Here is a 55,775-nt window from a genome sequence, read left to right as displayed (position 1 = left end):
CACGGCGGCTACGCCGCGCTCACCACTTTCCTGCCGACCTACTTGCGCGAAGTGCGGCATCTGTCGGTGCTGGGCTCCAGCGGCTATCTCGCCGTCATCATCGTCGCCTTCTTCTGCGGCTGCGTGACGAGCGGCATCATCAGCGATCGCATCGGGCGCCGGGCCAACGTCGCGTTCTTTGCCACCGCCTGCATCGTCACAGTGCTCATCTACATTTTCGCGCCGCTGACAGATGGGCAGATGCTGGTGCTCGGCTTTCCGCTCGGCTTTTTCTCCGCCGGCATTCCTGCCAGCATGGCGGCGCTGTTCAGCGAGCTCTATCCGGCTGGCGTGCGCGGCACCGGTGTCGGCTTTTGCTACAATTTCGGCCGCATCGTCTCCGCCGCGTTCCCGTTCCTGGTCGGATTCCTCAGTGATCGCATCGGGCTTGGACCTGCGATCGGCATCGATGCGGCCTTCGCCTATTCGCTGGTCCTGATCGCAGTGCTGCTGCTGCCCGAAACCCGCGGCAAGGTCTTTGAACAGACTGCGGCGATGCGCGCCTGACGACGGATGGGGAGCATCAGCCATGACATTCGCCCAGCGCGACGTCACGCGCCGTCAATTCGGTGTGGGTCTCGCATCGCTGATAACGATGGCCGCGACCACAGCCAGGAGTGAGGCGGCCTTGCCTGTTATCGACACTCACGCCCACGTGTTTCACCGCGGTCTCAAGCTCGCACCGGGCCGGCGCTATGCGCCCGACTACGATGCGCCGCTGGCGCTTTATCTGGAGCAGCTCGATCGGGGCGGCATGAGCCATGGTGTGCTGGTGCAGCCGAGCTTTCTCGGCACCGACAATTCCTACCTGGTCGAGTGCCTGAAGCAGGCCAATGGCCGCCTGCGCGGCATCGCCGTGGTCGATCTCGCGGTATCTGCAGACGAGCTGCGCGAACTCGATCGCGCCGGCGTCGTCGGTATTCGCCTCAATCTCGTCGGCCGGCCCGTGCCCGATCTCGCCGCCAGCGAGTGGAAGGCGTTGCTCGGGCAGGTGAAGGCGATGGGCTGGCAGGTCGAGATCCAGCGCAACGCGGCGGATCTCGCCCTGCTGGCGCCGCAACTGCTCGATCACGGCGTCACCCCAGTGCTCGATCACTATACGCTACCCGATCCGAAGCTCGGTATCGCCGACGCCGGTTTCCAGTCGGTGTTGAAGCTGGGCGCGACGAGAAGCGTCTGGGTCAAGATCTCGGCGCCGTATCGCAACGGTGCGGCGGGCGAAGATTTCGCGAAGCAAGCCTATCCGCTGCTGCGCAACGCCTACGGTCTCGATCGCCTGTTGTGGGGTAGCGACTGGCCGCACACGCAGTTCGAGGCGACCCAGACTTACGCGAAGAACCGGGAATTTCTCGATGCGCTGATCGTCGATGATCGCGAGCGCGCGCAAGTGCTCGCCTCGCCCCGTCAGCTCTTTCGCGTCTGAAGTCATCTTCCGCGATTGCTCCGATTGCACTCAATTTTGGGGCATGACGAGTGATGTCTCCGGCTTGTAGACTGCCGGCGATGCGGCCGGCTATCGGCCGCGACTTGCATGGGGAAGTGACGATGCAGCGCCGCTACATCACCGTCGACGTGTTTACCGATCGCGCCTTCGGCGGCAATCAGCTCGCCGTGGTGCTCGATGCCGGCGGGCTTTCGACCAAGCAGATGCAGGCGGTCGCCACCGAGTTCAACTATTCCGAGACCACCTTCGTGCTGCCGCCGCGCGACAAGGCCCATGATGCGCAGGTGCGCATCTTCACGCCGGTGCAAGAGATTGCCTTTGCGGGCCATCCCAATGTCGGCACCGCCTTCGTGCTTGCCTCGATGGCGAAGGAGGGGAAGCCGCGTCTGCTGTTCGAGGAAAAGGCCGGGCTCGTGCCGGTCGACATCGTGCGAGAGCAGGGCCGGGTGATCAGAACCGAGCTCACCGCGCCGCAGCCGCTGGAGCGGCTCTCACGTCTCTCGGCTGCCGAAGCCGCGAGCTGCATCTCGCTCGGTGCGGGCGACATCAGGACGGACAATCACGAACCGCAAATCGTCACCGTCGGAAACGCGTTTCTGGTGATGGAGCTGCATTCGCGCGAGGCGCTGAAGCGCGCGCGGCCGGATGCGGCGGCCTACGGTAAGGTCTTGCCGCGCGACGGCGCCCGCTCGGTGTGGTTCTATACGCGCGATGTGCCCCCGGCGGAGGCGCCGTGCGAGCGGCAGGCGCGGATGTTCATGCGCGGCGCCAGCGGTCTCGTCGAGGACCCGGCCACCGGCAGCGCCACGGTCGCCGCCGCTGCGCTGTTCGCCGATCTCGATCCCGCGCGTGACGGCGAGCTCAAGCTGACCGTCGGCCAGGGCTTTGACATGGGCCGGCCGAGCATCCTTTCGACGCGCGTGCACAAGCAGGACGGCAAGGTCGTCTCCGCCCATGTCGGTGGCAGCTGCGTGCAGATGATGGAGGGGACGTTTCGGCTGGCGGGGGAGGAGTAGTTTGTTTCGTCCGTCATTCCGGGGCAGCGCAAAGCGCCGAGCCCGGAATCCATCAGGCAGCAGAGACGGTGGATGAATGGATTCCGGGTTCGCGCCGAGAGGCGCGCCCTGGAATGACGGCGGCATCTACACCTGCCGTCCCGCCAAATTCTTCACCACGACCCCATCGCGCTCCTCGATGATCTCCGCGATCATCTGACGATGGCAGTGGGTGTGGTCGCGCTCGTAGCAGAGCAGGCACACCGGGCCCGCCTTCTTCACCAGCGCCGAGAGCTCGTCCATCGCTTCCCTGGCCTCGGGCGCCTTCAGGTGTTTTGAGAAGATCTTCTCCAGCAAATCGTACTGCCCGCTGCGTGCCGCGAGGCGGCCTTCCTTCGGCGTGCCGAGCGCGGCGAGATGGACATAGGCGATGCCGCGTTCGTCGAGCCCCGCCGCCAGTTGCCTCTTGGAAAAGCCCGGCCGGCGCGACGACGTCACCGCGCGCACGTCGACCACGAGCTTGACGCCGGCCTGCTCCAGCTCGTCCAGCACCGCCTTGGGCGGCGTCTGCTCATAGCCGATGGTGAAGAGCTTCTTCGCTTTTGCCATGGGGCGCCTCAGCTGACCCGCGCAATCAGTTCCATGGCGCCGGCCGGTGCGCGGACCTTGCCCTCGTGAATGACGTAGGCGAAGACGTCGCGCGGCTCCTTCTTCGGCTTGGCTTCGTCAACTTTCGGCAGGTCGTCCGGTTCACCGCCAGAAGCCCAGGCCTTGAAGCGATCGGCCCAGGCATCGAGCTGCTTCGGCGGGTAGCACGTCTTGATCTCGTCATTGCCCTTCTGCAGCCGCGCATAGACGAAATCGCCGGCGACGTCGGCGATCGCAGGATATTTGCCGTGCTCGGCGAACACGACGGGCGTCTCGAATTCGCGGATCAGTGCCACGAAGTCCGGCGTGCAGAAGCTGTCGTGGCGGACTTCGACGACATGGCGCAGCGCGCGTCCCTCGAGCTTGCGCGGCAGCAGCTCGAGGAATTTGCCGAAATCGGCGCCGTCGAACTTCTTCGTCGGCGCGAACTGCCACAGCACCGGCCCGAGACGGTTGCCGAGTTCCAGCACGCCGGAATCATAGAACCGCTTGATGGAATCGCCGGCCTCGGCGAGCACACGGCGGTTGGTGGCGAAGCGCGGTCCCTTCACCGAGAACACGAAGCCGTCGGGCACTTCGCTCGCCCATTTGCGAAAGCTCTCCGGTTTCTGCGAGCCGTAATAGGTGCCGTTGATCTCGATCGAGGTCAGCTTCGAGGCTGCGTAGGACAGCTCCTTCGCCTGGGTGAGTTTCTCCGGATAGAACACGCCGCGCCAGGGCTCGAAGGTCCAGCCGCCGATGCCGATGAAGATGTTGCCGGATTTTTTGGACGCGGTTTTTGCTTTGGCCACGGGAGGATCTCGCATCGACGGGGAGGGAGGGCTTCATCCTAGTCAAACGAGATGTGATTGGCCAGTTCTCGCGTCGAGTCTAAGCTCGGCGCTGATCTGCGAAGAAGGAGAACAAGATGCGGATGCTGACGGTGGGAGCGGGGCTCGTCATGATGACATCTGCTGCCATGATGTCTTCGGTCATGGCGGATGATGACGACGCGAAAGGCGCGCAGAAGCTCGCCCAGCAGGGCCGCGACGATTACTGGCATTGCCTGGCGCGGGAATATTCGCGCGACAGCAATCAGGGAATGACGGAACAGGATTTTGGCCGCTCGGTCGCGGGCGCCTGTCCGTCGGAGCGACAATATTACCGGGTGGCGCTGCTCGACTATCTCACCACGCAATATCCGAACATCGATGCCGGCGCCCATCTCGCGACCGCGAACAGGGCGGTGGAGTCTGCGCAGAAGGATATCGTGTCGGCTTTCGTCAAGCACAGGCCGCCAGCGAAGTAGGGGCCCTTCCGGCTCCGCGCGCATCCGTGGTATCACGGGGCGCATCTGGATGAGGGATGGGTTTCATGGCGTCTGAGTCGATGGGTGGCATTCTGGGCGCGATCGTCGCCGCGATCGTGCTTGCGGTCGCCGTCGTGTTCGGGCCGATCGGCCAGTACGGCAAGCCGCCCAGACCGGCGAAAGTGGAGCCGGCCCCGGCTGCGGCCCCCGTTGCCCCCGCCGCGCCCGCGCCCCGGGGGCCGATCATCCGGGAAGTGCCGAACCAATAAGGCACCAGAATCCCGGTTTTCGCCCCCTTGCGGACGGGACTTGCCGTTCCCATCTAGCTTCTAACGGCGACGTTGAGAGAAATACTCCGGCGCTGGGACGACCTTGGAATAGCTTGGGCTCGCGCCGGATGTACGCGCGGCCTGCCGTTCCGGGGTCGTTGGCATTTTAGGACCCCTTTTGGGGCCTTTCCCACAGAACCCCCGGCTTGACAGCGCAAGAACTTGGCAGCGCCGGACGCGGCGGATATACGCTGCCGCCATGAATGAAGCGATCAGACCCGGCTCCGACCATCCGCCACAGGCTCAAGAGGGCCCGGAACTGTCGGTCATCGTTCCGACCTTCAACGAGCGCGACAACGTCACGGTGCTGTACCGGCGCCTGGAGGCGACGCTGGCCAGCGTCGCCTGGGAAGTCGTGTTCGTCGACGACAATTCGCCGGACGGCACCTGGGACGTCGTGCGTGAGCTGGCGCAGCGCGACAGCCGCGTGCGCTGCATCCGCCGCATCGGCCGCCGCGGCCTGTCGGGCGCCTGCATCGAGGGCATCCTGGCCTCGAGCGCGCCCTTCGTGGCCGTGATCGACGCCGACCTCCAGCACGACGAGACGCAGCTGCCGAAGATGCTGTTGCTGCTCGCCAGCGACCAGGCCGACCTCGTGGTCGGCAGCCGTTACATCGAGGGCTACAAGAGCGAAGGTTTCAACAAGCAGCGCGCCGGCGCCAGCGCGCTGGCGACCGAAGTCGCCAGGAAGGTGCTGCGGGTCGAGATCGCCGATCCCATGAGCGGCTTCTTCATGGTCCGCCGCGACCGTTTCGAAGAGCTCGCGCCGAAGCTGTCGGTGCACGGCTTCAAGATTCTGCTCGACCTCGTCGCGACCGCGCATGGTGGCTTGCGGGCCGTCGAGATTCCCTACACCTTCGGCGCCCGCCAGCACGGCGAGAGCAAGCTCGATTCCATGGTCGCGCTGGATTTCCTCGGTCTCGTGCTCGCCAAGCTGACCAACGACATCGTCTCGCTGCGTTTCGTCCTGTTCGCGATGGTCGGCGGCATCGGCCTCGTGGTGCACCTCACCACGCTGTTCATAGGACTTCAGCTGTTCAAAGCGCCGTTCGCGGAGGCGCAGGCCGCCGGCGCCATCGTCGCGATGACCAGCAATTTCGTCCTCAACAACTTCCTCACCTATCGCGACCAGCGGCTGAAGGGCTTTGCGCTGCTGCGCGGCCTGATCGCCTTCTACATCGTGTGCAGCGTCGGTCTGCTTGCCAATGTCGGCGTCGCCTTCTCGGTGTACGACCAGGAGCCGATCTGGTGGCTGGCCGGCATGGCCGGTGCGCTGATGGGCGTAGTGTGGAACTACGCGATGTCGGGCCTGTTCGTCTGGCGCAAGAAATAACCGCACGATGGGCGGAGCTGACGCGCGGATCGTCCGCAACACCGCGCTGCTGATTCTGGCGCTGGTGGCCCTCCGGTTGGTCGCCGCCGCCTTCACGCCGATCACCTTCGACGAAGCCTATTACTGGATGTGGTCGAAGAACCTGGCGGGCGGCTATTACGATCATCCGCCGATGGTCGCCTACGTGATCCGCGCCGGCACCATGATCGCCGGTGATACCGAGCTCGGCGTTCGCCTGGTCTCCATCCTGCTCGCGCTGCCGATGAGCTATGCGATCTACCGCTCCGCGGCGATCCTGTTCGGCGGGGTGCGTGTCGCCGCGACCAGCGCCATCCTGCTCAACGTGACGCTGCTGGCCTCCGTCGGCACGCTGATCGTGACGCCGGATGCGCCGCTGCTGGTGGCCTCCAGCTTCGTGCTGTTCTTCCTCGCCAAGGTGCTCGAGACCGGGCGAGGCGTCTGGTGGCTCGCGGTCGGCGCCGCGGTCGGCGCGGCACTGCTGTCGAAATACACCGCGATGTTCTTTGGCGCTGCAATCCTGATCTGGCTCGCCTGCGTGCCGAAGCTGCGGCGCTGGTTCCTCTCGCCCTGGCCCTATCTCGGCGGCCTCGTTGCCCTGGCATTGTTCTCGCCGGTGATCCTCTGGAATGCGGATCATCAATGGGTCTCGTTCGCCAAGCAGCTCGGCCGCGCCAGGATCGAGGATTTCCGCCCGGTCTTCATCGCCGAGCTGATCCCGACCCAGATCGCGTTCGCGACCCCGCTGGTCTTCATCCTCGGCGCGATGGGATTGCATGCGTTGACCTGGCAGCGCGCCGGCGCGCTGGCCTCGCGCGTGCTGATCGAGGCGTTGTTCTGGACCATCGTCGCCTATTTCGTCTGGCATTCGCTGCATGCCCGGGTCGAGGCCAATTGGTTTGCGCCGGTCTATCCGCCCTTCGTCCTCGCCGCGGGCGCCGCCGCCAATCTCGTGCAGTGGAGGCCGCGCCAGCGGCGCCTCGTGGATTTCTGCCTGCGCTGGGCCGCGCCCGCGGGCATCGTGATGTTTGCCGCGCTGATCGTGCAGGCCAACACCGGCTGGCTGTCGGGCTATCGCCGCGACGCGACCGTGCGCAGCGTCGGCGTCGGCTGGCGCGAGCTCGCCGCGGACATCGAAGCCGTGCGCGCGCGCCATGGTGCGACCTGCGTGCTCGCGCAGGACTACGGCACCACGGGCTGGCTCGCCTTCTATTTGCCGCGCGGCACCTGCGTGCTGCAGCAGAACCAGCGTATCCGCTGGGTCAACATGGGCGAGCCGGATCCAAAGCTGCTCGCGGGCAAGCTGCTCTATGTCGACGAGCTGCGCGCGGGCGGTCACCCCGCCCTCAATGATCTCTTTGCGAAGGTCACGCAGATCGCGCAATTGCAGCGCAAGCGCGGGCCACTCGTGGTCGAGACCTACGGCATCGATCTGCTGGAGGATGCCAAGGGCGACGTGCTCGACCGTTCGCCGCCGCCGGAAGCAAGGTAGCAGAGTTCATTCTCCATGCCGTCGTCCTTGCGAACGCAGGGACCCATACCCCCAGGGAGAAGTTTGGCGAAGACTGTTCGTGGGCGATCTTTCAGTCGGTACGGCCACTTGCGCTCATCGATGGATCACGCGGTATGGATCTCCGCGTTCGCGGGGATGACAGCGGAGTGTTCGGCAAGCGGACGACGCTACTCAGCTGATTACTTCAGCCTTTGTCGCAGCGTGGCCTGGCCCGCTTTGATCGCGCCAGAACCACACGGTCACGACGCCCGAGCGGCCGCGGACGCGGGCGAGGATGGGGCCCGACAGAGTGCCGTCGGGCGCCCCGTGGAAGTCGGCGGCATCCAGCAGCGTATCGCTCAGCGCGAGCCGCGCATCGTTCTGGACGGCGACCTCCATCAGCCGGTTCGCGACGTTGACGGTGTCGCCTGTCGCGGTGATGTGCTGGTGGCTCTCGCCGAGGCGAGAGGCGACGATATCGCCGAAATGCGCGCCGATCTTGAAGCCCAGCCGATCGCCGATGGCGGGGGGCAGCGAAGCGATCCAGCGTTCGATGCCGCGATGCAGGTCGATCGCACATTTCAGCGCGCGCGCCGCATCATCGGGCATCGCACCCGGAAGCCCGAACAGGATCATGGCGCCGTCGCCGAGAAAGCCCGTGATCGTGCCGCCGCAATCGACCGCGGTCCTGTCGATCAACGCGTGAAATGCCTTCAGAACCTCCTGGATCGCGTCAGGATCGGTCTGTTCGCTTAAGCCCGTGAAGCCGGAGAGGTCGATGAAGACCACGGCTGCGTTTTGCCGGACCGGCTTGGACAGGAAATTCGGATCTCGCGCCAGCCACTCTTGCACTGCGGGCGCCTGCAACCGGGCCAGCGAGCTGCTCTTGGCTGTGAGATACTGCGTGCGGCGGCCTCCGACCCACAGCTGTACGCCGGCAAAGATCGCAACCGGCGGCACTGCGGCGGCGAGCGTGGTCGCCGCATTCAGCCAGACGCCATGCGTGAAGGCGAACGCATTGAGGCTGGCCCAGGCGATCATCACTGCAGCCGCCGCCATGATGCCGAGCGCGCTGCGCCGCCAGGCCAGCAAGCCGACCAGCAGCATCGGCAGCAGGATTGCAGCGAGCGCGTCGGCAACATGAACCCTGTAATCGCGCACGATGCCGTCGCCGGCAACGAGATGCGTGATCGCGGTCGAGACCACTTCGACGCCGGGCATCAGCGAATCGAACGGTGTGGGATAGAAGTCGCCGCCGCCGGCGACCGAGGCGCCGATCACGACGATCCGGTTCTCGATCGCCGTGCGATCGAGCGTGCCGTCGAAGATGCTCTGCGCACTGACGGTGCGGATGGTGCGTCGCGGACCGTAATAGGTGATCGGCAGCGCGAAATCGGCATCGGTCGGTACCGCACGCTCGCCGAGCATGAGGTGATCCGAGGCGATCGTCAGCGGCTTGTCGAGCGCGCGGGTGGCGACCCGCAAGGGGAATGACAGCTCGACCTTGTCGTGCGTCCGGAACAGCATCGGCACCGAAAGCGGTGAGCCCGACTGCCCCGTCGCGACGTTGACAACGCCCACTTCGGCGTGGTCGGCGAACGCCGGCAACGGCAGCAGGAAGCGTTCTGCCTGCGGCAGCACGGCGAGGGGGCCCGCACTGCTCGGCTCCACGGTTTCGCTGGCGCTGGGAAAGATCGCAGCGGCGGCCAGCACCATGGGGCCGGTAGCCAGCGTGTTGGCAAGCGTTGCGTCGCCGATCGCGGCGCTGCGGTCGACCAGGAGGAGATCGATCGCGACGACCTTCGGCTTGAACTGCACGATGGTGTCGACGACCCGGGCGAGATCGGCGCGCGGCAGTGGATAGCTGCCGCCGCGCTTCACCACGGTATCGTCGATCGCGACGATGGTGACGACATCGGGCGGACGCTGCACGCCGCGGACCTGGGTCCGCCAATCGGTCAGTGTCGCTTCGAGGCGGTCGAGAAAGCGCAGATGGCCGGCGGCGTGCGCGGCATAGATGCCGGCACCCCACAACGCGGTGAGGACGAGTGCCACCAGGATCTGAACGGGTCTAGTCACTACGTACTGCAATCTTCTCTGTTCTAAGGCCTGTTGACCAAAGCCTGATCGACCAAGCCCCATTGACCCGGCATTATTGACCCAGCCTTGCCATCAGCGCGTCGACGCGCGGCTGGCCCCATGTCTTGACGGTCAGCGGGCCGGTCGCTTCGACGTCGACGCCTTCGCCGGGGCCAAGGACGACGCCGCGTCCGCGAGCCCTGCGGCTGACGCCGACACGGCCGTCAGCGACGAAAACGGAGGTCTTGGCCTCAGCGACGTCGACCGCCCATCTTGTGCCGCGCACCGCGGCAATCGCCTGCGGGGTCAGCACCTTGAAGGGATTGCCGCCGGGCTTCTTGGGCACCTCGACCAGCAGGGCTCTGCTGCTCAACTCGACGGAGTCTATATGTCCGTCGCGGTTGGCGTCCTTTAGTTCAAATCTGGCGCCGTTTTCTGCAACGATGGTGATGCCATTGTCGCAGCGCCAGACTTGTGTGCTCGCGGCCGATGGCGATGACGTGCAGCCCGCATTGGCGGCAGGCTGTGCACTCGCATACCCGATCATCTGAAACAACCACGCCAGGGCGAAAAAGCCGGCGCCCGCGAACCTACTCATGCCAGCCTCCGTTTGCGTGCTTGGCACAGTTCAAGGCGATGTTGATACGGTACCGTATCACACGCAGAGGTTGCCGAAAAGTGCCGAGTTTGGAGGTATTTTCTCCGCACGGCCTTTTCCAGATCGGTGCGATCAACTTTCGGTCAGGCACTGTGTCGCGCGAGTGTTCTGTGCGCGATGTGTGGCCCTTGTGCCATGCAGCGGCCTCTCGCGCCGCGGCTGGCAAGGCGCGCGCGCACCAGCCTCGCACAACCCTTTCCCGGTATCATTCCGGGCATTGATGACCACGAAAAGGACTTGGTTGGATGCGCTTAGAGAGGGGGCCCGGCGAGGTCCGCTGAATGCTCCGATCCGGCCGAGAATTATGGTTAACAGACGCGTCTAAGTCCGTAGTTTTGCGGGCTTTTTTCTCAGAATGAGACAGCGTTAACGAGTTGCCCCACATCCGCCCGAACTTAATCCGCATTTAACTAAAAGTCGCCTTAATGACGCTCCGACCCTCTGCGAGATGCTGTTCCCGGATCGTGACCAGCGGCACTTTGAAGGGGGACTGAGTGACACCGTCCTGGACGCAAGGCGAATGAGTACGAGTATCGCTGCGCAAAGTAACGCGGCACGGAAGTCCAAGAGAAATTCGCGGAAATCTTCCCGGAAAATGACCACGACCAATTGGCTTGGCGCCGCAGCGATCGGCTGCGTCGTGATGGGCGCAGGCTGGACCATCTACAACAACGTCTTCGGCGCGAGCGTCTATCCGACCGTCGGTAGCATCGGCTACGACGAGCCGGTGGTGAAACGTGCGCCCAAGGTCGCGCTGCGCGAGGCCGGCGACGCCATCAAGGAAGCTTTCGCGCTGCTGCCCGACCGTTTGCAGGTGGCCGCCCCGATCTCGCGCGAGATGTTCAACGAGCGCTTTGCGGCGGCCGCGACCCAGGGTGTGGCGTCGAACGCAGCGAGCGCGGCGCCCGCGACCCAGGTTGCGGTGGTGAAAGATCAGCCGAAGCAGAGCGTGATCGCCAAGGTCGCGGAGGCGCTGAAGCCGGCCCCGGCCAAGAACACTGACAAGACGACCGACAAGGCCGCGGACAAGACCAAGCGCGCTCCGGATGCCCAGGTGCAGCTCGCCTCGGCAGATCCCGCGCAGATCGTGCCGGCACCCGAAGCGAAGAAGTCGTTCGCGGACCGCGCCAAGGCGGCGGTGATGTCGATCACCGGGCCGCGCCAGTCGATGGTCGAAAAGCTCTGGGGCAAGCGTGAGCCGTCCGGCGGGCTCTTGGCCTATGCCTCGGCCGATGCCAGCGTGACCTCGGCGATCGCGCCGAAGGAGCAGAACCCGATGTTCGGCGGTGCGCCGCCCTATGAGCGCGACACCGCAGTCTACGACATCACGGCCAAGACGGTGTACCTGCCCGATGGCACCAAGCTCGAGGCGCATTCGGGCCTCGGCTCCAATCTCGACGATCCGCGCTCCCAGCGCACGCGCATGCGCGGCGTGACACCGCCGCACATCTACACGCTGAAGCCGCGCGAGGCGCTGTTCCACGGCGTGCCGGCGCTGCGCCTGACCCCGATCGGCGGCGAGAGCGCGATCTACGGCCGCGACGGCCTGCTCGCCCACACCTTCATGCTCGGGCCCAACGGCGACTCCAACGGCTGCGTGTCGTTCAAGGATTACTACGCGTTCCTCGACGCCTATCGCAACAAGGGCATCCGCAAGCTCGCGGTGCTGGCGCGGGTCGAGTGAGCTCGGTAAAATTCGGATAACGAAAGGGCCGCGTCGCAGCGGCCCTTTTCTTTTTCGATTTCAACCGGGCCAGCACTGGCCGCCGCCGTCGATGCGCAGCACCTGGCCCGAGACGAAGGCGCCCATCGGTCCTGCGAAGAGCTCGACGACGCGCGCGACCTCGTCGACGGTGGCGATGCGATCGAGCGTGCCGGTCTCGACCATCCGGCCAGGGTCCACCGCGCGCGTGCCGAGGAAGCGGCCGGTGCGGGTGTCGCCCGGCGCGATGCAATTGACGGCGATGTCGTAGGGGCGAAGCTGGTCGGCGAGGCATCGCGTGTAGTGGGTCACGCCCGCCTTCGACACCGCGTAGATCGAGCCCTGGGTGCGCCCCTTGAAGGCAGCGACCGAGCCGAGCGTGACGATGCGGCCAGCCCGCCGCTCCATCATGCCCTTCGCGACCGCCTGACAGGTCAGGATGGTCGAGAGCAGATTGCGCTCCAGCACCGCGCGCACATCCGCTTCCTTGATGTGGACGGCGTCGTTCGGATCGGGCTTGCCGCCGGTGGCCGCGATGTCGCCCCCGGCATTGTGCACGAGGATGTCGATCGGGCCGAGCGCGCTTTCCGTCTCGGCAATCACGCGCGCGATGTCCTCGCCCTTGGTGAGGTCGCCCAGCACGCGCTGGCTGCGGACGCCAAACTGCTGGCCGATCTCTGCGGCCACCGCGGTGAGCGTGGTGCCTTCGCCATATTCCGCCGGCCCGTTCTCGCGCATGCCGTGGATGGCGACGTCGGCACCGAGGGCGGCGAGCCTCTCCGCGAAGGCGCGGCCGAGCCCGCGGCCTGCGCCGGTCACCAGCGCGATCCTGCCGGCAAGAATCCTCGTTCCGTCATGCGTTGCCATGATCTTGTTCCTGTCGTGAGATGTCCGCGTGTTGCGGGGTCGGGGCCGACCGCCATTGCCCGCACCGCGTGATATCGCACGATCAGCGCTTGACGAAAACCAGATTGCAGGCGCGCGCCTCGTTGCGCTTGCCGCTGCCGCGGGTGCGATCGAACTGCGCATCGACCGTGAAGGCGTAAGGCGAGCCGGGCGCGACGTTATTGAGGGTGTAGGTGCTCGCTCCCGTCGTGCCGCGCGCGCTCAGGGTCGTCTTCCCGTCGGCCGGGATCTGGCCGTCGATCTCCAGCCGGTTGACGCCGTCTCTGCTCTGGGCCTCGGCGTGAAACACACCGTTGGTCACCGTGGCGGCCAGCGGCCTTGTGAATCCCTGCGCCTTGCCGGTCGGCGGACAGTTCAGCGTCACGTCCCAGTTGCCGTCGAAATCCTTGCTGCCGGTGGCTCGCGCGTTGCCGCTCGGCGCCACCGCCACCTTCTGCTTCATTCCTTCAACGCGCGCCTTGGCGAGGGTAGCGAAGATGCAATTCGGGAATCGCGCGAGATGGTCCTCGAAGGCCGCCAGCGTGCCGATCCCGTCGGCGGCTTTCCAATGCGCTTCCGCAGCCGAACAGGGGTCGGCCTTCGGCGCGGCCTGCGGCGCCGCCGGCGCGACCGTCACCGTCACCGGTCCGTTCAGATAGAATTTGCCGATGATCGACAGCGACAGTTCGGGCAGCTGGGACTTGCCGCTCGCGTCATAGACGTCGCTGCTGATGTCGCGAAAGACGTCGCCGATCTCGTGCGGCTCCTCGATGTGCTTGAGGAACGCGCTGGTGTAGGGACTGTTGCGGCCAGCGCCATCGGCCGCGACCTGACCTGATTGCGTCGAGAACGACACGATCGTGCCGCGCGGGGCCTCGACTTTCGACAAGCCCCGCCCGATCGAGGCGGCACGCGTCGCGCCCGCAGAACGCTTGAGGGTTTCGGCCAGCGGATTGTCTCGGCAGGAATCGAGCACGAGGATGCGCAGGTTCTTGGCCTGCTGCAGATCGTTGATGATGTCGTCGACGCGCACGAAGCGCTTGAGGTCGGCTTCGTCCGCCAGCACGGCGTCGACGGGCATCAGATAGTTGACGCCGTTGTACTGCATGGCATGGCCGCTGTAGTAGAACATCGCGACGTCGGCGCGGCTCGCAGCGCGCGCGAAGCGGATGGTGAGGTCCTGCATGTCGGCCTGGCGCAGGTCGATGCCCTGGATCACCTCGAAGCCGCTGCGCCTCAGCGAGGCCGCGACGTCCTCGGCATCGTGCGAAGGGTTCGGAAGCTGCGCCGTCGCGGCATAAGCGCCGTTGCCGATCACCAGTGCGACCCGCGTCTCCGCAAAGACGGAACCAAGGCCGAGCCAGTAGGTGAGGAGAGCCAAACAGAATCCGGGCAGGTGACATCTTGAAAAGAGACGCATGAAAGCCGTCCGGGAAAAATTGAAAAATATCCCGTCAGATTAGCGCATGCCGCGCCGACTTCAATGCCCTCGCGATCGCCCTTCCAAGTTCGGTAGCCGTGGCATCCTGTCACGCCGCGAGGTTTTTGCGCAGCGCCATCTCCGTTGCAACCGCCTCCCGCACGGCCGGCCGCGCCTGCATGCGCTCGAGATAGGCCGACAAGGACGGCCATTGCGCGATGTCCAGCCCTGCGGGACGGAGCAGCAGCAAGGCCCAGGTGAGGTGCGCATCCGCCACCGTGAAGCGATCGCCGACCAGGAACTCGCGCTCCGCCAGATGCGCCGCCGGCACCGCCAAGGTCTGCGTGATTCTTGCGCGCGGCTTGGCCAGCGAGCCGTCGTCCTTGTACCAGAAGGTTGGAAACAGGAACGCCTTGTGGATCTCGGCGCCGATGAAGCTCAGCCATTCCTGCAGCCGATAGCGATCGGGATCGCCGAACGACGGCGCAAGACCGGCCTTCGGCTTCACGTCGGCGATATATTGCAGTACGGCCGCGCTCTCGGTCAGCCGTTCGTCGTTCTCGAGCACCAGGACCGGCACCGCGCCCTTCGGCGAGACGCCGCGGAAGTCGCTGCCGTCGTCCACGATCTTCTTCGTCCAGATATGAGCGAGGTGATATTGCGCCTCGATGCCGGCCTCCATCAGCGCGATGCGGCTGGAGAGCGAGCAGGCCATGGGAAAGAAATAGAGTTGCAGCATGATCGGCTCCGTCAGGTCAGCGCATCGCTCTGCGTGACGATCGCGAAGCGGTCCGAGAGCTCGGCCAGCGCGACCTCGTGAATGGTCCGGGCGTCCAGCGTGCCGCCGTGGCCGTCGGGCAGGTCGCGGGTGCCGCAGGCGTCGGCCGCGATCGTCGTGCGCAGGCCGAGATCGAGCGCGGCGCGGGCGGTCGAGGAGATGCACATGTGCGTCATGAAGCCGGCCAGCACGATGTTCTTGCGTCCGGTCGCGGCAAGCTTTTCTTGCAGGTCGGTGCCGGCGAATGCGTTCGGCAGCGCCTTCTCGATCACGGGTTCGCTCGCGAGCGGTGCCAGTCGCTCGACGATCGCGCCGCGCGCGGCCTCACGGTCGAACAGGCCGCCGGCGCGGCCCTTGTGCGCGACATGGAAGATCGCGGTGCCGCTCGCCCGGGCCCGCGCGAGCAGGCGCGCGGCTGCTGCGATCGCCGGCTGCGCATCCGGCAGGGCCAGCGGGCCGGCGCAGTATTCGTTCTGGATGTCGATCAGCACGAGGCAGGCTTCGTGCAGCTTCGGCGGATTGAGATCGGCGCCGGCGAGTTCGAGCAGTGTCTTGGGAGCGGTCATGTCAGGGCCTTCTAGCGCATCGGATGGGGCGACATTAGCGCAGCCGCTTCCTGCCATTGTGCAGGACTATTGCAGCTTACGGCTGCAGAATTGCAGGCGGTGGCATGGGCTGCTAGACTCGGCCCCATGAACTGGGACGATCTGCGCATCATCGCCGCGGTGAGGGACGAGGGCACCTATGCCGGCGCCAGCGCGCGGCTCCGCATCGACGAGACCACCGTCGGCCGCCGGCTGGCGCGCATCCAGCGCGATCTCGGCGTGCCGCTGTTCGATGCCGTGGACGGGCTGCGGCGGCCGACGCGTCATTGCGAGGCGGTGCTCGAGCATGTCGGCGTGATGGCCGCCCATGCCGCGGCGATCGATCGCATCAAGGAGAGCCAGCCGGGCCCGGTCGGGCGCCTTCGCATCGCCTCGACCAATGCGGTCGCCGAGGAACTGCTGGCGCCGCGGGCGATCAACCTCCTGCGCGATCATCCCGGCCTGACCCTGCAATTCCTCACCTCCAGCGGCAACGTCAAATTCTCGCGCTGGCAGGCCGATCTCGCCATCCGCCTGCGCAAGCCCGAGAAGGGCGACTTCACCATCTCCAAGCTTGGTGACGTCAGGCTGTATTTCTTCGAGCCTGCCGACCGCTCGGGTGGCGAGCCGATCGCCTGCGTCTATCCGGACGAGCTCGACACGATCCCGGAATCGCAGTTCTTGCGTGCGAAGCGGCTGACGAACGTCCGTTGCATCACGGACAATGTCCGCATCATCAGAACCATGATCCAGTCGCATCAGGCCGTCGGCGTGCTGCCCGAGCACAGCTGCACCGCCTTGCTCGCCGACCGCGGCCTGCGCGCCACGCTGCTGTCGAAGCGGCGCGACGTCTGGCTGCTGGTGCAGAACCATCTCAAGCGCGACGCGGCGACGCGGGTGACGATCGACTGGGTGAGGCACTGCTTCAGGGAAGTGTCGCCCGGCTGACCGCCGGGGAGGTCCAGCCCTGCAAATTGAACGCGGTCCGCGCGATGTGCGACCAAGATCACGGAGCCGGGATTACGCGTGCGCCAGAGTTGCGTAATCTCGCGGCGAGACCTGATCGGGGCAAGTGCATGACCACTCTTTCGGAAACGATCCGGCCCTCGCGGGCGCAGGCGCGGGAATGGAAGGCGATCCTCATCCTGATCCTGCTGGTCCCGGTGCTGTGGTCGCCGCTGATCCTGTTTCGTTTCGTGCTCTATCAGCCGTTCAGCATCCCCTCGGGTTCGATGGCGCCGACGCTGATGGTCGGCGACTACGTCTTCGCCGCCAAATATGCCTATGGCTACGGCCGCTACTCGATTCCCTTCGCGCCGTCCTTCATCTCGGGCCGCGTCCTGGCCGCCGACCCCGCATACGGCGACATCGTCGTGTTCCGGACCGCGAAGGACAATTCGGTCGACTACGTCAAGCGCGTGGTCGGGCTGCCTGGCGACCGCATCCAGATGCGGCAGGGTCAGCTCATCCTCAACGACCGTCCGGTGAGGCGCGTCGCCCTGGAAGCGAAGCCCGCCGGTTCGACCTGCGGAAGCGATGAGGAGGCGAAGGTCAAGCGCTGGCGCGAGACGCTGCCGAACGGCGCCTCCTATGTGACCAACGACTGCGACGACAACGGCTACCTCGACAACACCAGCGTCTTCACCGTGCCGCCAGGCCACTTCTTCGTGCTCGGCGACAACCGCGACAATTCCACCGACAGCCGCATGATGTCGACGTTCGGCTTCGTGCCGATGGACAACCTCATCGGCAAGGTGACGCGCATCTTCTGGTCGCTCGACGAAGACGGCGAGCCGCATATGGAGCGGCTGGGAAGGGTGGAGTGAGGCTTACTCCGTCATTCCGGGGCGATGCGCAGCATCGAGCCCGGAATCCATTGATCCGCGAGGTCAGACCGCAATTTGCGGATAGAGATCAATCCATTCAGGATTCTTCTCTTCTCTGAGCCGGATTTTCCATTCCCTCCGCCACTTCTTCAGTTCCTTCTCGCGGGTGATCGCGGTGATGGGGTCGTCGTAGATCTCGTACCAGACCAACCGATCGACAGAGTATCGTTTGCTGAACCCTGCAACGACTTTGCTTTTATGTTCGTAAGTGCGTCGGACGATATCGTTCGTCACGCCTAAATAGAGCGGGCCGTACTTCTTGCTGGCGAGGAGATAGACGCAATAGGCCATGAGCAAGCCGTGAAATGGATTCCGGGCTCGGCGCTTTGCGCCGCCCCGGAATGACGCTGTGGCACTATCTTAACGTGTATCAATAGAAAACAAAAACCCCGGCATCGCTGCCGGGGTTTCGTAGTTCTTGAGAACGTTGGACCCTTAGAAGTCCATGCCGCCCATGCCGCCGCCGGGGGGCATCGCCGGGCCGGCGCCGCCCTTCTTGGGCAGCTCGGCGACCATGGCTTCCGTGGTGATCAGGAGCGCTGCCACCGAAGCTGCGTTCTGGATCGCGGTACGGACCACCTTGGTCGGGTCGATGATGCCCTTCTTGACGAGGTCACCATATTCGCCGGTCTGGGAGTCGAAGCCGTAGGCGTAGGTCTTGTTCTCCAGCACCTTGCCGACGATCACCGAGCCGTCTTCACCGGCGTTGATCGCGATCTGGCGAGCGGGAGCCGACAGCGCCTTGCGCACGATCTCGACGCCGGTCTTCTGGTCGTCGTTCTTGGTGCGCAGGCCCTTGAGCTGCTCGGAAGCACGGAGCAGGGCGACGCCGCCGCCCGGGACGATGCCTTCCTCGACAGCCGCGCGGGTCGCATGCATCGCGTCATCAACGCGATCCTTGCGTTCCTTCACCTCGACCTCGGTCGCGCCGCCGACGCGGATCACCGCGACGCCGCCCGCGAGCTTGGCAAGACGCTCCTGGAGCTTCTCACGGTCGTAGTCCGAGGTGGTTTCCTCGATCTGCGCCTTGATCTGGGCCACGCGCGCCTCGATGTCGGCCTTCTTGCCGGCGCCGTTGACGATCGTGGTGTTCTCCTTGTCGATCATCACCTTCTTGGCGCGACCGAGCATGTTGAGCGTGACGTTCTCGAGCTTGATGCCGAGATCTTCCGAGATCGCCTGGCCGCCGGTCAGGATCGCGATGTCCTGCAGCATGGCCTTGCGGCGATCGCCGAAGCCCGGAGCCTTGACGGCCGCGACCTTCAGGCCGCCACGGAGGCGGTTCACGACCAGGGTCGCGAGCGCTTCACCTTCGACGTCTTCGGCGACGATGACCAGCGGCTTGCCGGTCTGCACCACGGCCTCGAGCAGCGGCAGCAGCTCGTTCAGCGAGGAGAGCTTCTTCTCGTTGATGAGGATGTAGGCGTCGTCCATCTCCACGCGCATCTTGTCGGCGTTGGTGACGAAGTAGGGCGAGATGTAGCCGCGGTCGAACTGCATGCCCTCGACGACGTCGAGCTCGGTCTCGAGCGACTTGGCTTCCTCGACGGTGATGACACCCTCGTTGCCGACCTTCTTCATGGCGTCGGCGAGGAACTTGCCGATCTCCGCATCGCCGTTGGCCGAGATGGTGCCGACCTGAGCGATCTCGTCGTTCGAGGTGACCTTCTTGGAGTTCTTGACGAGGTCCGCAACGACGGCCTCGACCGCGAGGTCGATACCGCGCTTGAGGTCCATCGGGTTCATGCCGGCGGCCACCGACTTGGCGCCTTCGCGCACGATCGCCTGCGCCAGCACGGTCGCGGTGGTGGTGCCGTCGCCGGCCGCGTCAGCGGACTTGGAGGCGACTTCGCGCACCATCTGCGCGCCCATGTTCTCGAACTTGTCCTCGAGCTCGATCTCCTTGGCGACGGTGACGCCGTCCTTGGTGATGCGGGGAGCGCCGAACGACTTGTCGAGCACGACGTTGCGGCCCTTCGGGCCGAGCGTGACCTTCACCGCGTTGGCGAGGATGTCGACGCCGCGAAGCATCTTGTCGCGCGCATCGACGGAGAATTTGACTTCTTTAGCTGCCATCTGGATTTTTCCTTAGGTGTTTAGCTGGGTGAGAGAGGGGCTCTTAGGCCGCCTTCTTCTTGGAAGCGGGGACGTCGAGAACGCCCATGATGTCGCTTTCCTTCATGATCAAGAGATCGACGCCGTCGATCTTGACCTCGGTGCCGGACCACTTGCCGAACAGCACACGGTCGCCGACCTTCAGGTCGATCGGGATCAGCTTGCCGGCCTCGTCGCGGCCACCGGGGCCGACGGCGATGACTTCGCCCTGGGAGGGCTTTTCCTTGGCCGTGTCGGGAATGATGATGCCGCCAGCGGTCTTCTCTTCTGCGTCGATGCGCTTGACCACGACGCGGTCGTGAAGCGGACGGAAGTTCATGCAGTCCTCCTAAGCAATTGCTCGGGTTGATGATTTCAGATTGTTAGCAGTCGCCGCCGGCGAGTGCCAGGCGGGCCAGCTTGAGATAAGGCAGGATTTTTGCGGGGGCAAGGGCTTCTAGCAGAAAAATAAGCACTCGGAAGCGCGGTCTGCCAAAATCTCATTCCCATCGTTAACCGAAGCAGAGCCCGTATTAGCACGGTGCTGTATCTGCTGCTAACGCATTGAATTTCAACAGCTTGTTAAACTTTTGGGCTTGAGATGGATTGTCAGTTTGCGTCACATTTCTCTCATGTGAGCGCATCAGTACCGGGTGGCTCGTAAGGCGCACACCGACCAGGCCGCCCCCTTGAATGCGCTCCTGCAAAGGAGGTTGGCATGGGCTTGCGGAGTGGGGGCGTTTCCGAGGATTTCCGGAAACAGATGCTGGGTTACGGGCTGACGACGGCGCAAATTCTCTATCGAATGCCGGATCATCCCTCGCTGCTGCAGACCTACGTCTGGCAGAACTACGACATGTTTCCGAAATTCCCGGCGCTGAAGGATTTCCTGGCGTTCTGGCAGGAAAAGCTCGACGGTCCCCTCCATTCGGTCACTGTGGCGCATTCCAAGCTGATCAAGCCGGCCGAGCTGCGCGCCGTGGACGGCGTATTCCGGCTGCATTGAGGCGAACAGCGGTCTCGTCGGTGGGCAAAGGCGCGCTCTTGGTGCGCCGTGCCCACCATCTGCCTCTGATTGAGAGAGGTCGTGGGAACGCTTTCGCCTTGCCAACCCTGCGATATCTCCATTGCGGCTGCGTCGAGCGAACGCGCTAGCCGCGTGATCGCCTGAGCCGCAATCAGGCGCCTTCGCTGCAATAGCGTCTCCACATCGCGCGATAGGCCTCGTCCACCGCGCGCCCGTATGAGACGGGGTTGCTGGCGGCTGCGGCCCGGATCGTGTCAGGCAGTTCGCGGCGCAGTTTGTCGAGCTCGCTGATCTCTGAGGCTCGGCTCGTTGCGATGTCGATATAGGCTTCACGGCTATCGGTGACCCAGTCCGGCAGGCCAAGCGCCGTGAGGATGGAGCCGGCAGCACGGCTCGGCAGGCTGTTGCCGAGCTTCGCGACCACCGGCACGCCCATCTGCAGGGCTTCCCACGTACTGACGCCGCCATTCTGCGGGAACGGGTCGAGGCAGATGTCGACGCGATTGAACGATGCCAGATGTTCGCTTCGCAAGGTGGCTCCGAGCAATTCGACGCGTTCGGCCGGCAATCCGCAAGAACCGAACCGCGCCAGGAGATTTTCGCGGACCATCTCGTCATCCAGCGCGACATCCTTGATCAGCAGTCGCGAGCCCGGCACCTGCTCGAGGATCCTGGACCAGACCTGCGCGGCCTCGTCCGAAATCTTGCTGATGCGGTTGAAGACGCCGAAGGTGACGAAGCCGTTCGAGATCGCCGGCGTAGGCGCCCGCGCAATCCCGTCCGGCAGCGGCGCCAGCGTCACGAAGCATGGCAGGTCGACGACGGTCTCCGCAAACAGATGCCGGACGTCGTGAGGAATCGCGACCGGGTCCGACATCAGATAGTCGATCGTCGGCAGCCCGGTGCCCGTGCCGTGGCCCCAGCCATGGACCTGGATCGGCGCCGGCTTGCGCGCAAACACGCCGAGGCGGTTGCCTCTGGTATGGCCGGACAGATCGATCAGGATGTCGATGCCGTCAGCGCGGATCTCGTCGGCGAGGCGATCCTCGGTCCATTGCGAGGCGTCGCGCCAGCGATCGGCGATCTTCCGAAATTCGCCGGTCGTCGCATCCACTTTCGACGAGCAGGCGTAGCATACGATCTCGAACTGTGCCCGGTCATGGTGTTGAAGGACCGGCATGAAGATCAACGCGGCCGAATGCGCGTTGAAATCCGACGAGACATAGCCGAGCACCAGGCGGCGGTCCGGATCGCGGCTGTTGCCATGCGGTCTTGCCGCTTCCGAAGCGATTTTCGCGCCGACACGCTCCCACCACACCTGCCGCGCCTGCTGATGCCGTTCGACGGTGGCGTCTCCGGCAAAGTCGAGCGTGAATATCTTGTTGGAGATCGCGCTCTGCAGGTCAGGCTGGATGTCGAGCGCCCTGTCGAAACTGGCGAGGGCTTCGTCGACCCGGCCAAGTCCGGCGAGGCAGAGACCCAGCACCAGATGAGCCTGAATGGAGCCGGGATCGATCGCGAGAGCCTGCTCGCAATCGTGCGAGGCCTGGGCAATCTGCTGGATCTGGAGCAGCACACCGGCCCTTGCGAGCCACCCATTCGCGTCGTCGGGTGCCAGCGCGATGGCCCGATTGCCGTCTGCCAGGGCTTCGTCAAATCGCTGAAGTTCCCGCAAAGCGGTGGCGCGGTTCGCGAGCGCCGCGGCGTAATTGGGCTTGATCGACAGCGCACGGTTCAAGCTTGCGACGGCCTCGTCATAGCTGCGCTGACGGCAGAGCGCCCAACCCCGGCCGTTATGGGCTTCGGCAAGGTTCGGGTCGAGTGCGAGCGCCTTGTCGTAGCTGTGTAGCGCTTCCTCGTGAAGCTCCAGGGCCACGCTCGCATTGCCGAGATTGGAAAGCGTGACGGCATGGTTGGGCCGCAAGGCGAGGGACTTTCGGTAGCTCGCGCAGGCCTCGTCGTGACGCCGGAGGCCGTTGAGGGCGATGCCGAGGCTCATATGGGCATCGGCAGATCGTGGATCGGCAGCGACCGCCCGGCGCAGCAGGCTTTCGGCCTGCTGATAGTTCTTGGCATCGGACTCCATGATGCCGAGCATGTGCAGCGCGACGACTTGGTTGGGCGCGAGCTGAAGGACTTGGCGATAGGCGGCCTGCGCCTCCGGCAGAAGTCCCATCTTGTGCAGCTGGAGAGCGTGCCCGACCAGCGGCAGCACTTCCGCCTTTTGCCGCTTCTGAAGCCGGGCATTCTGAAATGCACGCTGACCTACGCTGCCGCCCATGAATCAAGTCCCCCAGAATCTCCCTGCAAGATTAATTCAGCGAGAAAACGAATACGAGATAAGGGCCGTTCGCGACGACAGCTTCGGACAAGCTACGATCTTCGTGTGACCAGCCTTACGCCCCGCAATTGCTGCCTCGTCCAAGACTGGCTAGTCTGCCTTCGGGGCGCGCCCGTCCGGCGGGCACGGCTCCGATCAGGGAGGCAGACAATGTCCAAGCAAAAGGCATCAAGACCCGCGGCGAAGACCGCAGTGAAGAAGCGCAGCGGCGTGAAGGCGGCGGCGCGATCGCCGGCGCGCAAGGCGGTGAAGGCGAAGGCACCCGTCGCGGCTCCGAAAAAGCCCGCGCGCCCGAGACAACGCATCGCGATCAGCCATCACCGCGAGGAAGACTTCAAGGCCGACGGCCTGCGCGCCTACGCCAAGTACCGCGACCTCGGCATTGCCGATGCGACACATGGTCTTGCGCAAGCGCATGTGATCCGCCTGCAAGGCCCGTGCAATCCGGCCGAGGTCTCGAAGCTGCACTTCCACGACGTCGAGTTCCAGATGGTCTACGTGCTCAAGGGCTGGGTGAAGACCTACATGGACGGGCAGGGCGAGACCTTGATGAAGGAAGGCAGTGCCTGGACCCAGCCGCCGAAGATCAAGCACATGATCCTGGATTATTCGGATGACGTCGAGCTGCTTGAGGTGATCCTGCCGGCGGAGTTCAGGACGGTGGAGCTGAAGGCGTAGGCGCGTGCCTCTTGTAGCCCGGATGACGCGGGGCAACTAGCGCCCAAGATAGCCCAGTTCCGCACTCATGATCTTGCGAGCATATTCGGCGAAGGCATCGATCAGGCGGCTGCGCGCGGCATAAGGCGGGTAGAGCAGTGCGATCGTCACGGGGACGGCGGGGCTGAAGGGGTGGGTGATCAGTGCCGCGCTCGCGCTTTCGTCGTGCGCGGCAACCGGGTTGATGATGCTGACGCCGAGACCGGCCGCGACCAGAGCACAGACCGATGCGCCGAGATCCGTCTCCGCAACAATGCGGCGCGTGACGCCCGCCTGCGCGAAGATCGTATCGATGCGATCGTGGAGTGGACTCCCCGTGGCGAAGGAGATGAACGCCTCATCGGCAAAATCGGCGGGGCGCAGCGTTTTCTTTTGCGCAAGACGATGCCCCTTCGGCATGATTGCGACGCATTTGGTCCTGAGCACGGGCTCGACATTCACTCCCGCAACCTCGCCGTAGAGCATGGCGAGCCCCGTGTCGCAAAGCCCGGAGCTGATCCAATCGTGTACGGCGCTCGCCGTGCCGGATCGGATCGAGATCATCACGTGCGGATAGTCGATCTTGAAGCGCGCCGCGATGTGCGTCAGCAGGCCGCCGGCCAGGCGCGGCATCGCCGCAACGCTGAGCCGCCCCATGCCGAAGGAACGGATGCTGGCTGCGCTGGCCTCGAGGCCGGCCAGGCCGATGAAAGTCTTCTCGACCTCCTGGAAGAAGCGCGATCCCTCCACCGTCGGGCGGAGGCGGCCGCCACTGCGGTCGAACAGCGGGAGTTGCGTGATCGCTTCCAGCTGTCCGATCAGGCGGCTGATTTGGGGCTGCGAGGTATGCATGCGCTGGGCAGCCTGCGTCATCGATCCCGTCTGGAAGACGGCCCGAAATGCCTCCACGTGCTTCAAGCCCATGCGTCTGGCGGCCATATCAAATCCGTATAGGAGAGTGTGAAACGGGAATTTCCATCAGATCGAGCTTTTGGGCGATAGTCCAGAGCATGAGGCCGTTCGCGGGGAGCTCTGCCGTGGCTCACGCCGCGGGCGGGCATTTGCGACGAGAGGGGGACGTCATGAAAGCGACCGTCATCAAGACACTGGCCACGGCGATCGCCGCTGTATGTCTTGTTTCGAACCCGGCCCTGGCGCAGGGTGCGAGCAGGCTGGACAAGATCCGCGAGAGTGGTTCGATTTCCTTGGGGTATCCCGAGACCTCGGTGCCCTTCGCCTATCTCGACGACAACCAGAAGCCGATCGGCTACACCGTGGAAATCTGCGAACATGTGGTGCAGGCGATCAAGACGGCCCTCAAGCTCCCCAAGCTCGAGACACGCTACGCGCCCATAACCTCGGCGACGCGTCTTCAGCTGCTCGCCAATGGGACGATCGATCTCGAATGCGGCAACACCACCAATAATCTCGAGCGGCACAAACTCGTCGCCTTTTCTCCCACCATCTTCGTTGCGCAGGTCGTCCTCGTCGCGCGCAAGGATGGCGGGGTCGACGTCAACGACCCGGCTTCGTTTCGCGGCAAGGCCATCGCCGCCCAGGCCGGTGGCCAGACTTTCAAGGTGATTACGCTGATCAACGCCAAGAACAATCTCGGCATCACCGTCGTGCCGGCCAAGGACACGGCCGAGACCTTCCTGATGCTGTCGTCGGGCCGGGCGGCCGGTACCGCCAACGATGACGGTCTTGCCTATGCTACGGTCGCCTCGTCGAGGACACCGGATGACTTCCTGATCGGCAGCAAGAGTCTCGAGCTGGCTCCTTACGGCATCGTCGAACCCAAGGATGATCCTGCTTTCAAGAAAGTCGTCGACGACGCCGTGATCGATCTGATCAAGAACGGACGGATTGCGGCGCTCTACGACAAATATTTCAATTCGCCGATCCCGCCGCATGGTCTCAACCTGAAATTTCCGATGAGCGCGGCTCTCAAGCGGGCGCTGGCGAACCCGACCGATTCCGGCGACCCGGCGGTCTACGAATAATTCGCAAGGCGCTCTAGGACGTCCGTCATGGCACAGCAAAACGAAACAAACTCGGCGGCCGCCGACTTGCCGCCCATCGACCTGCGCAGCGATACGGTCACCAAGCCGACCGAGGCGATGTACGCCCGCATGGCCTCGGCGCCGCTGGGCGATGACGGGCTGGACGGCGACCCCACGGCGCGGGAGTTGGAGGCCGTTGCGGCTGCGGCCTTGGGCAAGGAGGCCGGCTTGTTCGTGCCGAGCTGCACCATGGCCAATCTCCTGGCGACGCTCGCGCAGTCGGAGCGCAGCGAACAGGTCGTGCTGGAATCGACCGCTCATATGTATGTGTCTGAACGAGGCGCGGCGACGTTGACGGGGCTGTTCCACCTTCCTGTCGCCGGGACCGCCGGCGCGATGGACCTGAACTTGCTTGAGGACGCCCTGCAGGGCGAGGGGCTCAGGCTCAAGACCGCCCTTGTCGCGATGGAAACCTCGCACAACAATGCGAGCGGCGCCGTGCTGCCGCTGGAGCACATGCAGGCCGTCCACGCCATGGCCTCATCTCGCGGCGTCCCGGTGCATCTCGACGGAGCGAGGATCTTCAACGCCGCAACCGCCCTTGGCGTGGCGCCGGATCAGGTCGCGAGGCATTGCGACACGGTCGCCCTGTGTCTGTCGAAGGGCCTGAGTGCGCCGGCCGGCGCCGTGCTCGCCGGGCCGCGCGCCGTGATCGACAGGAGCCGCAGGTTTCGCCGCATGCTGGGGGGCTCGCAGCGCCAGATCGGTGTCCTTGCTGCAGCGGGCCTGGAGGCCGTTCAGGTCATGGGGCAGCGTCTGGCGCAGGATCACAGGCGAGCGCGCGCCCTGAGTGATGCGTTGAACAAGATGCATCCAGAGGTGAGTGCGACAATCCCGCAGACGAATATCGTGCAGGTCGATGTCTCCCGCTCCGGGCGTGACGGCGCCGCGTGGTCTGCGGCTCTGGAGAAGGCTGGCGTGAAGGCGAGACCTTGGGGCAAACAGCGACTGCGCTGCGTGACCCACCGCCATATCGACGATGCGGATATTGATCGCGCCGTCATGGCATTTCGCCTCGTGGCGGAAACTTTCGCTTAGAAAGGCCTACGCCAGCACCCCCACCACCGCGCCCATCAGGCACGTCGTCAGCGTCCCCGACACGATCGACTTCAGCCCGAGCGTGTTGATCTCCTCGCGCCGCTCCGGCGCCATCACGCCGAGGCCGCCGATCATGATGCCGAGGCTGGCGAAATTGGCGAAGCCGCACATGGCGTAGAGCATGATCAGGCGCGAGCGCGGGTCGAGCGTGCCGGGCGGCAGCTTCGAGAAGTCGACATAGGCGATCAATTCGTTGAGCACGGTCTTGGTGCCCATCAGGCTGCCGGCGGTGACGGCCTGATCCCACGGCAATCCCATCAGCCAGCAGACCGGCGCCATCACGAGGCCGAGCAGGCGCTGCAGCGAGATCGCTGCGCCGCCGATGGCGGGCAGCAGGCCGAGCATGGCGTTGACGAGATAGACCAGCGCCACCAGCACCAGCAGCATCGCGACGATGTTGAGCAGCAGCTCGAGACCGGCGGTGGTGCCCTTCACGATCGCGTCCATCGTGCCGGCGACGTGCATCTCCGGGTCTTCCAACGCGCCGCCGGTGCGCTTGTCCGAGGTCTCGGGCACCATGATCAGGCTGACGAGGATCGCGGCCGGCGCCCCCAGCACGGACGCGATGACGAAATGCGCGGCGGCATCCGGGATGAGGGGCGCGAGCAGCGTCGCGTAGAGCACCAGCACCGTGCCGGCGATGCCCGCCATGCCGCCGGTCATCACCAGGAACAATTCGCTGCGGGTCATCTGCGCGAGATAGGGCCGAACGAACAGCGGCGCCTCGACCATGCCGAGAAAGATATTGGCCGCGGTCGACAGGCCCACCGCGCCGCCGACCCCCAGCGTCCGCTCCAGCAGCCAGGCCATGCCGCGGACAACAGGCGGCAGCACGCGCCAGTAGAACAGCAGCGTCGTCAGCACGCTCATCACCAGCACGATCGGCAGCGCCTGGAACGCCAGGATGAAATCGGCGCCGGGCACCTTGAGGTCGAAGGGCAGGGTGCCGCCGCCGACATAGCCGAACACGAAGGCGGAGCCGGCGCGCGAGGCTGCCGAGATCGCACCGACCGCGTCGTTGATGGCGCCGAAGGCGTGCGCGACGACCGGCAGCTTCAGGAGCACGATCGCGGTGGCGAAGGTGACGAGCAGGCCGACCGCGGCCTGGCGCAGCGACACGGCGCGCCGATTCTCCGCGAGCGCGAAGGCGATCAACAGCAATGCGAAAATGCCGAGTGCCGATTGCAAGCGCAGCATGATGTCCCCAAACCCTCAATGATTATGGCCGCGCCCGCGCTGCAAAGGCAATGCCGGGAGCAGCTGGAAGCGCCCCACTGTTGACAAGCCGGTCGACCTCGGTCACGCGAGGCCCCGTCCACGTCGAAGGGGGAGAGCGGTCCGAGGGTGACCCGAAAGGCGATGCCAGAGCAGCCAATATCCGGACATCCGCCGGTCAGCGCCCGCGCGCTTCTTGCGCACCGCGCGTTCCTGTTCTTCCTGCTTTCGCGCAGCCTGTCGCGTTTTTCCAGCCAGATCGCGGCGGTCGCGATCGGCTGGCAGATCTACGATCTCACCGGATCGGCCTTCGATCTCGGCATGGTCGGCCTCGTCCAGTTCCTGCCCACCGCGCTCCTGGTGTTCGTCGCCGGCCATGCCGCCGACCGCTTCGAGCGCAAGCGCGTGGTCCAGCTCTGCCAGCTCGTGGAGGCCGCGACCGCGCTCTATCTCGCCATCATCACCTATGTCGGCGCGGTCAGTGAAGTGCAGATCTTCATCGCGACCTTCCTGCTCGGGATCGCCGGCGCGTTCGAGAGCCCGACCACGGCGGCGCTGCTGCCGCTGATCGCGCCGCAGGGCTCGCTGCAGCGCGCCACCGCCGTCTCCAGCGGCGCGGCGCAGGTCGCAACCATCACGGGCCCTGCGCTGGGCGGTTTGGCCTATGCACTCGCACCGCATCTTGCCTATGCCATGATGGTGCTGTTCTGGATCTTCGGGATGATTCTGACCGGCTTCATCCGGCCGCGCCCGCAGGCCATCGCGAAGGCGGGGACGGAGACGGACAATATCTTCGCCGGTGTCCGCTTCATTCGCAGCAAGCCGGCGATCCTCGGCACCATCTCGCTGGATCTGTTCGCGGTGCTGTTCGGCGGCGTCACCGCGCTGTTGCCGATCTATGCCCGCGACATCCTGCAGACCGGCCCGGTCGGGCTCGGCGTGTTGCGCGCCGCGCCCGCGGTCGGCGCGCTGCTGATGACCATGGTGCTGGCACGTCACGCCATCTCACGGCACGTGGGCCTGCGCATGTTCCAGGCCGTGATCGTGTTCGGTCTTGCCACCATCGTGTTCGCGCTGTCGTCCTGGATGTGGCTGTCGGTGCTGTCGCTCGCCGTGCTCGGCGCCGCCGACACGATCAGCGTCGTGATCCGCTTTTCGCTGGTGCAGCTCTCGACCCCCGACGAGATGCGCGGCCGGGTCGGCGCGGTGAACTTCCTGTTCATCAACGCCTCCAACCAGCTCGGCCAGTTCGAAAGCGGCGTGGCAGCCGCGCTGCTCGGCGCCATGCCCGCCGCCGTGCTCGGCGGCGTTGCCACCGTCGCGGTGGCGCTGCTCTGGATGAAGCTGTTCCCGAGCCTGCGGAAGGTGGAGAGCTTGGAGTAGGGGAAGCCCCGTGTCCCGGACAAGCCGCAACGCATCAGCGTTGCGGCGCAGAGCCGGGACCCAGAAGGCTAAGCACGAGATCGCGGGGGCATGGGCCCGGCTCGGCAGCGCGTCATCGCATGCCGCGCTGCGTCCGGGGCACGAGAGCACTGTGCTCGCAATGACGATTGTTGGGACAGCGCGGCGACTTAACGCGCATTGCCCCCGCAACCAAGCAGCAGCAGGCGCCACTTGACGCCTACTGTGCATGGGGTTGTTTTTCAATTTTTGAGTCCGCCGGCCTTCCGGAAAGGGCGGTCTGTATGGGGCGCCACACGAACGGCGTATTCCTACCGGCAAGGTCGTCGTCGGGATCGGTCTCTACGCAGGATAGACGGGATGATGGGCCGGCGATCACGATTGTTAGCCCTGGCATGGCTTGCTCTGACCGGCGGTACGTTCGCCGCTCATGCGATGACCAGAAGCATGGTCGAAATGATCTGTCCCTATGACGGCGTCAAATTCACTTTCAGTGCGCAGAACTCCGGTACGTCCCTCGACCAGCAGCTCGACCGGATGCCGGTCGGGGCCATCGAAAGTCCGTGGCCGCTGGCGAGCTGTCCGACGAATGGATTTGTTTTCGTCAAGGCGAAGTACGAGGATGACGAACTTGAACGGCTTCGGCCTTTGATCCTGTCTCCGGAGTTTCAAGGCATCAGGAGCGAGATGCCCTATTACCGTGCGGCGTGGATCGTGGGGCACACTGGTGCATCTCATGCGGCGGTATCAAATCTGCTGCTGCAGGCGACATGGGAGGCGGGACGAGCCGACCTTGTCGAACGCCTGAAGGCGCTTGGCGGGCCCACAAGGATCGGTTCGGACTCTGTCCGGCGCCTGATGGCCGAGGGCACGACCGGCGAACGTTACACGCGCTATGCGACTGAGTTGCTCGCGCGGCTGGCCGTGGACGTTGCCGACACGACGAGGAGCGCAGAAGAGCGCATGTCCGATCGCCTTCTGACCGGTGAAATACTGCGCCGCCTTGGCCGGTTCGAAGAGGCCGACCGCCACTTCGCGGCAATGGTCGGTGATCTTGCGCCCGACAGCAAGGAAGCAACGTTGGCCGCATTTCAACGACAGTTGATCGCGGCCAAGGATCGTGGGCTTCATCTGGTATCAGAAGCCCTCGGCAAGAAGTAGCGGTTCTAGCCCCGTCCGACGAACGGCATCTTCGTCGCCATCACCGTCATGGTCAGCACGTTGGCGTCGAGCGGCAGGCCGGCCATATAGGCGACGGCGTCGCCGACCGCTTTCGCGTCCATGCGCGGCTCGTGCTTGGTGGTGCCGTCGGGCTGCAGCACGCCGGGGCCGTTGACCATGCGATCGGTCATCGGGGTTGCGGCATTGCCGATGTCGACCTGGCCGACCGCGATGTCGTACATGCGGCCGTCGAGGTTAGAAGCCTTGGTCAGGCCTGTGATGGCGTGCTTGGTCGAGGTGTAGGCCGCCGAGAACGGCCGCGGCGCGTGCGCCGAGATCGAGCCGTTGTTGATGATGCGGCCGCCGCGCGGGCTCTGGTCCTTCATGATGCGAAAGGCGTGCTGGGTGCACAGGAACGGGCCGGTGAGGTTGGTGTTCACCACCGCCTGCCACTGCTCGAGGCTGAGGTCCTCGAAAGGGATGGCGGGCGCGCCCATGCCGGCATTGTTGAACAGCACGTCCAAGCGGCCATAGGTCGCCTTCACCTTGTCGAACAACGCGGCGATCGAGTCGGGCTTGGTCATGTCGGCGGTGACGCACAGGCTCTTGCCGGCAGGACCGAGCTTTGCGGTCTCCTCGAGCATCTCCATCCGGCGCCCGACCAGCACCACGGTGAAGCCGGTGTTCATCAGCGCCAGCGACGCCGCGCGTCCGACGCCGGTGCCGGCGCCCGTCACCACGGCGATCTTCTTTGCTTCACTCATCGTTTCCTGCCTTTTCTCTCTTCAAGGTCTCTTGGTTGTCAGGTCTTGGGTTCTTTTTCGTTCTTGTAGGGCGGGCGCGGAATGTTCTGATGCGCCGCACGCAGCGCCGCCGACCAGCGCGAGCGCAGATCGTGGAAATAGGGCTCACCCGCCTCGATGCGGTGGTTGAGGTCGGCCTCGCAGGCGTCCGAGCGCACCACCAGCACGTCGATCGGCAGGCCGACGCCGAGGTTCGAGCGCATGGTCGAGTCCATCGAGATCAGGCCGGTCTTCAGTGCCTCGTAGAGTTCGACGTCGTAATGCATGGCACGGTCGAGCACCGGCTTGCCGTATTTGTGCTCGCCGATCTGCAAGTAGGGGGTGTCGGTGGTGCACTCGATGAAATTGCCGGCGGTGTAAACCATGAACAGGCGCATGCGCGCGCCCTTGATCTGGCCGCCGAACAGGAAGGAGACGTCGAAGGACACGTCCTCGGACTTCAGCGCCGGCCCTTCGGTGGCGTGCACGGCGCGAATGGCCCGGCCGATGCGCTGGGCCGCCTGGAACATGGTCGGCGCGTTCATCAGCGTCTCGATCTCGCCCGTGTCGGGGTCCTCGAGGCCTTCGGTCAGCGTGGAGAGCACCGACTGGCTGATGGCGAGGTTGCCGGCGCTGGCGATCGCCATGATGCGCTCGCCGGGCTTTGAGAAGATGTGCAGCTTGCGGAAGGTCGAGACGTTGTCGAGGCCTGCATTGGTGCGGGTATCGGCGATCATCACCAGACCGTCCCGAACCAGGATTCCGCAACAATAGGTCATTTCCAGTCCCCGAACGCGTTTGCGCGGAATTACTAGCCAATTTCGCCGGCCGCTCCAACCCCCGATTCCGACCGTCATTCCGGGGCGCGACGAAGTCGCGAGCCCGGAATCCATTGCGCGGTAGAGTTCGTGGATCAATGGATTCCGGGTTCGCGCTACGCGCGCCCCGGAATGACGGGGGGAGATGGCAGTCTATTCCGCCCTATCGGCCAGAAACGCCTCGTCGACGGGCACGCCGAGCGCCGTGACCAGCCGGTTCGTCTCCGCGGCCATGCCGACGATGGCGAGCAACTCGCCATATTCGGCCTCGCTCATGCCCTTGGCTCTCGCGGCGGCGGTGTGGGAGTGGATGCAATAGCTGCAGCCATGCGCGATCGACACCGCGACGTAAAGCATCTCCTTGACCTTGGGATCGAGCGCGCCGGGAGCCATCACCTCCTTGATGCTCTCCCAGGTCCGCCGCAGCGTCTTCGGATCATGCGCCAGCGCGCGCCAGAAATTGTTGACGACGTCGGACTTCCGCACCTTGCGGATATCGTCGAAGACGGCGCGCGCCTCGCTGGAGAGTTCATCGTCCGAAAGCAGTTTTACGGTGGCCATGGGTACCTCGCGGGGACAGGTCCGATCCCGCGAGTGTAGCACGGCAGACGGGCCGGACGGCTGCGCCTAGCTCTGCCGCTGCGACTGCGATTGTGACTGCCCGCCGCGGCCGGCCTGGTCGACCTTCACGGCCACCGTCAGCGTCTCGGCGCCCCCGCCATAGCGGGTGCCGCGCACCGGGGCCGCACCGAGATAGTCGAGGCCGATCGCGACGCGGACATGGGCGTCGGTGGCGCAGATGCTGTTGGCGGGATCGAAGCCGACCCAGCCGAGATCGGGCACGAAGGCTTCCGCCCAGGCGTGCCCGGCGTCCTGATGCAGCATGCCGTCGGCGCGCAGGAAATGGCCGGAGACGAAGCGCGCCGGCACGCCGCCGGCGCGTGCGCAGGCAATGAAGATGTGCGCGTAGTCCTGGCAGACCCCGCGCTTGAGCGTGAATGCCTCCGCCGCCGCGGTTCCGCTGTGGGTCGGGTCCTCGTCGAACGTCATGTGATCGGCGATCTCAGTCATCAGCGCATGCAGAAAGCCGAGCGTGTCGCTCTCGGCCTCGCTGCGCAACTGGCGCGCGACCGCCGCCATCGCCGGATTGACCGAGGTGAGGTCGGTGGAGCGCAGGAACATGCCAGCCGGAAAGCGCTCGTCGGTGCCGCGCAGGACGCCGCCGGTGTCGTGGGTCTCGATCAGCCCTTCGGCGGTGATCTGGATGTCGCCGACAGGTCCGCAGGACAGCACATGGGTGACATTGCCGAAGGCGTCCTCGTGCATGTCGAGCTTGGTGTCCGTGGAGACGTCGATCTGCCATTCCGCCACATATTGCCCGTCATGGCTGCCGGGCGTCATGCGCAGGATCTGGATCACGCTCGTGGCCGGCGGCTCGTAGCGATAGGTCGTGGTGTGCAGGATTCGCAGGCGCATGGTGGACCGTTGTTCTTGCCCCGTCATTCCGGGGCGATGCGTCAGCATCGAACCCGGAATCTCGAGATTCCGGGTTCGCCCGTTGGGCGCCCCGGAATGACGGCATCAGATCAAATACTGCTTCGTGATGATTTCGCCCAGCCTGGAATTGTCCGTGATGAATTCCTGAATGAATTCATGCACGCCATGCTGGAAAATGTCGTTCATGTTGCTGTGTTCCAGCCGGTTGCGGATGCCGCGGGCGTGGCGCTGGGCCGGGCCCTGGCGGCCATAGGCGACGCCGATCTGGTCGAGATTGCGCACGAGATTGTCGTAGCAGCTCGCGAGCGAGCGCGGCAGCGTGCCGTTGAGGATGAGCAGATCCGCGACCAGCCACGGTTTCAGCGTCTCGCGGTAGACCCAGTGATAGGCCGTCAGCGCCGACACCGAGCGCAGGATCGAGCTCCATTGATAGAAGTCGAGCGGGCCGCCAACGTGCTCCTCTTCCGGCAGCAGCACGTGATACTTCACGTCGAGAATGCGCGCGGTGTTGTCGGCGCGCTCCAGGTGCAGGCCGAGGCGCGAGAACCAGTAGGCGTCGTTGCGGAGCATGGTCCGGTAGGCCGAGCCGTCGAAGCGCAGCGAGGTCTCCTGCACGAAGCGCAAGAACTTGGCCAGATCCTCGCGGGTCGAAGTACCCTTGCTCCAGACCTCCTGCAACTCGATCCAGGCCGAGTTGATGGTGTCCCACATCTCGCTGGTCAGCGCGGTGCGGACGGAGCGCGAATTCAGCCGGGCCGCTTCGATGCAGTTCCTGATCGAGGACGGATTGTCCACGGAGAAGGAGAGATAGTCGACGACGTTGTGCTCGTTGGCTTCTTCATATTTCTGATAGAAGCTGGCGGCGACGCCGGCGGTGAGCAGCGCCGAGTCCCATTCGTTGGTCTTGCCGATATAGGCGGCGGGAAGCGCTGTGACGCGGAGCGTCGCATCGATGGTGCGCGCGAGATATTCGGCCCGTTCGACGTAGCGGGCGAGCCAGTAGAGGTTTTCGGCGGTACGCGACAGCATCTGACTACTCGTCCAAAATCCAGGTGTCTTTGGTGCCGCCGCCCTGGCTCGAATTCACCACCAGGGAGCCTTCCTTCAGCGCGACGCGGGTGAGGCCGCCCGGCACGATCGTCGTGCTCTTGCTGCCGGTGAGCACGAAGGGCCGCAGGTCCACGTGGCGCGGCGCGAGGCCGGAGGCCGTGCAGGTCGGGCAGGTCGAGAGCGCCAGCGTCGGCTGCGCGATGAAGCCTTCCGGCTCGCGCTTGAGTTTCTCGCGGAAGGCTTCGATGGTCGCCTTCGTCGCGGCGGGACCGATCAGCATGCCGTAGCCGCCGGAGCCGTGCACTTCCTTGACGACCAGCTCGCTAAGATTGTCCAGCACATAAGCGAGATCCTTCGGCTCGCGGCAGCGCCAGGTCGGCACGTTCTTCAGGATCGGCTCCTCGCCGAGATAGAACTTCACGATGTCGGGCATGTAGGAGTAGATCGCCTTGTCGTCGGCAATCCCGGTGCCGACGGCGTTGGCGAGGGTGATGTTGCCGGCCGCATAGGCCGACATCAGACCGGGGACGCCGAGCACGGAATCGGGCCGGAAGGTGAGGGGGTCGAGGAAGTCGTCGTCGACGCGGCGGTAGATCACGTCGACCCGCTTCAGCCCTTCCGTCGTCCGCATGAACACTTCGTTGTTCTTGACGATGAGATCGCGGCCCTCGACCAGCTCGATGCCGAGCTTGTCGGCAAGGAACGAGTGCTCGTAATAGGCGGAGTTGTAGACGCCGGGAGTGAGCAGGGCGACCGTCGGCTCGCTGGATGCGCTGAGCGGCGCGACCGAGCGCAAGGCCGAGAGCAGCTCGTCCGGATAGCGCTCGACCGGCGCCACCCTGTGGCGGGCGAACAGATCCGGAAACAGCCGCATCATGATCTCGCGGTTTTCCAGCATGTAGGACACGCCGGAGGGCGTGCGGGCATTGTCCTCCAGCACGATGAAGTCCTCGGCGTCGACCCGGACGATGTCGATGCCGGCGATGTGCACGTAGACGTCGTGCGGCACCTGCTGGCCGTTCATCTCGGGCCGGAACACCGGGTTCTGGAAGATCAAATCGTCGGGCACGATCTCGGCGCGCAGGATGTCGCGGCCGTGATAGATGTCGCGCAGAAACATGTTGAGCGCGCGCACGCGCTGCTTCAGGCCCTTTTCCAGCAGCGTCCATTCCTTGCCGGACATGATCCGGGGGATCACGTCGAAGGGGATCAGCCGCTCGGTGGACTCGGCCTCGCCATAGACCGCAAAGGTGATGCCGATCCGGCGGAACAGGAGCTCGGCCTCCTGGCGGCGATATTCGAGCGCCTCGGGAGGCGTCTCCTTGAGCCAGCGCGCCAGCTCCTGATAGGCGGGGCGAAGGTCCCCGCCGGGAATGTTCATTTCGTCAAACGCGACTGCCATAGATCCCGACTGTTCTCCCCAGGCGTTGCGCCATTGGTCAGGTCGTTTGGTCCTTGGTGGAGACCGCAACGTCCTGTGGCCATGCCGTGAGAGTGCATGACTTCCGTAGGAGGTAGCAAGGGCCGGGCCAGCGCGATAAGCATGCACCGGCAGCGTTTGTCGGTGATGGCCGGGGGCCTGCCTCAAAAAATGGCTGAGGACTGCTTATTTCGGCAGCAAAACTGCGTGACTTCAACGCGTTACCCCGGCAAAGTCGGCGCCACAGGTGAGGGACTTAAGGCATGAGCGAGATCGTCACGGCGGGCATTCTGGTCATTGGGGACGAAATCCTGTCCGGCCGGACCAAGGACAAGAATATCGGCTTCATCGCCGAATACCTGACCAATATCGGCATCGACCTGAAGGAAGTCCGGGTCGTCTCCGACGACGAGCCCGACATCATCGCGGCCCTGGATGCACTGCGGCATCGCTACACCTATGTCTTCACCACGGGCGGGATCGGGCCGACCCATGACGACATCACAGCCGACAGCGTCGCCAAGGCGTTCGGCGTTGGCATCGACCACCACCCCGAGGTGGTCGCCCGCTTTCGCGAGCGCTGGAGCGAGCAGGACCTCAACGAGGCCCGGTTGCGCATGGCCCGCATCCCCGATGGTGCCGAGCTGATCCAGAGCGCGACCATCCTCGCCCCCGGCTTCAAGATCGGCAACGTCATCGTCATGGCGGGCGTGCCCTCGATCATGCAGGCGATGATGGACATCGTCGCGCCCAAGCTGAAATCGGGCGTGCGCATGCTCTCCGACACGGTGCGCGCCAATGCGCGCGAGGGCGACATCGGCAGCCCCTTGCGGGCGATTGCCGCCGCCCATCCCGACACCATCATCGGCAGCTATCCCTTCATGGACGAGGAGCAGAAGCCCAACACCAATCTGGTGGTGCGCTCGCGCGATCCGGAGAAGCTGGCGGCTGCGATGGCGGCCGTGAAGGACATGCTGGCAGGGTTGAACATCACCCGCTAGCGGGGATGTTGCCGGCAGGCGAAGCAGGAGACGACAATGGCTGGTGAAGCACCGGAACTGAGCGCACAGGAGCGGGCGGGCAAGGCCTTTCCGGTCTCGTGGGACCAGTTCCATCGGGACTGCCGGGCGCTGACCTGGCGGCTCAACGAGGTCGGCCCATTCCATGCCGTGATCGCGATCACGCGCGGCGGCCTGGTGCCGGCGGCGATCGTGGCGCGTGAACTCGGCGTGCGCGTGATCGATACGGTCTGTATCGCCAGCTACGATCACGACAAGCAGGGCGAGCTTCAGGTTCTCAAGGGCATTTCGGACGCGGCCATGAAGCTCGGCGGTGGCACCGGCAAGGGGCTGTTGATCGTCGACGACCTCGTCGACACCGGCAAGACCGGCAGGATGGTGCGCAAGATGCTGCCCGACGCGCACTTCGCCACCGTCTACGCCAAGCCGATGGGGCGGCCGCTGGTCGACACCTTCATCACGGAAGTCTCGCAGGACACCTGGATCTTCTTCCCCTGGGACACCGCGCTGTCCTACCACCCGCCGCTGCGCGACGGCGCGGCGTGATGGGCGGGGCACCATGCCCCTGCAAAACCGCGTCCTGCCCACCGGCGACATCGTCGCCACGCCGCATCGCGGCCTGTTCACCGGCAACCGCGGCATCATCCATGATCCCGCGACGAAGACGCTCCTGAAGAAGCGCTGGTCGTCGCCGGCCTGGATCATTTGCCTGTGCGAGTTCCGTGGCTGGCGGCGGCCGGTGATGGCGCGGCGGAGCTGGACCGAGCTGTTCTTTCTCGACGAGGCCACCGCCTTGGCCGCGGGACACCGACCCTGCTTCTTCTGCCGCCGCGACGATGCCAACCGCTTCCGCGCGGCATGGGAGAAGGGAAATGGTGCGAGCAAGGTGAGCGCAAAGACGATGGACGCCGAACTGCATCGCGAGCGTCTCGATCATGGCAAGAAGCGGCTGCACGCGCTGCCGATGCCGCTGGCGCAATTACCCGACGGCGCGATGGTGCAGCAGGGCGAGGAAAGTTTTCTGACGAGGAAAGGCCGGCCGCTGCTATGGTCGCCGGCCGGCTATACGCACGCCGCGCACGAGCTGGCCAACCCCATGCTGCTGACGCCCCCGTCCACATTGCGGGCACTCAGCGCCGGATATCAACCGGCGCTGCATCCGACCGCTCTGGACTAGCAGAGCGGCCCTGGGATCGCCGCCGTCATCCGAGCTTCTCGCGTGCCAGCGCCGCGCCCGCGCCGAGCGCCATCAGCTTGGCTTCGGCGATGTCGCGCCGCATCGGGGCCATGCCGCAATTGGTGGTGGCGATGATGTTGCTCTTGGGCACGAATTTCGACACCGCGTCGATCACCTTCACGACGTCTTCGGCGGTCTCCACGGTGTCGCTGGCGACGTCGATCACACCGGCCTGCACGACCTTATTCTTCAGAAGCGCGAGCAAGTCGAGCGGCACCTTGGAATTGCGGCATTCGATCGCGACCTGCTGGATCGGGCTGGCGTCGATCGCCGGGAAGATCTGCTCGTATTGCCGCCATTGCGTGCCAAGCGTCTCCTTCCAGTCGGTGTTGGCCTTGATGCCGTAGCCGTAGCAGATGTGCACGGCGGTGGTGCAGGTCAGCCCCTGCGCCGCGCGCTCGAGCGCCTTGATGCCCCAATCGTTGACCTCGTCCATGTAGACGTTGAAGGCGGGCTCGTCGAACTGCACGAAATCGACGCCGTCGGCCTGCAGGGCCTTGGCCTCCTCGTTGAGCAACTCGGCGAAGGCAAACGCCATCTTGACGCGATCGCCATAATAGCGGTCGGCGATGGTGTCGATGATGGTCATCGGGCCGGGCAGCGTGAACTTCAGTTTCTTCTTCGTGTGCGTGCGCGCCACGCGCGCCTCGAAGGCATGGACGCGATCCTTCAGGCGAAGCGGGGCGACCACCTGCGGCACCATCGCCTTGTAGCGGTCTTTGCGGATGCCCATCTCGACCTTGTGGGCGAAATCGATGCCTTCGATCTTCTCCAGGAAGCCATGGACGAAATGTTGCCGGGCCTGCTCGCCCTCGGTGAGGATGTCGATGCCGGCGTCCTCCTGGATCTTCAGCCAGATCAGCGTCGCATCGCGCTTGGCGCGCAGAAGCTCGTCGCCTTGTGATTTCCAGGGTGCCCAGAGCATGTTCGGCTCGGCGAGCCATTCCGGCTTCGGCAAGGAGCCGGCAATCGTGGTTGGAAACAGCATGGCGGCCCTCCCGGCAGGTTATGTTGCGCCCCTTCCTGCCATGTCCTAACGTCGAGGTACAGAACAACGAAAGTCGCTCGCTATTCCAGCGGCGGCGACAGGAAATGCCAAGGAAAGTGCCAAGGGGCAGGTCATGATCGACCTCTATTACGCGCCGACGCCGAACGGCTGGAAAATCTCGATCATGCTGGAGGAGCTCGGGCTTCCCTATACGGTGAAGCCCGTCAACATCCGCGCCGGCGAGCAGTTCGGCCCCGAGTTCCTGGCGATCTCTCCGAACAACCGCATTCCCGCGATCGTCGATCATGAGCCTGCTGACGGCGGCGCACCGTTCTCGGCCTTCGAGACCGGCGCGATCCTGATCTATCTGGCGGAGAAGACCGGCCGCTTCCTGCCGGCCGATCTGCGCGGCCGCTCCACCACGATCCAGTGGGTGATGTGGCAGATGGCCGGCCTCGGGCCGATGCTCGGCCAGCACGGCCATTTCGCGCTCTATGCCGCCGAGAAGATCCCTTACGCGATCGAGCGCTATCGCGACGAGGCCGCGCGGCTGTACGGGGTGCTCGACCGGCAGCTGAAGAAGACCGGCGCCTATGTCGCCGGCGATTATTCCATCGCCGACATCGCCTGTTTCCCCTGGACCATGACCCACAAGGCGCAAGGCTTCACGCTCGACGACTATCCGAACGTCAAACGCTGGTACGCCGAGGTGCGGGCGAGGCCGCAGGTGCAGGCCGGGCTTGCGATCGGAAAATTCGTCAAAGAGCCGTTCGACGAGGAATCACGCAAGATCATGTTCGGGCAGAGGGCTAAGGAAGTGCTGGGAAAGAATTAGCAGTCATTCCGGGGCGGCGCGCAGCGCCGAGCTATGGTGCGCAATTGCGCACCTGAGAATCCACCGGGCTGCAGTGACGGTGGTGGAATGGATTCCGGGCCTGCGCCTGCGGCGCATCCCGGAATGACAGACAACAAAGGAAACGCCATGATCGAATTCTTCTTCGACTGCTCCAGTCCCTGGACTTATCTCGCCTTCCACAACATCCAGCCGCTCGCCAGGGAGCTGGGCGCCGAGATCGTCTGGCGGCCGATCCTGGTCGGCGGCATCTTCAACACGGTCAATCCGAGCGTCTATGCGCAGCGCGAGAAGCCGGTGCCGCTGAAGGCGCGCTACATGAAGAAGGATCTTCAGGATTGGGCGCGCTCGGCGGGCCTTGCGATCAAGATGCCGCCGACGGTGTTTCCGGTGAACAGCGTGAAGGCGATGCGGGGCTGCATCTGGCTCGCCGCGGACATGGTGCCGTTCGCGACCGCATTGTTCGAGACCTATTGGGGCGAAGACAAGGACATTTCGCAGGACGCGGTGCTCGCCGAAATCTGCAAAAAGGTCGGCCTCGACGAGGCAAAATTCTTCGCCGGCATTTCGGAGCAGGGGATCAAGGATCAGCTCAAGGCGAATACGGAAGAAGTGGTCGCCCGCGGCGGCTTCGGTTCGCCGACGATCTTCGTGAACAAGACCGACATGTATTTCGGCAATGACCGTCTGCCGCTGATCCGCGAGGCGCTGCTGCGCAGCAAGGCGAGCGCGGCCTGATGGTGCGCGCCGTCGTCTGCCGCGCGCTCGGCGAGCCCGAAGCCCTGCGGCTGGAAGAGTTTCCGTCGCGTGCTTTGAAGCCGGCCGAGGTGCGGGTCAAGATCCGCGCCGCCGGGTTGAATTTCCCTGACGTGCTGATGGCCGCCGGGCAATATCAGCTCAAGCCCGAGCTGCCGTTCACGCCCGGCATGGAAGCCGCTGGTGACGTCTGCGAAGTCGGCACTGAGGCGAGGGGCGTCGCCGTCGGCGACAAGGTCATCGTCAAGATGCGCCATGGCGCGTTCACGGACGAAGCCGTCGTCACGCCGTCACAGCTCACCCCCAAGCCGTCGACGTTCGACTACGCGGAAGCTGCCACTTATCTTGCCGGCCATGGCACGGCCTATCACGCGCTGATCGATCGCGGCCGGGTCGAGCCGGGAGAAGTGTTGCTGGTGCATGGTGCCGGCGGCGGCACGGGATTGGCGGCGGTCGAGATCGGCAAGATGCTGGGTGCGACCGTGATCGCGACCGCCTCCAGCGACGAGAAGCTCGCCATCGCGAAGTCGCGCGGCGCCGATCACCTCGTCCGCTACGACCGCGAGCCGTTTCGCGATGCCGTCAAGCGTATCACCGACGGGCGCGGCGCGGACGTCGTGTTCGATCCCGTCGGCGGCCAGGTCTTCGAGGACTCGATGCGCTGCATCGCCTGGGGCGCGCGCCTCCTGGTGATCGGCTTCACCGGCGGCATCGGTTCGGCGAGGACAAACCTCCTGCTGATCAAGGGCGCGAGCGTGCTCGGCGTACGCGCAGGCGAGGCGGTCCGAAAGAACCCTGCGCTCGGACAGGTGCGTTTGAACGCGCTGCTGCAATGGGCGGAGGAGGGCAAGCTGCGCCCCAACGTCTCACACCGCCTGCCTCTGCACGATTATGCAAAGGCCATGCGGCTCTTGATCGACCGCAAGGCGATCGGCCGCGTGGCGTTGATGATGGACTGATCGACTTGCCGCATTCGTGAGCAGGCGCCGCCTATCTTTTTCTCACTCGTATAAGGAGTTTTCTTTACCAGTCCGATCCTATCACGAGTACGCAATCGCGAACTCGGATGATGTTCAAGAAGATAAGAATAATTCATCGCATCGCTCTGGCGGCACTGCTGCCTCTCGCGACGCTCGCTGCGCTCGCCCCGTACGATATTTCTGCCAAATGGGCCGTGCGTTCCGAAATGGTGGCTATGCAGCCGGTCGTGGATGGCGTCGGCAAGTTGAGCGGCCTGGTCCACGAGCTCCAGCGCGAACGCGGACTCTCCCTGACCTTTCTGAGCAGCAAGGGCGCACAATTGGGCGCCGAGCTCCAGCAGCAGCGCGGCCGCACCGACGCGGGCCGCGCGATGGCGCTGGGGGCGCTGGCGGATCTTGCCCGCGAAGGCAGCGGTCGGCTCACCTCTGCAAGCCAGGCGGCAATCGAGAGCCTTGCGCGCCTGGATTCGCTGCGCGCGCAGATCGATCGCCAGGCCATTGCGCCGGCGGCCGCGACGGGCGCCTTGACGGAGATCGTGGGGCGCCTGATCACGGTGACCTCAGGCATTTCGAAGCTCGCGACTGACGACGAGATCTCGCGGTCGATTGCCGCGCATGCCAATCTGGTGGAGGCCAAGGAACGCGCCGGCCTGGAACGCGCGACCGTTGCCGGCGCGATCGCCGCCGGACGTTTCGAGCCGCAGGCTTATGTCAGGGCGATTGGCCTTGCAGCCGCGCAGGACAGCTTCTTTGCCGCCTTCCGCGCGGTGGCCTCTCCTCACGCGAGGGATCTGTTCAGCGCGGAATTGTCGGGGCCTGCGATCGACAAGTTCGACGGCATGCGCAAGGTGGTCGAGCGGGGCGGGCTTGCGGGCGAGTTTGGTGCGCTCGACAGCAAATCCTGGTTCGAAGCCGCCACGGTTCGGATCGATCTGTTGAAGAGGATCGAGGATGGGCTGGTGACGGAACTCACCGGCCTGTTGGCGAAGAAGAAGTCCGAAGCCACTCTCAACCTCGGCCTCGTGACCGCGCTGTCCTTGCTCGCGCTGCTGACGAGCATGTTGACCGCGGCGATCATGGCACGGGGCATTACCGTGCCGATCGGTCGGCTCGCCGGCACCATGACGCATCTTGCCGACGGCAAGCTCGACCAGCAGGTCGAGGGCACTGACCGCACGGACGAGATCGGAGCGATGGCGTGCGCGGTTCAGTTCTTCAAGGACAGCCTGGTCCGGAGCGTCGAGCTGAACGCGAGAGAGCGCGAGGCTGCTGCGCAGCGCGCCGCGCGCGCAACGCGCATCGACGAGCTCTCCGACCGTTTTGACGTCGACGTCACCGAGGTGATCGAGACCGTCATCTCCGCATCGTCCCAGCTGGAGGCGACCGCAGGCGGGATGAGGCGCTCCGCCGGTCACACCAGCGACGAGGCAGCGAGCGTGGCAGGCGTGACCGAGATTGCGTCGGCGAACATGCAGACCGTCGCCGCGGCCACCGAGGAATTGTCCAGTTCTGTCGCCGAGATCGGACGCCGCGCGACGCAGTCGGCGCAGATCGCGGAGAAGGCCGTCGCCGAAGGACGGCGTACCAACGAAACCGTGCAAGGGCTCTCGTCCGCGGCGGAGAGGGTCGGCGATGTGCTCAAGCTGATCAACGAGATCGCGCGGCAGACCAATCTCCTGGCCTTGAACGCGGCGATCGAAGCGGCGCGGGCGGGGCAGGCGGGCAGGGGATTTGCCGTCGTGGCGGGCGAGGTGAAGAGCCTTGCCGAGCAGACCTCCAAGGCGACCGAAGACATTCGCGATCAAATCGCCGCCATCCAGACCAGCTCCGGACAGGCCGTGAGCGCGATCCACGGCATCACGGCCACGATCGAGGAGATCAACGAGATCACCTCGTCGATCGCCGCCGCGGTCGTCGAGCAGGACGCGGCCACGCGGGAAATCGCCCGCAATGTCCAGGAAGCCGCGCGAGGGACCGGCGAAATCTCACAGAGCATCCAGGGCGTCAAGGTCGGCTCGAGCGAGTCCAGCGCCGCCGCCGGCGAAGTGTTCGATGCTTCCGAGGAACTGACGCGTCAGTCGGAGAACATGCGTCAGTTCGTCGAGACCTTCATTCGTGCCATCAAGGCGGCGTAGGCTTCGTTCGCCTACGCCACCGGACGCGTCCTCACTTGTACTCCCGCTCCGACCACCAGGGAAAATAGTCCGGCATGTCGGTCGAGACCTTGTTCTTGAATTGCGCGGGACGCTTTTCCAGGAACGACACCACGCCTTCCTTCACGTCGTCGGAGCGGCCGCGGGCGTAGATGCCGCGGCTGTCGACCTTGTGGGCCTCCATGGGATCATCAGTGCCCGTCATGCGCCACATCATCTGGCGGATCAGGGCGATCGAGACCGGCGCGGTCTTCGCGGCAAATTCCTTGGCGAGCGCGCGGGCGGTCGGCAGCAGATCATCGGGAGCGACGACCTTGCTGACGAGGCGGCCGGCGAGCGCTTCCTGCGCCGGGAAGACGCGGCCGGAATAGCACCATTCCAGTGCCTGCGAGATGCCGACGATGCGCGGCAGGAACCAGCTCGAGGCCGCCTCGGGCACGATGCCGCGCTGGGAGAACACGAAGCCGAAGCGCGCGGCGTCGGAAGCGATTCGGATGTCCATCGGGAGCTGCATGGTGACGCCGATGCCGACCGCCGGGCCGTTCACCGCGGCAATCACGGGCTTCAGGCACTTGAAGATGCGCAAGGTCACCTGGCCGCCGCCGTCACGCACCTGCGGATCGCTGTAGTCGACCCTGCCGTCGGCGAGGCGCTTCACCGGGCCGCGCCGCGCGTCGCGGTCGAAGGTGTCGGCGCCGGAGGAGAGATCGGCACCCGCGCAAAATCCGCGCCCTGCGCCCGTCACGATGATGGCGCGGACATTGTCGTCCTTGTCGGCGGCGTCGAACGCGTCGATCAGCTCGGACTGCATCTGCGCGTTGAAGGCGTTGAGCTTGTCGGGCCGGTTCAGCGTGATGGTGAGGATCTGCTCGGCGACCTCGTATTTGATCGTGTCATACGCCATGGTGGTTTCCTTCCTTATTTTCTCACTGCGCTGACGGCAGGCGGGTTGAGTTTTCCTTACCCTCCCCTGGAGGGGGAGGGTCGATCGCGCGTAGCGCGAGCGGGGCGGGGTGATCCCTCGTCTCGGGCGCTGTCGGACGCGGAGAGACCGTCACCCCACCCCGGCGCACATTTCGCTGCGCTCTATGTGAGCCGACCCTCCCCCTCCAGGGGAGGGTAAGCAAGAGGCTCACGCATGATGCCGGTCCCAAGTCATTCGGGCTTGCGCCCAAAGGGCACGCCTCCGGAATGATCGAGCTACTTCGCCGGCGGCTTGGGCCAGGGCTTCTGCGCGCCGCGCAGGCCCTCGAACGCCTTGGCCATGCCGAGCACGCCGATATCGTCGAAGCGGCGGCCGACGATCTGCACGCCGATCGGAAAGCCCTTGGAATCGAAGCCGCCGTTGAGGGAGACCGCGGGGTTCTCCGACATATTCCACAGCACGGTATAGCAGATGTGCTCGAACGGCCGCATGGGATCGTCGGTCGGCGAGGCCCACTCCGCCGGATAGTTCACGTTCGGCGCGGTCGGCGAGATCACATAGTCGAGCTCGCAGAACAGCTTTGACGCGGCCGCGCGGATCGCCATGGTCTGGTTGAAGCCGCGGATGACGTCCACACCCGACAGCTTTGCGCCCGATGCGCCCCATTTGAAGATGTAGGGCAGCACCTTGGCCTGTTCGGCCGGCGTCAGCTTCGACAGATCGTCCCACATCCGCGCGCGCCAGAAATTGTCGAGACCGTCGAGCATCTCGCGGGTCAAAATGCCGTCGACCTCGGTGACGACGGCGCCTGCGGATTCGAACGCCTTTGCGGCTTTCACGGCAACGTCACGGACAGCCCTTTCCGCCGGCAGGCCGACGCCGGCATCGAGCATCAAACCGATGCGCAGTTTTCGCGGCGATTTCTCCAGTCCCTTCCAGTTGAGCGGCTCGGCCGGTAGGCTCATGCCGTCGCGCCGGTCGGGCTTTGCGATTACGCTCATCATCAGCGCGCAATCGTCGACGGTACGGGTCATGGGACCTGCGACGCGGCCGACATAGGTGGGATCGATCGGCACGCGGCCAAAACTCGGCTTCAGGCCGACGAGGCCGCACCAGCCCGCGGGGAGGCGGACCGAGCCGCCGATATCGGTGCCGAGATGCAAGGGGCCATAGCCCGCCGCCGCAGCAGCACCTGCGCCCGCGCTGGAGCCGCCGGGATTCTTGGAGAGGTCCCAGGGGTTGCGCGCGAGCGCGTGAAAGCTGGAGAGTCCGGAGGACAGCATGCCGTAATCGGGCATGGTGGTCTTGGCGAAGATGATGGCACCGGCTTCACGCAGGCGCGCGGCAGGCGGGGCATCCTTCTCGGCCGGCACCAGCTTGACGCTGGCGGCGCCCAGCGGCACCGGCACGCCCTTGGTCGCGATGTTGTCCTTCACCGTCACAGGCACGCCGTCGAGCGCACCCGACGGCTCGCCGCCGCTCCAGCGCGCGGTCGAGGCCTTGGCGGCCTCGCGCGCGCTGTCGGGATCGAATGCATAGAGCGCCTTCAGGTGCGGTTCCCACGCCGCGACATGCGCCAGCACGTCCTCGAGCACCTCGCTCGGCGAGAATTGCTTGGCGCGATAGCCCGCGATCAGATCGACCGCGGACAGATCGTGCAGCGAGGTGACCGCTTCCTCAGGGCTCTTCTTATGCATTGCTAACCTACCGGCATCCGGGTCTCGATGATGCGGGCGAACATGCTGGCGCCGATCGGCAGGATCTTGTCGTCGAGCACGAAGCCGGGATTGTGCACCGGCACCGAGCCGTCATGGCCGACCCAGAAATAGGCGCCGGGAATGGTCTCCAGCATGTCGGCGAAATCCTCGCTGCCCATCTTCGGCTGGGCGCGAGTGATGACGTTGGCGGGGTCGACGATCGTGCGTGCGACCTCCTCGACCACCTTGGACTGCTCGACCTGGTTGACCAGCACGCCGAAGGTGTCGCGGATGTCGACGTCGATCACGCATTCGTAGGCACTCGCGATGCCGGCGCAGATGGTGCGGATGCGTTCCGCGACCAGAGTGCGGACCTCCTTCGAGAAGGTGCGGATGGTGCCGCAAAGATGCGCGTCGCCCGGGATGACGTTGTAGGCCGAGCCGGCATGGATCTGCGTAATCGAGATCACGGCAGCCTGGAGCGGCTCGACATTGCGGCTGACGATGGTCTGGATCGCCTGCGCCAGCGTGGTCGCGATGACCACCGCGTCCTTGGAGCGCTCGGGCATCGCGCCATGTGCGCCGTAGCCGGTGATGCGCAGGTCGAAGAAGTCGGCGCTGGCCATTGCGGGGCCGGGCAGGATCGCGATCTCGCCATGGTTCAGGTCGGGCGCGTTGTGCAGGCCGTAGAGCTCGTCGCAGGGAAATTTCTCGAACAGCCCGTCCTTGATCATGGCGCGGGCGCCGCCGAGGCCTTCCTCGGCCGGCTGGAAGATCAGGTGCACGGTGCCGTCGAAATTCCGGGTTTCGGCGAGGTAGCGCGCGGTGCCGAGCAGCATGGTGGTGTGGCCGTCATGGCCGCAGCCGTGGAAGCGGCCGGGGATCTTGGAGCTCCATTTCAGGTTGGTGTTCTCCTCCATCGGCAGCGCGTCCATGTCGGCACGCAGGCCAATGCGCTTGCCGCCCGAGCCCTTGCCCTTGATGACGCCGATCACGCCGGTGCCGCCGAGACCGCGATGCACCTCGATGCCCCAGCTCGTCAACTTGTCCGCGACGATGCCGGAGGTGCGCACTTCCTCGAAGCCGATCTCGGGATGGGCATGAAGGTCGCGCCTGATGGCAGTGAGTTCGTCGGCAAAGCCGTCGATGCGCTCGAGTGTGGGCATGTGTTCCTGTCCGGTTAGCGGGAAGGGGGATTGAAGACGGGGCCGTTCGGCTTGATGCGGATGCCCGGACGCAGCCGCGTCCAGGGCAGCGAGGCGGTGTCGGCCGGCATCGCGCCGGGCGCGGCGCAGATCATCAGCTTCTCCGCGATCGGCTCGAAATCGGCGCGGAAATGCACCGAGCTCTTGTTCACCAGGATCTTCTCCCTGGTCGGCTCGATGCCGACATAGCGGTACATCGCCTGGTCGGCGAGTTGGGCCTTGTGCGAGGAGACGACGACGCGGACATCGCCGATGCGCAAGGCTGCGGAGGGGCCCATCTCCATCTCGCGGCCGCCATAATAGGGGCCGGGTGCGATGAAGCGGCCGTCGGACAATTTCTCGACGACAAAGGTCTCGGTGTAGGGTTCGTCGCCGGGGATGCCGGACTTGCCGCCGAGCGACAGCGTGACGGTGGCGCCGACGCCGGCCGCATGGGCGGCCTTGGCCGATTCCGGATCGTAGATCGCGCCGGTCGCCGCACTCGCCTTGTTGCGCACCAGCGCGCGCAGCATGCCTGTCGTGTCGGAATCGCCGCCGGCGCCCGGGTTGTCCTGGGTGTCGGCAATGATGATCGGCTTGCTCGCGCCCTTCGCAAGTTCCATGGCGTGGCGCACGCCGTCGTCGGGCGACCAGATCTTGCCGTCGAAATCGTCCTCGTGGCTCTCGATCAGCTTGACGATCGCATCGGCCGCACGATCGGCGTCCTCCTGCGTCTTGCCATAGGCGAACACGCTCGGGCCGCAGTCGCGGAAGTCGGCGGCGGGGAAGCCGGGCGCAAAAGATAGCGTCGGCACCGCATCGCTCTCCAGCGCGGCGAGCTTCTCGTAGATGCCCTTGGTGGGCTGGTCGTTGGTGCATTGCCAGCTGATCGGAATCAGGAACGGCAATTGCCGGAACGCCTTGGCGAAGCGTTGCTTGGTCTTCAGCAACAGAGCGAGATGTCGCGCGGAGGCGCGGCCGGTCTCGGCCATGTCGACATGCGGATAGGTGCGGTAGGCGATCAGCGCGTCCGCATGGTCCATCATCTCGGGCGTGACGTTGGCGTGGAGATCGAGGCTGGTGACCAGCGGAACATCCTTGCCGATGACGCGGCGCACGCGCGCCAGGATCTCGCCTTCGCCGTCGTCGAGATGCTCGGTCACCATGGCGCCGTGCAGGTCGAGATAGACGGCGTCGATGGGGCCGGCGGCCTTGATGCCGTCGACCATCACCTTGACGATGCGCTCGAAGGCATCCTCCGTGACATGTGCCGACGGGCTTGCACCGCAGGCGATCGTCGGAACCAGTTCCCAGCCATTGGCTTCGGCACTGTCGACGAAACCGGCGAGGCCGACATTGATGCGCCGCATCACCTTGAGAACGTCGGCGCCTTCAGTCATCGCCGGCCAGCCGCCGCCATGCTGGAAATCGGCGAAGGTCGCCTTGGTGGGAGCGAAAGTGTTGGTCTCGTGCAGGAAGCCGCCGACGGCGATACGTGTCATCAATTCAAGTCCAGCGCTGGAAGGTGCGCGAAATTAGCCTTGGCCTTGAGGTGGGAGCAAGGCGAGAGGCCATCGCGCCGTGCATAGGGTCAGATCGTTTTGGGAATGCTGCGGATGCGATCCATCCTCCGTCGTCATTCCGGGGCGCGCCCGCTTGGGCGCGAACCCGGAATCCATTGTGCGACAGAGTCCGCGGCCAAATGGATTCCGGGCTCATCGCTTCGCGATGCCCCGGAATGACGGCGGAGAGATTTACGCGCTCGCGCTCGCCCCCACGCCCTCCGCCACCGGCCGGAAGTTCGCAAAGTCCCAGTTGCGTCCGGGAGCCGCGTCCAGGAGCGCCTTGGTGTAGGCCTCCTTCGGATGCGTCAGCACCTCGGCGGCGGGGCCTTGTTCGACGACGCGGCCGTGCTGCATCACCACGACCTCGTCGCAGATTTGCGCGGCGACACGCAAATCGTGGGTGATGAACAGGATCGCGATGCCGAGCCGATTCTGGATCTCGTCGAGCAGGTCCAGCACCTGCGCCTGCACCGAGACGTCGAGCGCGGAGACCGCTTCGTCCGCGACCAGCACGTCGGGATCGAGCGCGAGCGCGCGGGCAATGGCGATGCGCTGGCGCTGGCCGCCGGAGAACTGGTGCGGATAGCGCGAGACGGCATCGGCGGGCAGGCCGACCAGCTCGAGCAGCTCGCGCGCGCGTTTGATCGCATCTGCATGCGCGACGCCGTAGTTGATCGGGCCTTCCGCGATGCTCTCGCCGACGGTGACGCGCGGGTTGAGCGAACGGTAGGGATCCTGGAACACGATCTGGATCTTCTGCCGGTGCGGCTGCAACAGGCGACGCGAGATGTCGGCGATCTCGCGTCCGGCGAGGCGTACGCCGCCGGAGGTCGGGTCGATCAGGCGGACGATGCAGCGCGCCACGGTGGATTTGCCCGAGCCGCTCTCGCCGACGATGCCGAGCGTGCGGCCCTTGCGCAAGGTGAGCGTGACCTTGTCGGCGGCAACGACCTCGCGGCCTTTGCCGAAGAAGGCACGCTCCTTGTAGACCTTGCTGAGCTCGTTGGCCTCGAGCACGACGGGCTCGCGGCTTTCCTCGCGCGGCGGCCGCGGCACCAGGCTCGGCACCGCAGCGAGCAGGTTGCGGGTATATTCCATGGTGGGGTTGCGCAGCACGGTGTCGAGCGGACCGGTCTCGACCAGGCGCCCCTGCCGCATCACCGCGACGCGGTCGGCGATCTCGGCGACCACGCCCATGTCATGGGTGATGAACAGCACGGCCGTGCCGTGATCGCGCTGAAGTTCTCTGATCAGGGACAGGATCTGCTTCTGCGTGGTGACGTCGAGCGCGGTGGTCGGCTCGTCGGCGATCAGCAGCTTCGGCTCCAGCACCAGCGCCATCGCGATCATGATGCGCTGGCGCTGGCCGCCGGAGAGGCGGTGCGGATAGGAGGCGAAGATGCGCTCGACCTGGGGCAGGTGGACCTGCTCCATCATGTCGAGAATGCGCTTCTTGCGCGCCCTGGCATCGAGCTTGGTGTGTGCGCGGAGCACCTCGTCGATCTGGCGGCCGACCGGCACCACTGGATTGAGCGCGGTCATCGGCTCCTGGAAGATCATCGCCATTTGCGTTGCGCGCAGTTGCCGCAGGCGGCGGTCGGTCGCGGTGAGGATCTCCTCGCCGACCAGCTTGACGCTGCCGCCGGTCGGCACCAGCGTACCTTTCGGCAGCAGGCCCATCGTGGTGAGCGAGGTCACCGACTTGCCGGAGCCGCTTTCGCCGACGAGGCACAGCGTCTCGCGCTCGCGCACCTGGATCGAGATGCCGTCGATGATCTTGTGCCCGCCCGGTTTCTTGCCGACGGACACGACGAGGTTGTTGATGTCGAGGATGGTGTTGGTCACGTCAAATCTCTCCGTCATTCCGGGGCGCGACAAAGTCGCGAGCCCGGAATCCATCGGGCCGCAGCACATGTGGTGAAATGGATTCCGGGTTCGCGCCAAGAGGCGCGCCCCGGAATGACAAGGCGAATTGCTTCACTTGCCCTCCCGCTGCTTCATGCGGGGATCGAGAGCGTCGCGGGCGGCGTCGCCGATCAGATTGATGCTGAGGATGGCGATCGAGAGCAGGAGGCCCGGCCAGAAGATCAGCGACGGCTTGATCTGGAAGTACTGGCGGCCCTCGGCCATGATGTTGCCCCAGGTCGGCGTCTCCGGCGAGATGCCGGCGCCGAGGAAGGAGAGGATGGCCTCGGTGAGAATGGCGCTGGCGCAGATATAGGTGCCCTGGACGATCAGCGGGGCGACCGTGTTCGGCATCAGATGCCGCCACATGATCTTCGGCAAGGACGAGCCGACCGAGATCGCGGCCTCCACATAAGGCTCCTCGCGCGCCGACAGCACCACGGAGCGTACGAGGCGAGCGACGCGCGGAATCTCCGGAATGGTGATCGCGATCAGCACGGTCCAGATGCTGGCGCCGGAGAGCGAGACCACGGCGATCGCGAGCAGAATGCTCGGCATCGCCATCAGGCCGTCCATGATGCGCATCATCACGGCATCGACCAGCTTGAAGAAGCCGGAGACGAGGCCGATCGCGAGCCCGATGGCGATCGACAGGATCGCCGAGCCGATGCCGATCAGGAGCGAGATGCGGCCGCCATAGACCACGCGCGACAACAGATCGCGACCATAGGCGTCAGTGCCGAGCAGGAATTGCGCCGAGGAAGGCTTCAATCGCTGCGACGGCGCGAGCTGAATCGGATCGTGCGGCGCGATCAGCGGCGCGATGATCGAGATCAGCAGGATCAGCCCGAGCAGGACCGTCGCCGTGGCGATGATCGGCGTCGAGGTGAGGAACCCGAAACGCGGCCGCAGCGGCGTCGTGATCGGAATGGAGGACTGGGGAAGGGTATCGACCGACATGTTTGTTGTTAAATCCTTGCCTCAGTACCGGATCCGGGGATCGAGCAGTGTGTAGGCGACGTCGATCAGGAGATTGACGACGACATAGACCAGCGACGTCAGCAGGATCATCGCCTGGATCACCGGATAGTCGCGCGCCAGCACCGCATCCACGGTGAGGCGGCCGATGCCGGGAATGTTGAATACGCTCTCGGTGACGACGACGCCGGAGATCAGCAGCGCAAAGCCGGTGCCGATCACGGTGATCACGGGCACGGCGGCGTTGCGCAGCGCATGGCGCATCATGACGGCGACCTCGTTGATGCCCTTGGCGCGCGCGGTGCGGACGTAGTCCTCGCCGAGCACGTCCAGCATCGCCGCGCGCGTCATGCGCGCGATCAGCGCGATGTAGATGAAGGAGAGGGCACAGGTCGGCAGGATCATGCGCTCGAAGAACGGACCGAAGCCGGCGCTGATGCTCTTGAAACCCTGCACCGGAACCCAGCGCAGCTCGAGCGCGAACACCTCGATCAGGACATAGCCGACCACGAACACCGGGACCGAAAAGCCGAGCACTGAAAGCCCCATCACGAAGCGGTCGATCCAGGTACCGTGCTTCCATGCCGCGATCACGCCCAGCGGCACCGCCACGATCACGGCAAGGATGATGGTGCACAGCGCGATCGAGATCGAGGGCTCGACGCGCTGGCCGATCATCTTCATGACGGGCAGGTTCGAGATCAGCGAGGTCCCGAGATCGCCGTGCAGCAGCTTGTTCACCCAGGTGATGAACTGCACGATCAGGGGCTCGTTGAGGCCGAGCGAGGTGCGGATGCGCTCCAGCCGTTCCGGAGTCGCATTGTCGCCGGCGAGGATCGCGGCGGGATCGCCGGGGGTGAGGCGGAGCAGGAGGAAGACGAACAGCGCGACGACGCCCATGACGGGCACGGCGGCGAAGATTCGGCGAAGGAGATATCCGAGCAAGTTGGATCCGTCTAATTAGAGTCAAATCGGCGGCAGCCGCGAGGGACTGTTCTGCCACCAGCCTAACATTTCAGCAATTCCCGTGCCATGAGGGCCACAGTTTTTGCAGTGCGGTCAGTCGCTGCCGCGAAGGCTGGATCGAGCCTGTCATTCCGGGGCGCTTCGAAGACCGAAGCCGGAATCCCGAGATTCCGGGTTCGGTCCCCTCGGATCGCTCCAAAACTCAAAATCACTCCAGGGTCGCCAGCAGCCCCGCCATCAGCCGGCCGCGCTCGACCAGACTCTCGACCTCGATATACTCCTCCAGCGTGTGGCCATTGGCGCCGCGCACGCCCAGGCCGTCGAGCGTCGGGATGCCCATCGCGCCGGTGAAGTTGCCGTCGGAGCCGCCGCCCGAACTGGCGTGCGGCAATTCCGCGCCAAGAGATTTGGCAATGCCGTGCGCCTTTTCATACAGCGCCATCGTGCCGGCATCCGGCTCCCACACCGGCCGCGTCACGCCGCGCGTCACCTTGAAGGTGACGTCGTTGGTCGTGCCGGACAGCGCCAGCATCCGCTCGACGCCGCGGTCGAGATCGGCCTGCCGCTTGGCCATGGAGAGCGCTTCGCCGGTGGCGGTCGTGGCAACGCAATTGACCCATTGCCCGCCGTGCACGACGCCGACCGAGAAGGTGCAGTCCTCTGTCGTCATGGCGTCGATGGCGAGGATCTGCCGCGCCATCTCGCGGATTGCCGAGCGGCCAGCCGACAGCGTCGCGCCGGCGTGGCTCGGCCGGCCCGTCGCCTCGAGATTGAAGCGTGCGATGGCGTAACGTCCGGTGGTGACGCCGTTATCGGCGCGGCCGGGCTCGGGCACCAGCACATATTTGTTGCGTGCCGCCTCCGCCTCGATGATGTCGCGCGTCGAGGGCGTGCCGACTTCCTCGTCCGGCGTGAACAGCACGGTGATCGGCAGCGGGGTAGTGAAGGATGCGCGCGCCAGCTGCCGGATCGCTTCCAGCGAGAGGTAATTGCCGCCCTTCATGTCGTAGATGCCGGGGCCGTAGCATTTGTTGCCCTCGCGGCGCCATTTCAGCTTCTCGATGGTGCCGACCGGGTGGACGGTATCCATGTGACCGGCGATCAGGATGCCGGGCTCGCCCTGCTTCGGATGCGGAAAGCGCGCGCGGATCACGCCGCCGAAGCCCTGCCGGCCGGCGATGCGCTCGATCGTCGCACCCATGATCGCCATATCCCGCGCCGCGATATCGAGCATGCGGTTGACGGCATCGGCATCCCAGGTCGGGCTCTCGCATTCCACCCAGGTGCGCAGGCCTTCGAGCATGGCCTCGGAATCGAAGGGAAGATTGGCTGGATTCATCTGAATGTCTCTCAAGCTTCGAAAGATGGAATGCGCATTGCATCGCCGTGGGGCGAGACGAGCGGAGAGTGTTGTAGAGCCAAACCGATCCTTGTGGAGCCCGTGGCCGCGCCGACAGGGCTTGCAGCGAAACCGGATTGACGCGCTCGGCACTGTCTGCAAGTCTCGAAAAGATAAAGGCATTGCATGAGGTTAGTTCGCCCAAGGAACGAACCACATGCACAATCAATAACCCGCCTTTGAACAGTTTCACGTCAGGAGAAACTTTTTATGTTGCACTTCATGCGCCGGGGGCCTCGCGCGTTCGCCTCCAAACTTGCGCTGTCTGTCGTCGCGCTTTCGACGGCGTTCGCCGCGCCGGTGCTTGCGGCCGGCAAGACCATCACGGCGGTGATGCATTCGGATCTGCGCATCATCGATCCGATCTTCACCACGGCCTACATCACGCGTGACCACGGCTACATGGTCTACGACACCCTGGTGGCTCCTGATTCGAGCTTCAAGATCCAGCCGCAGATGGCGGACTGGAAGATCTCCGACGACAAGCTCACCTACACCTTCACCCTGCGCGACGGTCTGAAGTGGCATGACGGCGCGCCGGTGACGGCGGAAGACTGCGTTGCCTCGCTGAAGCGCTGGGCCGCCGTCGACGGCATGGGCCAGAAGCTGATGGACTTCACCGCGAGCATCGAGGCGACCGACGCCAAGACCATCACGCTGAAGCTGAAGGAGCCCTACGGCCTCGTGCTCGACTCCATCGGCAAGCCGTCCTCGCGCGTCGCCTTCATGATGCCGAAGCGTCTCGCCGAGGTGCCGCCGGACAAGCAGATTCCCGAGCAGATCGGTTCGGGTCCCTTCAAGTTCGTGCAGGGCGAATTCCAGCCCGGCGTGAAGGCGGTTTACGTCAAGAACACCGATTACGTGCCGCGCAAGGAGCCGGCGAGCTGGACCTCCGGCGGCAAGGTGGTGAAGGTCGACCGCGTCGAATG

Annotated in this window: 53 protein-coding genes (1 of these 53 running past the window's edge); 24 read left to right on the top strand and 29 right to left on the bottom strand. The window is 65.1% G+C overall.

The window, feature by feature from the left end:
- The 3 genes from UNPF46_RS19025 to UNPF46_RS19015 all read left to right on the top strand — a co-directional run.
- A protein-coding gene (locus UNPF46_RS19025; RefSeq protein ID WP_142251015.1) for an MFS transporter crosses the window boundary here: on the top strand, positions 1 to 546 show its 3' portion. The gene continues 696 nt to the left of window position 1, outside the view; only the last 546 of its 1,242 coding nucleotides appear in the window; its start codon lies off the left edge, out of view; the stop codon is at positions 544 to 546.
- Positions 547 to 568: 22 nt separating this feature from the next.
- The gene (locus tag UNPF46_RS19020; protein WP_142251014.1) at positions 569 to 1,462 is read left to right on the top strand and encodes an amidohydrolase family protein; all 894 of its coding nucleotides are present in this window, start codon (positions 569 to 571) and stop codon (positions 1,460 to 1,462) included.
- Positions 1,463 to 1,584: 122 nt separating this feature from the next.
- A complete protein-coding gene (locus tag UNPF46_RS19015; protein WP_142251013.1) occupies positions 1,585 to 2,499 on the top strand; it encodes a PhzF family phenazine biosynthesis protein in 915 nt (304 codons plus the stop codon).
- Positions 2,500 to 2,625: 126 nt separating this feature from the next.
- On the opposite strand, the gene UNPF46_RS19010 is transcribed toward UNPF46_RS19015, so the two are convergent.
- A complete protein-coding gene (locus tag UNPF46_RS19010; protein ID WP_142251012.1) occupies positions 2,626 to 3,087 on the bottom strand; it encodes a DUF488 domain-containing protein in 462 nt (153 codons plus the stop codon).
- 8 nt (positions 3,088 to 3,095) lie between these two features.
- Positions 3,096 to 3,932, bottom strand: a complete 837-nt coding sequence (locus UNPF46_RS19005) for a DUF72 domain-containing protein (RefSeq protein ID WP_142251011.1) — start codon at positions 3,930 to 3,932, stop codon at positions 3,096 to 3,098.
- 101 nt (positions 3,933 to 4,033) lie between these two features.
- On the opposite strand from UNPF46_RS19005, the gene UNPF46_RS19000 reads away from it, so the two are divergent.
- The 4 genes from UNPF46_RS19000 (at position 4,034) to UNPF46_RS18985 (ending at position 7,586) form a co-directional block, all read left to right on the top strand.
- Entirely contained in the window at positions 4,034 to 4,414 is a 381-nt protein-coding gene (locus tag UNPF46_RS19000; protein WP_100176738.1) for a hypothetical protein, read from the top strand.
- 65 nt (positions 4,415 to 4,479) lie between these two features.
- Positions 4,480 to 4,683, top strand: coding sequence for a hypothetical protein (locus UNPF46_RS18995; RefSeq protein WP_100181105.1), 204 nt, complete (start codon positions 4,480 to 4,482; stop codon positions 4,681 to 4,683).
- A 259-nt stretch (positions 4,684 to 4,942) separates the two neighbouring features.
- Complete coding sequence (locus UNPF46_RS18990; protein WP_142251010.1) at positions 4,943 to 6,076, top strand: glycosyltransferase family 2 protein; 1,134 nt, start codon at positions 4,943 to 4,945, stop codon at positions 6,074 to 6,076.
- 7 nt (positions 6,077 to 6,083) lie between these two features.
- Positions 6,084 to 7,586: a glycosyltransferase family 39 protein gene (locus tag UNPF46_RS18985; protein ID WP_142251009.1), complete on the top strand. Its 1,503-nt coding sequence runs from the start codon at positions 6,084 to 6,086 to the stop codon at positions 7,584 to 7,586.
- A 192-nt stretch (positions 7,587 to 7,778) separates the two neighbouring features.
- Here UNPF46_RS18985 and UNPF46_RS18980 read toward each other — a convergent pair whose 3' ends face one another.
- Both UNPF46_RS18980 and UNPF46_RS18975 read right to left on the bottom strand, forming a co-directional pair.
- The gene (locus tag UNPF46_RS18980) at positions 7,779 to 9,665 is read right to left on the bottom strand and encodes a CHASE2 domain-containing protein (protein ID WP_142251090.1); all 1,887 of its coding nucleotides are present in this window, start codon (positions 9,663 to 9,665) and stop codon (positions 7,779 to 7,781) included.
- A 73-nt stretch (positions 9,666 to 9,738) separates the two neighbouring features.
- Positions 9,739 to 10,263 (bottom strand): FecR domain-containing protein, encoded by a 525-nt coding sequence (locus UNPF46_RS18975; protein WP_181770006.1) that lies wholly within the window; start codon positions 10,261 to 10,263, stop codon positions 9,739 to 9,741.
- Between the two features lie 655 nt (positions 10,264 to 10,918).
- Between UNPF46_RS18975 and UNPF46_RS18970 the strand changes: the two genes are divergently transcribed.
- Complete coding sequence (locus tag UNPF46_RS18970; RefSeq protein WP_174718888.1) at positions 10,919 to 12,007, top strand: DUF2778 domain-containing protein; 1,089 nt, start codon at positions 10,919 to 10,921, stop codon at positions 12,005 to 12,007.
- A 60-nt stretch (positions 12,008 to 12,067) separates the two neighbouring features.
- On the opposite strand, the gene UNPF46_RS18965 is transcribed toward UNPF46_RS18970, so the two are convergent.
- The 4 genes from UNPF46_RS18965 to UNPF46_RS18950 form a co-directional block, all read right to left on the bottom strand.
- The gene (locus tag UNPF46_RS18965) at positions 12,068 to 12,892 is read right to left on the bottom strand and encodes an SDR family NAD(P)-dependent oxidoreductase (protein ID WP_142251007.1); all 825 of its coding nucleotides are present in this window, start codon (positions 12,890 to 12,892) and stop codon (positions 12,068 to 12,070) included.
- A gap of 82 nt (positions 12,893 to 12,974) precedes the next feature.
- Positions 12,975 to 14,330, bottom strand: coding sequence for a caspase family protein (locus UNPF46_RS18960; RefSeq protein WP_142251006.1), 1,356 nt, complete (start codon positions 14,328 to 14,330; stop codon positions 12,975 to 12,977).
- Between the two features lie 109 nt (positions 14,331 to 14,439).
- Positions 14,440 to 15,069 (bottom strand): glutathione binding-like protein, encoded by a 630-nt coding sequence (locus UNPF46_RS18955; RefSeq protein WP_142251005.1) that lies wholly within the window; start codon positions 15,067 to 15,069, stop codon positions 14,440 to 14,442.
- Positions 15,070 to 15,080: 11 nt separating this feature from the next.
- The gene (locus UNPF46_RS18950) at positions 15,081 to 15,674 is read right to left on the bottom strand and encodes a cysteine hydrolase family protein (protein ID WP_142251004.1); all 594 of its coding nucleotides are present in this window, start codon (positions 15,672 to 15,674) and stop codon (positions 15,081 to 15,083) included.
- A 126-nt stretch (positions 15,675 to 15,800) separates the two neighbouring features.
- On the opposite strand from UNPF46_RS18950, the gene UNPF46_RS18945 reads away from it, so the two are divergent.
- Together UNPF46_RS18945 and lepB are read left to right on the top strand one after the other, a co-directional pair.
- Positions 15,801 to 16,640 (top strand): LysR family transcriptional regulator, encoded by an 840-nt coding sequence (locus UNPF46_RS18945; RefSeq protein WP_142251003.1) that lies wholly within the window; start codon positions 15,801 to 15,803, stop codon positions 16,638 to 16,640.
- Between the two features lie 128 nt (positions 16,641 to 16,768).
- The gene (gene lepB / locus UNPF46_RS18940; RefSeq protein ID WP_142251002.1) at positions 16,769 to 17,518 is read left to right on the top strand and encodes a signal peptidase I; all 750 of its coding nucleotides are present in this window, start codon (positions 16,769 to 16,771) and stop codon (positions 17,516 to 17,518) included.
- 63 nt (positions 17,519 to 17,581) lie between these two features.
- On the opposite strand, the gene UNPF46_RS18935 is transcribed toward lepB, so the two are convergent.
- From UNPF46_RS18935 to UNPF46_RS18925, 3 genes are all read right to left on the bottom strand, one after another.
- Positions 17,582 to 17,869, bottom strand: coding sequence for a GIY-YIG nuclease family protein (locus UNPF46_RS18935; protein WP_142251001.1), 288 nt, complete (start codon positions 17,867 to 17,869; stop codon positions 17,582 to 17,584).
- 144 nt (positions 17,870 to 18,013) lie between these two features.
- Positions 18,014 to 19,654 carry a chaperonin GroEL gene (groL, locus tag UNPF46_RS18930; protein ID WP_100176750.1) on the bottom strand — a complete coding sequence of 547 codons (1,641 nt, stop codon included), beginning with the start codon at positions 19,652 to 19,654 and terminating at the stop codon, positions 18,014 to 18,016.
- Between the two features lie 43 nt (positions 19,655 to 19,697).
- Positions 19,698 to 20,012, bottom strand: coding sequence for a co-chaperone GroES (locus tag UNPF46_RS18925; protein ID WP_097658337.1), 315 nt, complete (start codon positions 20,010 to 20,012; stop codon positions 19,698 to 19,700).
- Between the two features lie 378 nt (positions 20,013 to 20,390).
- On the opposite strand from UNPF46_RS18925, the gene UNPF46_RS18920 reads away from it, so the two are divergent.
- Positions 20,391 to 20,678, top strand: coding sequence for an usg protein (locus UNPF46_RS18920; protein WP_028177340.1), 288 nt, complete (start codon positions 20,391 to 20,393; stop codon positions 20,676 to 20,678).
- A gap of 172 nt (positions 20,679 to 20,850) precedes the next feature.
- On the opposite strand, the gene UNPF46_RS18915 is transcribed toward UNPF46_RS18920, so the two are convergent.
- Positions 20,851 to 22,980, bottom strand: coding sequence for an O-linked N-acetylglucosamine transferase, SPINDLY family protein (locus tag UNPF46_RS18915; RefSeq protein ID WP_142251000.1), 2,130 nt, complete (start codon positions 22,978 to 22,980; stop codon positions 20,851 to 20,853).
- Between the two features lie 210 nt (positions 22,981 to 23,190).
- On the opposite strand from UNPF46_RS18915, the gene UNPF46_RS18910 reads away from it, so the two are divergent.
- A complete protein-coding gene (locus tag UNPF46_RS18910; RefSeq protein ID WP_142250999.1) occupies positions 23,191 to 23,718 on the top strand; it encodes a cupin domain-containing protein in 528 nt (175 codons plus the stop codon).
- A gap of 36 nt (positions 23,719 to 23,754) precedes the next feature.
- Here UNPF46_RS18910 and UNPF46_RS18905 read toward each other — a convergent pair whose 3' ends face one another.
- Positions 23,755 to 24,609 carry a LysR substrate-binding domain-containing protein gene (locus tag UNPF46_RS18905; protein WP_246668693.1) on the bottom strand — a complete coding sequence of 285 codons (855 nt, stop codon included), beginning with the start codon at positions 24,607 to 24,609 and terminating at the stop codon, positions 23,755 to 23,757.
- A 209-nt stretch (positions 24,610 to 24,818) separates the two neighbouring features.
- Between UNPF46_RS18905 and UNPF46_RS18900 the strand changes: the two genes are divergently transcribed.
- Together UNPF46_RS18900 and UNPF46_RS18895 are read left to right on the top strand one after the other, a co-directional pair.
- Positions 24,819 to 25,739, top strand: a complete 921-nt coding sequence (locus UNPF46_RS18900) for an amino acid ABC transporter substrate-binding protein (RefSeq protein ID WP_142250997.1) — start codon at positions 24,819 to 24,821, stop codon at positions 25,737 to 25,739.
- 27 nt (positions 25,740 to 25,766) lie between these two features.
- Positions 25,767 to 26,837, top strand: coding sequence for a GntG family PLP-dependent aldolase (locus UNPF46_RS18895; RefSeq protein WP_142250996.1), 1,071 nt, complete (start codon positions 25,767 to 25,769; stop codon positions 26,835 to 26,837).
- Between the two features lie 6 nt (positions 26,838 to 26,843).
- Here the strand turns inward: UNPF46_RS18895 and UNPF46_RS18890 are convergent, their stop codons facing one another.
- Positions 26,844 to 28,094, bottom strand: coding sequence for a NupC/NupG family nucleoside CNT transporter (locus UNPF46_RS18890; protein WP_142250995.1), 1,251 nt, complete (start codon positions 28,092 to 28,094; stop codon positions 26,844 to 26,846).
- A 162-nt stretch (positions 28,095 to 28,256) separates the two neighbouring features.
- Between UNPF46_RS18890 and UNPF46_RS18885 the strand changes: the two genes are divergently transcribed.
- Together UNPF46_RS18885 and UNPF46_RS18880 are read left to right on the top strand one after the other, a co-directional pair.
- The gene (locus UNPF46_RS18885; protein WP_142250994.1) at positions 28,257 to 29,495 is read left to right on the top strand and encodes an MFS transporter; all 1,239 of its coding nucleotides are present in this window, start codon (positions 28,257 to 28,259) and stop codon (positions 29,493 to 29,495) included.
- A gap of 378 nt (positions 29,496 to 29,873) precedes the next feature.
- Positions 29,874 to 30,674 carry a hypothetical protein gene (locus tag UNPF46_RS18880; RefSeq protein ID WP_181770005.1) on the top strand — a complete coding sequence of 267 codons (801 nt, stop codon included), beginning with the start codon at positions 29,874 to 29,876 and terminating at the stop codon, positions 30,672 to 30,674.
- Positions 30,675 to 30,679: 5 nt separating this feature from the next.
- Here UNPF46_RS18880 and UNPF46_RS18875 read toward each other — a convergent pair whose 3' ends face one another.
- The 6 genes from UNPF46_RS18875 to UNPF46_RS18845 form a co-directional block, all read right to left on the bottom strand.
- Positions 30,680 to 31,438 carry an SDR family oxidoreductase gene (locus tag UNPF46_RS18875; RefSeq protein WP_142250993.1) on the bottom strand — a complete coding sequence of 253 codons (759 nt, stop codon included), beginning with the start codon at positions 31,436 to 31,438 and terminating at the stop codon, positions 30,680 to 30,682.
- 38 nt (positions 31,439 to 31,476) lie between these two features.
- On the bottom strand, positions 31,477 to 32,235 hold the full coding sequence (locus UNPF46_RS18870) for a proteasome-type protease (protein WP_100176760.1): 759 nt from the start codon (positions 32,233 to 32,235) through the stop codon (positions 31,477 to 31,479).
- A gap of 192 nt (positions 32,236 to 32,427) precedes the next feature.
- A complete protein-coding gene (locus UNPF46_RS18860; RefSeq protein ID WP_142250992.1) occupies positions 32,428 to 32,835 on the bottom strand; it encodes a carboxymuconolactone decarboxylase family protein in 408 nt (135 codons plus the stop codon).
- Between the two features lie 66 nt (positions 32,836 to 32,901).
- Entirely contained in the window at positions 32,902 to 33,750 is an 849-nt protein-coding gene (locus UNPF46_RS18855) for a transglutaminase family protein (protein ID WP_100176762.1), read from the bottom strand.
- Positions 33,751 to 33,855: 105 nt separating this feature from the next.
- The gene (locus UNPF46_RS18850) at positions 33,856 to 34,800 is read right to left on the bottom strand and encodes an alpha-E domain-containing protein (RefSeq protein WP_100176763.1); all 945 of its coding nucleotides are present in this window, start codon (positions 34,798 to 34,800) and stop codon (positions 33,856 to 33,858) included.
- Between the two features lie 4 nt (positions 34,801 to 34,804).
- Complete coding sequence (locus UNPF46_RS18845) at positions 34,805 to 36,223, bottom strand: circularly permuted type 2 ATP-grasp protein (RefSeq protein WP_100176764.1); 1,419 nt, start codon at positions 36,221 to 36,223, stop codon at positions 34,805 to 34,807.
- A gap of 281 nt (positions 36,224 to 36,504) precedes the next feature.
- On the opposite strand from UNPF46_RS18845, the gene UNPF46_RS18840 reads away from it, so the two are divergent.
- From UNPF46_RS18840 to UNPF46_RS18830, 3 genes are read left to right on the top strand one after another with little or no spacing between them, the layout of a single operon-like run.
- A complete protein-coding gene (locus UNPF46_RS18840; protein WP_097658358.1) occupies positions 36,505 to 37,242 on the top strand; it encodes a competence/damage-inducible protein A in 738 nt (245 codons plus the stop codon).
- Between the two features lie 36 nt (positions 37,243 to 37,278).
- Complete coding sequence (gpt, locus tag UNPF46_RS18835) at positions 37,279 to 37,806, top strand: xanthine phosphoribosyltransferase (protein ID WP_142250991.1); 528 nt, start codon at positions 37,279 to 37,281, stop codon at positions 37,804 to 37,806.
- Positions 37,807 to 37,819: 13 nt separating this feature from the next.
- Entirely contained in the window at positions 37,820 to 38,437 is a 618-nt protein-coding gene (locus UNPF46_RS18830) for a hypothetical protein (RefSeq protein WP_142250990.1), read from the top strand.
- A 25-nt stretch (positions 38,438 to 38,462) separates the two neighbouring features.
- Here UNPF46_RS18830 and UNPF46_RS18825 read toward each other — a convergent pair whose 3' ends face one another.
- Positions 38,463 to 39,485, bottom strand: a complete 1,023-nt coding sequence (locus UNPF46_RS18825; protein WP_142250989.1) for a methionine synthase — start codon at positions 39,483 to 39,485, stop codon at positions 38,463 to 38,465.
- 133 nt (positions 39,486 to 39,618) lie between these two features.
- On the opposite strand from UNPF46_RS18825, the gene UNPF46_RS18820 reads away from it, so the two are divergent.
- From UNPF46_RS18820 to UNPF46_RS18805, 4 genes are all read left to right on the top strand, one after another.
- Positions 39,619 to 40,320, top strand: a complete 702-nt coding sequence (locus tag UNPF46_RS18820) for a glutathione binding-like protein (protein ID WP_142250988.1) — start codon at positions 39,619 to 39,621, stop codon at positions 40,318 to 40,320.
- 147 nt (positions 40,321 to 40,467) lie between these two features.
- The gene (locus tag UNPF46_RS18815) at positions 40,468 to 41,076 is read left to right on the top strand and encodes a 2-hydroxychromene-2-carboxylate isomerase (protein ID WP_142250987.1); all 609 of its coding nucleotides are present in this window, start codon (positions 40,468 to 40,470) and stop codon (positions 41,074 to 41,076) included.
- A complete protein-coding gene (locus UNPF46_RS18810; protein ID WP_100176770.1) occupies positions 41,076 to 42,053 on the top strand; it encodes an NADPH:quinone oxidoreductase family protein in 978 nt (325 codons plus the stop codon). Before UNPF46_RS18815 ends, UNPF46_RS18810 begins: the two co-directional genes overlap by 1 nt.
- A 107-nt stretch (positions 42,054 to 42,160) precedes the next feature.
- Positions 42,161 to 44,209, top strand: coding sequence for a methyl-accepting chemotaxis protein (locus UNPF46_RS18805; protein WP_246668692.1), 2,049 nt, complete (start codon positions 42,161 to 42,163; stop codon positions 44,207 to 44,209).
- A 31-nt stretch (positions 44,210 to 44,240) separates the two neighbouring features.
- Here the strand turns inward: UNPF46_RS18805 and UNPF46_RS18800 are convergent, their stop codons facing one another.
- From UNPF46_RS18800 to UNPF46_RS18765, 8 genes are all read right to left on the bottom strand, one after another.
- Positions 44,241 to 45,131, bottom strand: a complete 891-nt coding sequence (locus tag UNPF46_RS18800) for a crotonase/enoyl-CoA hydratase family protein (RefSeq protein WP_142250986.1) — start codon at positions 45,129 to 45,131, stop codon at positions 44,241 to 44,243.
- Between the two features lie 296 nt (positions 45,132 to 45,427).
- A complete protein-coding gene (locus UNPF46_RS18795) occupies positions 45,428 to 46,849 on the bottom strand; it encodes an amidase (protein ID WP_142250985.1) in 1,422 nt (473 codons plus the stop codon).
- A gap of 2 nt (positions 46,850 to 46,851) precedes the next feature.
- Positions 46,852 to 48,015, bottom strand: coding sequence for a M20 aminoacylase family protein (locus UNPF46_RS18790; protein WP_142250984.1), 1,164 nt, complete (start codon positions 48,013 to 48,015; stop codon positions 46,852 to 46,854).
- A 14-nt stretch (positions 48,016 to 48,029) separates the two neighbouring features.
- Entirely contained in the window at positions 48,030 to 49,535 is a 1,506-nt protein-coding gene (locus UNPF46_RS18785) for a M81 family metallopeptidase (protein ID WP_142250983.1), read from the bottom strand.
- Between the two features lie 252 nt (positions 49,536 to 49,787).
- Complete coding sequence (locus tag UNPF46_RS18780; RefSeq protein WP_100181479.1) at positions 49,788 to 51,443, bottom strand: ABC transporter ATP-binding protein; 1,656 nt, start codon at positions 51,441 to 51,443, stop codon at positions 49,788 to 49,790.
- Between the two features lie 132 nt (positions 51,444 to 51,575).
- Entirely contained in the window at positions 51,576 to 52,463 is an 888-nt protein-coding gene (locus tag UNPF46_RS18775; protein ID WP_100180082.1) for an ABC transporter permease, read from the bottom strand.
- 21 nt (positions 52,464 to 52,484) lie between these two features.
- Complete coding sequence (locus UNPF46_RS18770) at positions 52,485 to 53,426, bottom strand: ABC transporter permease (protein ID WP_174719190.1); 942 nt, start codon at positions 53,424 to 53,426, stop codon at positions 52,485 to 52,487.
- A gap of 229 nt (positions 53,427 to 53,655) precedes the next feature.
- Positions 53,656 to 54,786: a M20/M25/M40 family metallo-hydrolase gene (locus tag UNPF46_RS18765; RefSeq protein WP_142250982.1), complete on the bottom strand. Its 1,131-nt coding sequence runs from the start codon at positions 54,784 to 54,786 to the stop codon at positions 53,656 to 53,658.
- A 270-nt stretch (positions 54,787 to 55,056) separates the two neighbouring features.
- On the opposite strand from UNPF46_RS18765, the gene UNPF46_RS18760 reads away from it, so the two are divergent.
- A partial coding sequence (locus UNPF46_RS18760; protein ID WP_246668691.1) for an ABC transporter substrate-binding protein occupies positions 55,057 to 55,775 on the top strand: 719 nt, incomplete at its 3' end.

Source organism: Bradyrhizobium sp. UNPF46, from assembly GCF_006658625.1.
GTDB classification, from domain to species: domain Bacteria; phylum Pseudomonadota; class Alphaproteobacteria; order Rhizobiales; family Xanthobacteraceae; genus Bradyrhizobium; species Bradyrhizobium nitroreducens.
The sequence above is the reverse complement of the archived record's forward strand: the minus strand, read 5'-3'. Positions and strand labels throughout refer to the sequence as shown.

Excerpts from the sequence above, each read along its gene's own strand:
- UNPF46_RS19020 (WP_142251014.1), top strand. The coding sequence starts at position 569 with ATGACATTCGCCCAGCGCGACGTCACGCGCCGTCAATTCGGTGTGGGT.
- UNPF46_RS19015 (WP_142251013.1), top strand. The coding sequence starts at position 1,585 with ATGCAGCGCCGCTACATCACCGTCGACGTGTTTACCGATCGCGCCTTC.
- UNPF46_RS19010 (WP_142251012.1), bottom strand. The coding sequence starts at position 3,087 with ATGGCAAAAGCGAAGAAGCTCTTCACCATCGGCTATGAGCAGACGCCG.
- UNPF46_RS19005 (WP_142251011.1), bottom strand. The coding sequence starts at position 3,932 with ATGCGAGATCCTCCCGTGGCCAAAGCAAAAACCGCGTCCAAAAAATCC.
- UNPF46_RS19000 (WP_100176738.1), top strand. The coding sequence starts at position 4,034 with ATGCGGATGCTGACGGTGGGAGCGGGGCTCGTCATGATGACATCTGCT.
- UNPF46_RS18995 (WP_100181105.1), top strand. The coding sequence starts at position 4,480 with ATGGCGTCTGAGTCGATGGGTGGCATTCTGGGCGCGATCGTCGCCGCG.
- UNPF46_RS18990 (WP_142251010.1), top strand. The coding sequence starts at position 4,943 with ATGAATGAAGCGATCAGACCCGGCTCCGACCATCCGCCACAGGCTCAA.
- UNPF46_RS18985 (WP_142251009.1), top strand. The coding sequence starts at position 6,084 with ATGGGCGGAGCTGACGCGCGGATCGTCCGCAACACCGCGCTGCTGATT.
- UNPF46_RS18975 (WP_181770006.1), bottom strand. The coding sequence starts at position 10,263 with ATGAGTAGGTTCGCGGGCGCCGGCTTTTTCGCCCTGGCGTGGTTGTTT.
- UNPF46_RS18970 (WP_174718888.1), top strand. The coding sequence starts at position 10,919 with ATGACCACGACCAATTGGCTTGGCGCCGCAGCGATCGGCTGCGTCGTG.
- UNPF46_RS18965 (WP_142251007.1), bottom strand. The coding sequence starts at position 12,892 with ATGGCAACGCATGACGGAACGAGGATTCTTGCCGGCAGGATCGCGCTG.
- UNPF46_RS18960 (WP_142251006.1), bottom strand. The coding sequence starts at position 14,330 with ATGCGTCTCTTTTCAAGATGTCACCTGCCCGGATTCTGTTTGGCTCTC.
- UNPF46_RS18955 (WP_142251005.1), bottom strand. The coding sequence starts at position 15,069 with ATGCTGCAACTCTATTTCTTTCCCATGGCCTGCTCGCTCTCCAGCCGC.
- UNPF46_RS18950 (WP_142251004.1), bottom strand. The coding sequence starts at position 15,674 with ATGACCGCTCCCAAGACACTGCTCGAACTCGCCGGCGCCGATCTCAAT.
- UNPF46_RS18945 (WP_142251003.1), top strand. The coding sequence starts at position 15,801 with ATGAACTGGGACGATCTGCGCATCATCGCCGCGGTGAGGGACGAGGGC.
- lepB (WP_142251002.1), top strand. The coding sequence starts at position 16,769 with ATGACCACTCTTTCGGAAACGATCCGGCCCTCGCGGGCGCAGGCGCGG.
- UNPF46_RS18935 (WP_142251001.1), bottom strand. The coding sequence starts at position 17,869 with ATGGCCTATTGCGTCTATCTCCTCGCCAGCAAGAAGTACGGCCCGCTC.
- groL (WP_100176750.1), bottom strand. The coding sequence starts at position 19,654 with ATGGCAGCTAAAGAAGTCAAATTCTCCGTCGATGCGCGCGACAAGATG.
- UNPF46_RS18925 (WP_097658337.1), bottom strand. The coding sequence starts at position 20,012 with ATGAACTTCCGTCCGCTTCACGACCGCGTCGTGGTCAAGCGCATCGAC.
- UNPF46_RS18920 (WP_028177340.1), top strand. The coding sequence starts at position 20,391 with ATGGGCTTGCGGAGTGGGGGCGTTTCCGAGGATTTCCGGAAACAGATG.
- UNPF46_RS18915 (WP_142251000.1), bottom strand. The coding sequence starts at position 22,980 with ATGGGCGGCAGCGTAGGTCAGCGTGCATTTCAGAATGCCCGGCTTCAG.
- UNPF46_RS18910 (WP_142250999.1), top strand. The coding sequence starts at position 23,191 with ATGTCCAAGCAAAAGGCATCAAGACCCGCGGCGAAGACCGCAGTGAAG.
- UNPF46_RS18905 (WP_246668693.1), bottom strand. The coding sequence starts at position 24,609 with ATGACGCAGGCTGCCCAGCGCATGCATACCTCGCAGCCCCAAATCAGC.
- UNPF46_RS18900 (WP_142250997.1), top strand. The coding sequence starts at position 24,819 with ATGAAAGCGACCGTCATCAAGACACTGGCCACGGCGATCGCCGCTGTA.
- UNPF46_RS18895 (WP_142250996.1), top strand. The coding sequence starts at position 25,767 with ATGGCACAGCAAAACGAAACAAACTCGGCGGCCGCCGACTTGCCGCCC.
- UNPF46_RS18890 (WP_142250995.1), bottom strand. The coding sequence starts at position 28,094 with ATGCTGCGCTTGCAATCGGCACTCGGCATTTTCGCATTGCTGTTGATC.
- UNPF46_RS18885 (WP_142250994.1), top strand. The coding sequence starts at position 28,257 with ATGCCAGAGCAGCCAATATCCGGACATCCGCCGGTCAGCGCCCGCGCG.
- UNPF46_RS18880 (WP_181770005.1), top strand. The coding sequence starts at position 29,874 with ATGATGGGCCGGCGATCACGATTGTTAGCCCTGGCATGGCTTGCTCTG.
- UNPF46_RS18875 (WP_142250993.1), bottom strand. The coding sequence starts at position 31,438 with ATGAGTGAAGCAAAGAAGATCGCCGTGGTGACGGGCGCCGGCACCGGC.
- UNPF46_RS18870 (WP_100176760.1), bottom strand. The coding sequence starts at position 32,235 with ATGACCTATTGTTGCGGAATCCTGGTTCGGGACGGTCTGGTGATGATC.
- UNPF46_RS18860 (WP_142250992.1), bottom strand. The coding sequence starts at position 32,835 with ATGGCCACCGTAAAACTGCTTTCGGACGATGAACTCTCCAGCGAGGCG.
- UNPF46_RS18855 (WP_100176762.1), bottom strand. The coding sequence starts at position 33,750 with ATGCGCCTGCGAATCCTGCACACCACGACCTATCGCTACGAGCCGCCG.
- UNPF46_RS18850 (WP_100176763.1), bottom strand. The coding sequence starts at position 34,800 with ATGCTGTCGCGTACCGCCGAAAACCTCTACTGGCTCGCCCGCTACGTC.
- UNPF46_RS18845 (WP_100176764.1), bottom strand. The coding sequence starts at position 36,223 with ATGGCAGTCGCGTTTGACGAAATGAACATTCCCGGCGGGGACCTTCGC.
- UNPF46_RS18840 (WP_097658358.1), top strand. The coding sequence starts at position 36,505 with ATGAGCGAGATCGTCACGGCGGGCATTCTGGTCATTGGGGACGAAATC.
- gpt (WP_142250991.1), top strand. The coding sequence starts at position 37,279 with ATGGCTGGTGAAGCACCGGAACTGAGCGCACAGGAGCGGGCGGGCAAG.
- UNPF46_RS18830 (WP_142250990.1), top strand. The coding sequence starts at position 37,820 with ATGCCCCTGCAAAACCGCGTCCTGCCCACCGGCGACATCGTCGCCACG.
- UNPF46_RS18825 (WP_142250989.1), bottom strand. The coding sequence starts at position 39,485 with ATGCTGTTTCCAACCACGATTGCCGGCTCCTTGCCGAAGCCGGAATGG.
- UNPF46_RS18820 (WP_142250988.1), top strand. The coding sequence starts at position 39,619 with ATGATCGACCTCTATTACGCGCCGACGCCGAACGGCTGGAAAATCTCG.
- UNPF46_RS18815 (WP_142250987.1), top strand. The coding sequence starts at position 40,468 with ATGATCGAATTCTTCTTCGACTGCTCCAGTCCCTGGACTTATCTCGCC.
- UNPF46_RS18810 (WP_100176770.1), top strand. The coding sequence starts at position 41,076 with ATGGTGCGCGCCGTCGTCTGCCGCGCGCTCGGCGAGCCCGAAGCCCTG.
- UNPF46_RS18805 (WP_246668692.1), top strand. The coding sequence starts at position 42,161 with ATGATGTTCAAGAAGATAAGAATAATTCATCGCATCGCTCTGGCGGCA.
- UNPF46_RS18800 (WP_142250986.1), bottom strand. The coding sequence starts at position 45,131 with ATGGCGTATGACACGATCAAATACGAGGTCGCCGAGCAGATCCTCACC.
- UNPF46_RS18795 (WP_142250985.1), bottom strand. The coding sequence starts at position 46,849 with ATGCATAAGAAGAGCCCTGAGGAAGCGGTCACCTCGCTGCACGATCTG.
- UNPF46_RS18790 (WP_142250984.1), bottom strand. The coding sequence starts at position 48,015 with ATGCCCACACTCGAGCGCATCGACGGCTTTGCCGACGAACTCACTGCC.
- UNPF46_RS18785 (WP_142250983.1), bottom strand. The coding sequence starts at position 49,535 with ATGACACGTATCGCCGTCGGCGGCTTCCTGCACGAGACCAACACTTTC.
- UNPF46_RS18775 (WP_100180082.1), bottom strand. The coding sequence starts at position 52,463 with ATGTCGGTCGATACCCTTCCCCAGTCCTCCATTCCGATCACGACGCCG.
- UNPF46_RS18765 (WP_142250982.1), bottom strand. The coding sequence starts at position 54,786 with ATGAATCCAGCCAATCTTCCCTTCGATTCCGAGGCCATGCTCGAAGGC.